This window comes from Roseburia yibonii (genome assembly GCF_014297335.1).
In the GTDB taxonomy this organism is placed as follows: Bacteria; Bacillota; Clostridia; order Lachnospirales; family Lachnospiraceae; genus Roseburia_D; species Roseburia_D yibonii.
The window spans coordinates 173,015-214,622 of sequence record NZ_JACOQH010000005.1; the positions used below are offsets into that span (position 1 = coordinate 173,015).

40 protein-coding genes, 16 tRNA genes and 1 rRNA gene (1 of these 57 only partly in view) are annotated in these 41,608 nt (G+C 47.1%); 6 read left to right on the forward strand and 51 right to left on the reverse strand.

Features of this window, described 5'->3' with window-relative positions:
* Positions 1-198 carry the beginning of an isoleucine--tRNA ligase gene (ileS, locus tag H8Z76_RS08685; protein WP_186982280.1) on the reverse strand. The gene continues 2,961 nt to the left of window position 1, outside the view, so only the first 198 of its 3,159 coding nucleotides appear in the window; the start codon lies at positions 196-198; its stop codon lies off the left edge, out of view.
* 476 nt (positions 199-674) lie between these two features.
* On the reverse strand, positions 675-1,355 hold the full coding sequence (locus H8Z76_RS08690) for a DUF4190 domain-containing protein (RefSeq protein ID WP_022516365.1): 681 nt from the start codon (positions 1,353-1,355) through the stop codon (positions 675-677).
* A gap of 216 nt (positions 1,356-1,571) precedes the next feature.
* Between H8Z76_RS08690 and H8Z76_RS08695 the strand changes: the two genes are divergently transcribed.
* Positions 1,572-3,023, forward strand: coding sequence for a nicotinate phosphoribosyltransferase (locus tag H8Z76_RS08695; RefSeq protein WP_147618720.1), 1,452 nt, complete (start codon positions 1,572-1,574; stop codon positions 3,021-3,023).
* A gap of 79 nt (positions 3,024-3,102) precedes the next feature.
* Here H8Z76_RS08695 and H8Z76_RS08700 read toward each other — a convergent pair whose 3' ends face one another.
* Complete coding sequence (locus tag H8Z76_RS08700) at positions 3,103-4,119, reverse strand: glycosyltransferase family 2 protein (RefSeq protein ID WP_022516363.1); 1,017 nt, start codon at positions 4,117-4,119, stop codon at positions 3,103-3,105.
* A 355-nt stretch (positions 4,120-4,474) separates the two neighbouring features.
* On the reverse strand, positions 4,475-5,572 hold the full coding sequence (mutY, locus tag H8Z76_RS08705) for an A/G-specific adenine glycosylase (RefSeq protein WP_147618722.1): 1,098 nt from the start codon (positions 5,570-5,572) through the stop codon (positions 4,475-4,477).
* 194 nt (positions 5,573-5,766) lie between these two features.
* Here mutY and H8Z76_RS08710 point away from each other — a divergent pair, with 194 nt between their 5' ends.
* The 3 genes from H8Z76_RS08710 (at position 5,767) to H8Z76_RS08720 (ending at position 8,805) form a co-directional block, all read left to right on the forward strand.
* A complete protein-coding gene (locus tag H8Z76_RS08710) occupies positions 5,767-6,546 on the forward strand; it encodes an enoyl-CoA hydratase-related protein (protein ID WP_022514866.1) in 780 nt (259 codons plus the stop codon).
* 94 nt (positions 6,547-6,640) lie between these two features.
* Entirely contained in the window at positions 6,641-7,450 is an 810-nt protein-coding gene (proC, locus tag H8Z76_RS08715; protein ID WP_186982255.1) for a pyrroline-5-carboxylate reductase, read from the forward strand.
* A 41-nt stretch (positions 7,451-7,491) separates the two neighbouring features.
* On the forward strand, positions 7,492-8,805 hold the full coding sequence (locus tag H8Z76_RS08720; protein ID WP_186982256.1) for an alpha-amylase family glycosyl hydrolase: 1,314 nt from the start codon (positions 7,492-7,494) through the stop codon (positions 8,803-8,805).
* 61 nt (positions 8,806-8,866) lie between these two features.
* On the opposite strand, the gene H8Z76_RS08725 is transcribed toward H8Z76_RS08720, so the two are convergent.
* A complete protein-coding gene (locus tag H8Z76_RS08725; protein ID WP_022514863.1) occupies positions 8,867-9,259 on the reverse strand; it encodes a hypothetical protein in 393 nt (130 codons plus the stop codon).
* 19 nt (positions 9,260-9,278) lie between these two features.
* Positions 9,279-9,974 carry an adaptor protein MecA gene (locus H8Z76_RS08730; RefSeq protein ID WP_186982257.1) on the reverse strand — a complete coding sequence of 232 codons (696 nt, stop codon included), beginning with the start codon at positions 9,972-9,974 and terminating at the stop codon, positions 9,279-9,281.
* A gap of 158 nt (positions 9,975-10,132) precedes the next feature.
* Here H8Z76_RS08730 and H8Z76_RS08735 point away from each other — a divergent pair, with 158 nt between their 5' ends.
* On the forward strand, positions 10,133-11,446 hold the full coding sequence (locus H8Z76_RS08735; RefSeq protein ID WP_186982258.1) for a DNA polymerase Y family protein: 1,314 nt from the start codon (positions 10,133-10,135) through the stop codon (positions 11,444-11,446).
* Positions 11,447-11,459: 13 nt separating this feature from the next.
* On the opposite strand, the gene sufU is transcribed toward H8Z76_RS08735, so the two are convergent.
* From sufU to H8Z76_RS08810, 15 genes are all read right to left on the reverse strand, one after another.
* On the reverse strand, positions 11,460-11,882 hold the full coding sequence (gene sufU, locus H8Z76_RS08740; RefSeq protein ID WP_186982259.1) for a Fe-S cluster assembly sulfur transfer protein SufU: 423 nt from the start codon (positions 11,880-11,882) through the stop codon (positions 11,460-11,462).
* Entirely contained in the window at positions 11,872-13,086 is a 1,215-nt protein-coding gene (locus H8Z76_RS08745; protein ID WP_186982260.1) for an aminotransferase class V-fold PLP-dependent enzyme, read from the reverse strand. Before H8Z76_RS08745 ends, sufU begins: the two co-directional genes overlap by 11 nt.
* Position 13,087: 1 nt before the next feature.
* Positions 13,088-14,038: a SufB/SufD family protein gene (locus H8Z76_RS08750; protein WP_186982261.1), complete on the reverse strand. Its 951-nt coding sequence runs from the start codon at positions 14,036-14,038 to the stop codon at positions 13,088-13,090.
* Positions 14,039-14,067: 29 nt separating this feature from the next.
* Complete coding sequence (sufB, locus tag H8Z76_RS08755) at positions 14,068-15,474, reverse strand: Fe-S cluster assembly protein SufB (protein ID WP_186982262.1); 1,407 nt, start codon at positions 15,472-15,474, stop codon at positions 14,068-14,070.
* Between the two features lie 26 nt (positions 15,475-15,500).
* Positions 15,501-16,247: a Fe-S cluster assembly ATPase SufC gene (sufC, locus tag H8Z76_RS08760; RefSeq protein ID WP_186982263.1), complete on the reverse strand. Its 747-nt coding sequence runs from the start codon at positions 16,245-16,247 to the stop codon at positions 15,501-15,503.
* Positions 16,248-16,397: 150 nt separating this feature from the next.
* The gene (locus tag H8Z76_RS08765) at positions 16,398-17,216 is read right to left on the reverse strand and encodes a metal ABC transporter permease (protein WP_186982264.1); all 819 of its coding nucleotides are present in this window, start codon (positions 17,214-17,216) and stop codon (positions 16,398-16,400) included.
* Complete coding sequence (locus H8Z76_RS08770; RefSeq protein ID WP_022515359.1) at positions 17,213-17,956, reverse strand: metal ABC transporter ATP-binding protein; 744 nt, start codon at positions 17,954-17,956, stop codon at positions 17,213-17,215. The genes H8Z76_RS08765 and H8Z76_RS08770 overlap by 4 nt, the downstream gene beginning before the upstream one ends.
* Positions 17,940-18,842, reverse strand: a complete 903-nt coding sequence (locus H8Z76_RS08775; RefSeq protein ID WP_186982265.1) for a metal ABC transporter substrate-binding protein — start codon at positions 18,840-18,842, stop codon at positions 17,940-17,942. The genes H8Z76_RS08770 and H8Z76_RS08775 overlap by 17 nt, the downstream gene beginning before the upstream one ends.
* A gap of 5 nt (positions 18,843-18,847) precedes the next feature.
* The gene (gene yihA, locus H8Z76_RS08780; RefSeq protein WP_186982266.1) at positions 18,848-19,450 is read right to left on the reverse strand and encodes a ribosome biogenesis GTP-binding protein YihA/YsxC; all 603 of its coding nucleotides are present in this window, start codon (positions 19,448-19,450) and stop codon (positions 18,848-18,850) included.
* 13 nt (positions 19,451-19,463) lie between these two features.
* Positions 19,464-21,776: an endopeptidase La gene (lon, locus tag H8Z76_RS08785; protein ID WP_186982267.1), complete on the reverse strand. Its 2,313-nt coding sequence runs from the start codon at positions 21,774-21,776 to the stop codon at positions 19,464-19,466.
* 101 nt (positions 21,777-21,877) lie between these two features.
* Entirely contained in the window at positions 21,878-23,137 is a 1,260-nt protein-coding gene (gene clpX, locus H8Z76_RS08790) for an ATP-dependent Clp protease ATP-binding subunit ClpX (RefSeq protein WP_147618734.1), read from the reverse strand.
* A gap of 104 nt (positions 23,138-23,241) precedes the next feature.
* Positions 23,242-23,823: an ATP-dependent Clp endopeptidase proteolytic subunit ClpP gene (gene clpP, locus H8Z76_RS08795; RefSeq protein ID WP_022515355.1), complete on the reverse strand. Its 582-nt coding sequence runs from the start codon at positions 23,821-23,823 to the stop codon at positions 23,242-23,244.
* A gap of 48 nt (positions 23,824-23,871) precedes the next feature.
* On the reverse strand, positions 23,872-25,212 hold the full coding sequence (gene tig / locus H8Z76_RS08800; RefSeq protein ID WP_186982268.1) for a trigger factor: 1,341 nt from the start codon (positions 25,210-25,212) through the stop codon (positions 23,872-23,874).
* Between the two features lie 169 nt (positions 25,213-25,381).
* A complete protein-coding gene (locus H8Z76_RS08805) occupies positions 25,382-25,597 on the reverse strand; it encodes an alpha/beta-type small acid-soluble spore protein (protein WP_022515353.1) in 216 nt (71 codons plus the stop codon).
* 168 nt (positions 25,598-25,765) lie between these two features.
* The gene (locus H8Z76_RS08810) at positions 25,766-26,317 is read right to left on the reverse strand and encodes a DJ-1 family glyoxalase III (protein ID WP_186982269.1); all 552 of its coding nucleotides are present in this window, start codon (positions 26,315-26,317) and stop codon (positions 25,766-25,768) included.
* A gap of 150 nt (positions 26,318-26,467) precedes the next feature.
* On the opposite strand from H8Z76_RS08810, the gene H8Z76_RS08815 reads away from it, so the two are divergent.
* Positions 26,468-26,929: a CYTH domain-containing protein gene (locus H8Z76_RS08815; RefSeq protein WP_022515351.1), complete on the forward strand. Its 462-nt coding sequence runs from the start codon at positions 26,468-26,470 to the stop codon at positions 26,927-26,929.
* Here H8Z76_RS08815 and H8Z76_RS08820 read toward each other — a convergent pair.
* From H8Z76_RS08820 to H8Z76_RS08965, 30 genes are all read right to left on the reverse strand, one after another.
* A complete protein-coding gene (locus H8Z76_RS08820; RefSeq protein WP_022515350.1) occupies positions 26,926-27,519 on the reverse strand; it encodes a DUF1653 domain-containing protein in 594 nt (197 codons plus the stop codon). The two genes, H8Z76_RS08815 and H8Z76_RS08820, sit on opposite strands and share 4 nt — an antisense overlap.
* A 16-nt stretch (positions 27,520-27,535) precedes the next feature.
* Entirely contained in the window at positions 27,536-28,117 is a 582-nt protein-coding gene (locus tag H8Z76_RS08825; protein ID WP_186982270.1) for a hypothetical protein, read from the reverse strand.
* Positions 28,118-28,269: 152 nt separating this feature from the next.
* Positions 28,270-28,343: transfer RNA gene (locus H8Z76_RS08830), tRNA-Ile, on the reverse strand.
* A gap of 79 nt (positions 28,344-28,422) precedes the next feature.
* Positions 28,423-29,214: an SDR family NAD(P)-dependent oxidoreductase gene (locus H8Z76_RS08835; RefSeq protein WP_186982271.1), complete on the reverse strand. Its 792-nt coding sequence runs from the start codon at positions 29,212-29,214 to the stop codon at positions 28,423-28,425.
* 15 nt (positions 29,215-29,229) lie between these two features.
* Positions 29,230-30,285, reverse strand: coding sequence for a CPBP family intramembrane glutamic endopeptidase (locus tag H8Z76_RS08840; protein WP_186982272.1), 1,056 nt, complete (start codon positions 30,283-30,285; stop codon positions 29,230-29,232).
* 268 nt (positions 30,286-30,553) lie between these two features.
* Complete coding sequence (locus tag H8Z76_RS08845) at positions 30,554-31,201, reverse strand: hypothetical protein (protein ID WP_186982273.1); 648 nt, start codon at positions 31,199-31,201, stop codon at positions 30,554-30,556.
* Between the two features lie 125 nt (positions 31,202-31,326).
* Positions 31,327-31,406: transfer RNA gene (locus H8Z76_RS08850), tRNA-Leu, on the reverse strand.
* Positions 31,407-31,473: 67 nt separating this feature from the next.
* A tRNA-Lys gene (locus H8Z76_RS08855) sits at positions 31,474-31,546 on the reverse strand.
* 20 nt (positions 31,547-31,566) lie between these two features.
* Positions 31,567-31,638: transfer RNA gene (locus H8Z76_RS08860), tRNA-Gln, on the reverse strand.
* A 41-nt stretch (positions 31,639-31,679) separates the two neighbouring features.
* Positions 31,680-31,753: transfer RNA gene (locus H8Z76_RS08865), tRNA-His, on the reverse strand.
* Between the two features lie 50 nt (positions 31,754-31,803).
* Positions 31,804-31,877 (reverse strand) — tRNA-Arg (locus H8Z76_RS08870).
* 35 nt (positions 31,878-31,912) lie between these two features.
* Positions 31,913-31,983 (reverse strand) — tRNA-Gly (locus H8Z76_RS08875).
* 6 nt (positions 31,984-31,989) lie between these two features.
* Positions 31,990-32,064 (reverse strand) — tRNA-Pro (locus H8Z76_RS08880).
* An 88-nt stretch (positions 32,065-32,152) separates the two neighbouring features.
* Positions 32,153-32,653 carry a metallophosphoesterase family protein gene (locus tag H8Z76_RS08885; RefSeq protein ID WP_022514241.1) on the reverse strand — a complete coding sequence of 167 codons (501 nt, stop codon included), beginning with the start codon at positions 32,651-32,653 and terminating at the stop codon, positions 32,153-32,155.
* A gap of 1 nt (position 32,654) precedes the next feature.
* Positions 32,655-33,251, reverse strand: coding sequence for an XTP/dITP diphosphatase (locus H8Z76_RS08890; RefSeq protein WP_022514242.1), 597 nt, complete (start codon positions 33,249-33,251; stop codon positions 32,655-32,657).
* 25 nt (positions 33,252-33,276) lie between these two features.
* Positions 33,277-34,344 (reverse strand): N-acetylmuramoyl-L-alanine amidase family protein, encoded by a 1,068-nt coding sequence (locus H8Z76_RS08895; RefSeq protein WP_147618741.1) that lies wholly within the window; start codon positions 34,342-34,344, stop codon positions 33,277-33,279.
* Between the two features lie 17 nt (positions 34,345-34,361).
* Positions 34,362-36,074 (reverse strand): lectin like domain-containing protein, encoded by a 1,713-nt coding sequence (locus tag H8Z76_RS08900; protein ID WP_186982274.1) that lies wholly within the window; start codon positions 36,072-36,074, stop codon positions 34,362-34,364.
* 3 nt (positions 36,075-36,077) lie between these two features.
* Positions 36,078-37,226, reverse strand: a complete 1,149-nt coding sequence (locus tag H8Z76_RS08905) for a THUMP domain-containing class I SAM-dependent RNA methyltransferase (RefSeq protein WP_022514245.1) — start codon at positions 37,224-37,226, stop codon at positions 36,078-36,080.
* Between the two features lie 49 nt (positions 37,227-37,275).
* Positions 37,276-37,605 (reverse strand): rhodanese-like domain-containing protein, encoded by a 330-nt coding sequence (locus H8Z76_RS08910; RefSeq protein WP_022514246.1) that lies wholly within the window; start codon positions 37,603-37,605, stop codon positions 37,276-37,278.
* Positions 37,606-37,720: 115 nt separating this feature from the next.
* Positions 37,721-37,891 (reverse strand): hypothetical protein, encoded by a 171-nt coding sequence (locus H8Z76_RS08915; RefSeq protein ID WP_022514247.1) that lies wholly within the window; start codon positions 37,889-37,891, stop codon positions 37,721-37,723.
* Positions 37,892-38,118: 227 nt separating this feature from the next.
* Positions 38,119-40,404, reverse strand: coding sequence for a cyclic nucleotide-binding domain-containing protein (locus H8Z76_RS08920; protein ID WP_186982275.1), 2,286 nt, complete (start codon positions 40,402-40,404; stop codon positions 38,119-38,121).
* A gap of 224 nt (positions 40,405-40,628) precedes the next feature.
* Positions 40,629-40,702 (reverse strand) — tRNA-Arg (locus H8Z76_RS08925).
* A gap of 29 nt (positions 40,703-40,731) precedes the next feature.
* Positions 40,732-40,815 (reverse strand) — tRNA-Leu (locus H8Z76_RS08930).
* A gap of 25 nt (positions 40,816-40,840) precedes the next feature.
* Positions 40,841-40,913: transfer RNA gene (locus H8Z76_RS08935), tRNA-Val, on the reverse strand.
* A gap of 4 nt (positions 40,914-40,917) precedes the next feature.
* Positions 40,918-40,991 (reverse strand) — tRNA-Asp (locus H8Z76_RS08940).
* Between the two features lie 27 nt (positions 40,992-41,018).
* Positions 41,019-41,092: transfer RNA gene (locus H8Z76_RS08945), tRNA-Ile, on the reverse strand.
* Between the two features lie 4 nt (positions 41,093-41,096).
* Positions 41,097-41,169: transfer RNA gene (locus H8Z76_RS08950), tRNA-Thr, on the reverse strand.
* A 62-nt stretch (positions 41,170-41,231) separates the two neighbouring features.
* Positions 41,232-41,303 (reverse strand) — tRNA-Glu (locus H8Z76_RS08955).
* A 43-nt stretch (positions 41,304-41,346) separates the two neighbouring features.
* Positions 41,347-41,418, reverse strand: a tRNA-Asn gene (locus H8Z76_RS08960).
* 77 nt (positions 41,419-41,495) lie between these two features.
* Positions 41,496-41,608 (reverse strand): 23S ribosomal RNA (locus H8Z76_RS08965); the annotation flags it as partial.

Consider the following 41,608-nt stretch of genomic DNA (forward strand, 5'->3'; position numbering starts at 1 on the left):
ATCCTTGATGACACGGGTCAGTACATGTCCGATATGCGGTTTTCCGTTTGCGGTAGGCGGTCCGTCATAAAAAGTATAAGTCGGTCCTTCCTTTCTGGAATCCATGCTCTTGTTAAAGATGTCATGCTCTTTCCAGAATTTTTCTGTTTCTTTCTCCTGCTCCACAAAATTCGTGTTCGCCTGAACTTTGTTATACAACATTTTGCTTTCCTCCTGGCTTTGTAAAAATAAAGTGTGCGCTTACCGCACACTTTCGCGCGCGAGCGGTATGTTCAACATAAACTTCATCTCCGCGAGCTGCGCATCCCCGCGGAGCTTTTTTTAATCATAGGAAGGAATTTCCTATGATTTAAAAAAGCCCCTTCATCCTGTAATAGGACGAAGGGACATAGATTCGTTTACCACCTGTTACATTGTACTTGGGAATCTCCCGCATACAAGGTTCCCGTAACGTGGGAACAGCCGTCGGTACCTACTTCTTTCTTCAGCCCGCAGCTTGGAAGTGATCTTCACATATTCTCTACTCGCACCGGCTCTCACCCGCCCGGCTCGCTTTGCCTTTCCAAAATATGCTACTGTCTTCGTCATTGCCTTTTCATATTAACGCTAAAAGTATAAAACCTTACTTTTTTCTTGTCAAGGCTTTTCTTCCTGTAACTGAAAATAATCAGAATTTAGAAAGAATCGTCAAAATCGCTCTGGAACTCTTCTTCCCAGTATTCCGGAAAACTGTATCCATTGGTAATGCTTTCATCGATCGCATTGACGGAAATCAGCACCCAGAAAACAATGCACAGTACGATGGATACGATTCCTGTGATCATTCCCGCGATCGCCATGCCGTTCTTGCCGTTTTTCACAAACTGCACGATTGCAAGTATGATCGCTGCGATTGCAAGCGGGACATTGATGCAGGTACAAAAAAGTACCAGAGATACGATTCCGAGTATCATGGACGCGATCGCGAATCCCTTGCCCGGCTCCTGTTTCTGCTGCTGTGCCTGTGGATTGGTATACTGCTGCTGCCATCCGTTTGAACCTGCGCCCGGCGCGGTGTTATAATTCTGTGCGCTTCCCTGACCGGTAAAATCCGGCTGTCCCTGATAATTTCCCTGGCTCTGGAAATTTCCCTGATTCTGGAAACTGCCCTGGTTCTGGAACTCCGGCTGCTGTGGCTGCTGCCATCCGCCCTGGTTCTGCCAGCTCTCTGTCTGCGGTCCGTTTTCCGTCACCGGTGTAACCGGTGTCTCCGCCTGACTGCCCGCATTGCTGTAGCTCATATCTGGTGCGCTGTAATCCTGTGGTGCCGCATAATCCTGCGATGTACTGTTTTCTTCAAACTTTTCTTCGCTCATAACAAAATCTCCTCGTTTCTTTTCCATATTGCATATTGCTGTTTTTGTTTTGTCCTTTATTATAACAAATCACGGTTTCCGAAACAATTATCAATTTCTTAATTTTTACAAAACAATTTGCAGGGCGCATAATTTGAAGTATAATACGTTTATACTGATTTTAAATCATTCGAACCATTCTATCAGAAAGGAGCGCACGTTCTCGTGCAGTAATTTATGAGTACATTAAATCTGACTTTACTGACCGATCTCTATGAAATGACCATGATGCAGGGCTATTTCAAATCCGCCAACCATGACGTTGCCGTTTTTGATGCCTTCTACCGCAAAAACCCGTGTGACGGGGGCTATGCGATATGCGCCGGCCTGGATCAGGTCATCGACTATATCAAAAACCTTCATTTCTCCGCGGAAGATATTTCCTATCTGCGGGGGCTTCATATTTTTGATGAGGATTTTCTTTCCTATCTGGAAAACTTCCGTTTTTCCGGTGATATCTACGCGATCCCGGAGGGCACGCTGATCTTTCCGCGCGAACCGCTCATAAAGGTCATCGCCCCGATCATGGAAGCGCAGTTAGTCGAGACCGCGATCTTAAATATCATAAACCACCAGAGCCTGATCGCCACAAAAGCCGCCCGTGTCTGCTACGCCGCCGGTTCTGACGGCGTCATGGAATTTGGCCTGAGACGCGCGCAGGGACCGGACTCCGGCACATACGGCGCAAGAGCTGCTGTGATCGGCGGCTGCAAGGGAACTTCAAACGTTCTCGCCGGACAGCTTTTTGACGTTCCGGTGCTCGGCACCCACGCACACAGCTGGATCATGAGTTTTCCGGATGAATACACCGCGTTTAAGACCTACGCGAACCTCTATCCTTCGGCATGTATCCTGCTCGTGGACACCTACGACACCTTAAAATCCGGCGTTCCGCACGCGATCCGGGTATTTCGGGAGATGCGTGAAGCCGGCATTCCACTCACCTATTACGGGGTAAGGATTGACAGCGGCGATCTCGCCTATCTCTCCAAGCAGATCCGCAAAATGTTAGACGACGCGGGCTTCCCGGATGCCGTGATCTCCGCCTCCAACGATCTCGACGAATATCTGATCGAGAGCTTAAAGTTACAGGGCGCAGAGATCACCTCCTGGGGTGTCGGCACCAACCTGATCACCGCAAAGGACAATCCGGCCTTCGGCGGCGTTTACAAGATGGCTGCCATCCAAAAGGAAGACGGCAATTTTGTTCCAAAGATCAAGATCTCCGAAAACTCCGAGAAGATCACGAATCCGGGCAACAAGACCATCTACCGTATTTACGATAAGGCAACCGGAAAGATCCGTGCCGACCTCATCTGCCTTGCCGATGAGACATTTGACGAGGCATGCGACATGAACCTCTTTGACCCGAATGAACCGTGGAAAAAGACAAGGATTGCCGGCGGCACCTACACCCTGCGCGAGCTTCTGGTTCCGGTATTTGAAAATGGCAAATGCGTCTATGACTCCCCGAAAGTCATGGATATTCAGGCTGCCTGCACAAAGGAAAAAGATACGATCTGGGATGAGACCAAGCGTTTTGTCAATCCGTCCCGTATCTATGTCGATCTTTCCGATAAGCTCTACCGCCTGAAACACGACCTGTTAAATGATATGAGTGAAAGCTGACCGCTATGCCGCCACTAAAAGACCGGGTACCCGGACGAACCTTTTTCCCGTTCGTCCGGATCCCCGGTCTTTTTCTTACTTAATTAAATCCCACGACCTTCTGCGTGATCTTATATGCCGCAATGGATATCTTGCGTCCGCCTCTGCCCGGCAGATTCGTGGACTGTCCTAAAATTCCGTTGCGCAGATGATGAAACAGTCTTAAATCCTTCCGCTTGATGTATCCCCACAGTTCGCGCTTTTTCTCCAGATTTTCATCTGTCCCGGAACGGATACACATGACGGTAGAAATGACCGTGATGATCTCAAGGTAATTAAACATATACCCCCGCAGTTTGCGGTTCGTGATCTTCCAGAGATCAAATTCGTCCACCATCAGCTTGTTCACCTTGATCTGCTGATCGATCCGCCCGATCATGACCTTTTCATTGACGGACTGGTCGTCCCTTCCGATAAAATAACGGTAAAAATCCACATCGAGATAGTACATCGTGTTTACCGACGGGAGCGGCTTGTATACAAAAATGTTATCCACATAAAACGTATGCTCCGGCAGCTGTAATCCACACTCCCTGAGCAGTTTGGTACGGTAAATGACCGAATGCATCAGCAGATACTTTCCTTTGGTAAAACGTCTGATATCGCTCCAGGTAAAGATCTCATTCTGCGGAAGCTGCTTGGTGTAACGCATGACCTTTTTGTGCTTCGCGCCCTGCTTTTCATACACAAAATTGCTGATAAACATATCAAGCGTCCTGCTGCCGCCAACGATCTCCTTTAATTTGTCCAAAATCTGATGATAGGCATCTTCATCCACCCAGTCATCACTGTCAACTACCTTAAAATAAAGTCCGGTCGCATTGGCGATCCCGGTATTGACCGCACCGCCATGTCCCGCGTTCTCCTGATGGATCGCTCTTACGATGGTCGGATACTTCTTCTCATATGCGTCCGCGATCTCCGCTGTCGCGTCCTTCGACCCGTCATCCACGATAAGGATCTCCACATCCTCTCCGCCCTTCAACAGGGAATTCACGCATTTTTCCATATAATCCTGTGAGTTATAACACGGAACCGCAATCGATAATATCTTCATTTATCTGCTCCTTAGTTTCTATTTTATTTTATCTTGTCTTACTTACTTATGTCTCTTACTCTTCCATTATACACAGACCTGTCGCAATCTCAAAACTATTTTTTCTTATAAATTTCTTAACAGCTTCCCATTTGTTCATATTTTATTTACACAAATATCATAAACTCAACATACCCTCTTCATATCTTCCAGATATAGTAAGAGCATAGAAAAAAAGCCGAATGATATGACATCATTTATACTTTTTCATAGACCTTGCATTGATATGCAAGGTTCCTCCCAAAAATAATGAGTTGCTTTTTCATACATAATTCTTTTCATAGGAAAGAGGTCGCCGCTTTGGCGATCTTTTTTATTACTGATCCGTATCCGCCGAAAAGCGGTCATTTCCGAGCCGCAGGTTCATGTACTTTGTATATGCCGCAAATGCCGCCGGGATCGGATAGCGCTTCTCGGAGTCCTCCACTTCCACGAAAAGCAGACCGGACTGTTCCGTCTCAAGTTCCGACACCCGAACCATATATCCGGTCATATGCCATTCGATATGCGAAAAAATATGCTTGGCATCCTCAAGCTTTTCGATGTGTACCGGCACAAGATCCTGCTCCCGCACATAGGAAAGCACTTCTTCCTCGCTCAGATGCCCCGCAAGATTTGGAAATTCATAAAGTCCCGCGAGCAGTCCCTTTGCCCCGCGCTTGTGGAGCACGATCCGCTCTCCGTCACGGATGATAAGAACCGTCTTCTCCTCGATCCGGCGCGGCTTTGCCCTGGATTTCACCGGAAGCGTCTGCCAGATGCCCTGCTTTCTTGCTTCACAGAAGCTCTCCCACGGACACTGCGCGCAGTGCGGCTCTCCGTTTGGCAGACAGACCGTCGCTCCAAGCTCCATTAACGCCTGGTTGAACGCGCCCGCCGCGTCTTTGGGGATCACAGCGAGCAGTTCCTTTTCCACTCTGCTTTTTACACTCTGTTTCATGATATCCGAATCGTCCGCCGTCACCCGCATGATAACCCGCAGCACATTCCCGTCCACCGCCGGGACCGGGATCCCGTAGGCGATCGACGCGACCGCGCCCGCCGTATAGGATCCGATCCCTTTTAATGTAAGAAGCTTTTCATAATCCGCTGGCAGTCTGCCGTCATACTCCTCCATCACCGTGCGCGCCGCCGTCTGCATATTGCGCACACGGTTGTAATAGCCAAGCCCTTCCCAGAGCTTTAACAGCCGCTCCTCACTGCACGCCGCGAGCGCCGCCACATCCGGCAGCTCCTTCGTAAATCGCTCAAAATATGGTTTTACCGCTTCCACCCTGGTCTGCTGCAGCATGATCTCCGACACCCAGACACGATACGGCGTCGGCTCCTCCCGCCACGGCAGGACTCTCGCATGCCCGGCGAACCAGGACAGCAGCGGTTTTTCGATCTGCTTTAAATCAAATTCCTGTCTCATTGTTTCCTTCTTAAATCTTTCTTCCTCGTTCTTTTTTGTCATTATACTACACTTTTCCTCTTCCTACTATACAAAAAACCCGGTAAAGTATGGCAAAAGAGATTGACAAAAGTTTATCAAAGTTATAAGATGAATTTATATAAACTTGGTCACAAAAACCGAACGAAATCAAAATTTTTTAGGAGGTTTCTACAATGAACAATTTAACATTAGACGTTGAAAACGAAGTTGCAGTCCTTACGATCAACAGACCGAAGGCACTTAACGCTCTGAACTCTGAAACATTAGACGAGCTCACCGAAGTACTTACCGAGATCGAAGGCAGAGACGACATCAAAGTCGTAATCTTAACAGGTGCAGGCGAAAAATCTTTCGTAGCCGGCGCTGATATCTCTGAAATGATCAACTTTACCGCTCCGGAAGCAAGAGCTTTCGGTATCCGCGCATCTGTTCCGTTCTTCAAACTGCAGAACATGCGTCAGGTAACGATCGCAGCTGTAAACGGATTCGCACTTGGTGGTGGATGTGAGATCTCCATGGCATGTGATATCCGTATCGCTTCTGACAACGCCGTTTTCGGTCAGCCGGAATGTGGACTTGGTATCATCCCAGGATTCGGTGGTACACAGAGACTTGCACGTTTAGTTGGTATGGGCAGAGCAAAAGAGATCATCTTTACCTGCAGCAACATTGATGCAGCAGAAGCTTACCGCATCGGTCTTGTAAACAAAGTAGTTCCGCAGGCAGAGCTTATGGATACTGCTAAGAAGATGGCTTCCAAGATCCTTCGTAACGGCAGCTATGCTGTTGCTGTTGCAAAAGCAGCGATCAACAACGGTTACGATATGGACATCAAGAACGCTGTTGAAATGGAAGCAAATCTGTTCGGTGTTGTAAACGATACACACGACAAAAAAGAAGGCATGAGCGCTTTCTTAGAGAAGAGAAAAGAAAAGAACTTCACAGATTTCTAAATCGAAGAAAACTTCACAATAAGGATACAAAGGACCGCTTGCTTTTTGCTGGCGGTTCTTTTACAATTATTTTTAAATAAGGAGGAAATTGTTCATGTTAGAAACAACCATTGGATTTATCGGATGTGGAAATATGGGAAGCGCCATGATCGGCGGTATCACAGGCTCCGGTCTGGTGCCGGCATCAAAAGTCATCGCGAGTGCCCATACCTCTGCTACCGTAGAAAAGATAAAGGATCAGTTTGGAATCCGCACCACGTTAGACAACCAAACAGTCGCCAAAGAGGCAGACATCTTATTCCTTGCTGTCAAACCTTATCTCTATGCGGAAGTGATAAAGGAAATCAAAGATGTGGTTTCCGAAGACGCCGTGATCGTAGCGATCGCCGCCGGACAGTCCATCGAAAAGATCGAGGGCTGTTTCGGACATCCGGTGAAACTTGTGCGCTCCATGCCAAACACCCCTGCCATGGTCTTAGAGGCAATGTCCGCACTCACACCGAATGACAATGTGACACCGGAAGAACTCGATACGGTCATCTCCATTTTCAACAGTTTCGGAAAATGCGAGGTCGTCCCGGAAACACTGATGGATGCCGTGACCGGAGTCAGCGGATCCTCCCCTGCCTATGTCTATATGTTCATTGAGGCGATGGCTGACGCTGCTGTATGGGACGGCATGCCACGCGCACAGGCTTACAAATTTGCCGCACAGTCTGTCCTCGGCGCAGCAAAGATGGTGCTTGAGACCGGCAAACATCCGGGTGAATTAAAGGATGCCGTATGCTCCCCGGGCGGAACCACGATCGCCGCAGTCGCAGCCCTGGAAAAACAGAATCTGCGCAGCACGGTCATGAACGCACAGCATGCATGCACGGAGAAATCAAAAGAAATGAGCAAATAATCTGATATAAAGTCAGATGTTACCAGAATGGAGGTTATACTATGTGGGCTGAAACAAGTGTATTTTACCAGATCTATCCGCTCGGCTTTTGCGGCGCGCCGTTTGAAAATGACGGTGTTCCAAAAAACCGTATCGCAAAGGTTGATGACTGGATCCCCCATATCCAAAAACTTGGCGCGAACGCGATCTATTTTTCCCCGGTCTTTGAATCCGATACGCACGGCTATAACACCAGGGATTACAAAAAGATCGATGTGCGCCTCGGCACCAACGAGGACTTTAAGGCAGTCTGCGACCATCTGCATGACGCCGGGATCAAAGTCGTCTTAGACGGTGTCTTTAACCATGTGGGACGCGGATTTTTCGGTTTTCAGGATGTATTAAAAAACCGTGAGAACTCTCCGTATAAAGACTGGTTTTTCATCCATTTTGACGGAAATTCCAACTACAACGACGGACTCTGGTATGAGGGCTGGGAAGGCAACTTTGATCTTGTCAAATTAAATCTTCGGAATGAAGAGGTGGTTTCCTATCTGTTTTCCTGTATCGAATACTGGATCTCCTATTTTGATATCGACGGGCTCCGGTTAGATGTGGCTTACTGTCTGGATCATGATTTCTTACGGCGGCTGCGTGCCTTCTGTGATTCCAAGAAGCAGGATTTTTTCCTGGTCGGAGAAACTCTGCACGGCGATTACAACCAGATCATGAACGACGCAATGCTGCACTCCGTGACAAACTACGAGTGCTACAAGGGGCTTTATTCCAGCTTTAACTGCATGAACATGTTCGAGATCAACCACTCCCTGCTCCGCCAGTTCGGACCGGAAGACTGGACACTCTACAAGGGAAAACATCTGCTCAGTTTTGTCGATAACCATGATGTCACCCGCGTGGCAAGTATCTTAAACAACGAAAAACATCTGCCGCTCATCTATGCGCTGATGTTTTGCATGCCGGGCATCCCATGTGTCTACTACGGCAGCGAATGGGGGGCAAAGGCAAGAAAAGAGGACGGTGATCCGGCACTTCGCGCCTGCTTTGACGCACCGGTGGAAAATGAGCTGACCACTTACATCTCCCGGCTCGCCGCGATCAAGAAAGCGTCTGACGCTCTAAATTACGGAAACTTCCGCTCCGTCCTGCTCACCAACAAGCAGTGCATCTTCGAGCGGAAAACCGGTTCAGAGCGCGTCCTGCTTGCGCTGAATGCGGATGAAGCTCCGTTTGATGCGCATTTCGATGCCGGCTGTGGGCGTGCCGAAGAACTGATCTCGCAGACCACACACGATTTTGGCGGCGGCACCACGCTTGCCCCTTACACGGCTTATATCTGGAAAATGGAAACTGTATAACAATGAAAAAAGCGGAGACGTTTTAAAAACGCCTCCGCTTTTTCCCGGCTGTCCGCTCCTGCTACCACTCGCAGAGCACCTCATCATAAAGACAGTCTAAAAACCGCTTTACCAGTTTTTCCATATTATCAAAATAGATCTCTGTCACACTGTTATCAAACGACAGTTCATTGCCGATCTCCGCGATCACATCCGCGATATCCTGGTTTAAAGCGTCCACCGCATTTTCCACGATCTCCTCAAACGCGCAGTACGCATCACTGGTCAGATACAGGATGTAATTTTCCTTCTTGATCCTGCCTTTCGCCTGATACTCTTCGGTAAACAGATCTCTGCCGTACTCTGCGGCCACTTCCTCGAAATCATTTTTTACTGTTTTATATTCCACCGGCACATAATTTTCCTCGAAAAATTTTTCAAAGGATGCCTTATCCTGTGGTGTATTCTCCTTCATGTTGTTCTCCAATCTTTTGTTATAGGCTGTGAAGCTGCTGGACGGCCTGCTTCTTTAAGAGCAGTGTCCCATGCTCCTCAAGATATGCCTTCATTCTTCCGTCCGAGTAGATCGCCTCCGCGAAATCGAGCGATGCACCGAGCAGCTTGCAGAACTCTGCATCCGTCAGCGGCTCTTTTTCCAGCAACAGATAAAACCGGTCATTGCCCGCAAGTTTATACAGGCTGCTTTTTACCACGTCCCCGCAGATCACAGCTGCGCAGAAACGCATGACATGATCCAGTGACAAAAACTCCAGCTCATAGATATCGCGATCCAGCCGTCCGCCCTCGCGGATCAGATCCTCAATACTCTTTTCCGCTTTCTCTGCCGGCTTCTCTGTCTCCGGCTGCCCTGCCGTCTGGTTCGTAACCTCTTTTAAGACCTCCACCGCAGAGCGCAGATTTTTTATCATCTCCATGATATTCTGCTCCTGCTTCTCGGAAAGCGTCAGCGCAAGCATCCGGTTATCTAAGACCGCTACCTGCACGGAAACCGGGCCACCCTGCACCCGGTAATCCACTTCCTGTTCCGCCATGGCGATGACCCTGCGGACAAATTCTTCTGTTTTTCCCTTATTATTAAAAAAATCATCCAGCACAAGTCCGTTCTCGCTGAGTTCCTCCTCCGAGATCAGACAGCGCACGGTTTCTGTATCAATCCTCTTAAATTTCATGTCATCACTTCCTGTAAAAACAAAAAACGTTTCCCCATATCCTATCCATTACTATACAATAAAATGAAAATTAATTCAATCAATTTTCGCAAACATATGTTCACATTTTATGAAAATTATGTTAAAATATCATTATCCCAAACGAAAGGAGCAAGCGTATGGAATCCGTTATTTTTCATATTGATGTCAATTCCGCTTTTTTAAGCTGGACATCCGTCCATAATCTGGAAACCGGAAGCGGCCCGGATCTTCGCACGATCCCTGCGATCATCGGCGGTGACAAAAAGAACCGTCACGGGATCGTCCTCGCGAAATCCGAATCCGCCAAGACATTTGGTATCCACACCGGAGAGCCTGTCGTCTCCGCCTTTCGGAAATGTCCGTTTCTTACCACCCAGGCACCGGATCACGCGCTTTACCATGCGTACAGCAAAAAAATGATGGATCTGCTGCATACGTATTCCCCGGATATCGAGCAGATCTCGATCGATGAATGTTTTCTTGATTTCACTCCGATCCTGCGGCTGTATGAATCCCCGATCGCCGCTGCCACACAGATCAAGGATGATATCAGAAACCGCTTCCATTTTACGGTAAACATCGGGATCGCGCCAAACAAGCTGCTCGCCAAGATGGCGAGTGACTTCAAAAAGCCGGACCGCATCCATACCCTGTTTTTTGATGAGATACCGACCAAAATGTGGCCGCTTTCCGTAGATGACCTTTACATGGTCGGGCATTCAAGTGCCAGCCGTTTAAAAAGTTTTGGCATTCGCACGATCGGCGATCTGGCGCATACGGATGTGGATTTCTTAAAACGTGAGTTTAAAAGCCACGGCATCCGGATGTGGGAATACGCCAATGGCATTGACCACTCCGTGGTGGATGCCACCGAGCACGAGCTGAAATGTGTCGGGAACTCCGTGACGCTGTGCGAGGATGTGACCGCAGAAACGGAGGCAAGGCGTGTGCTTTTAAGCCTCTCGGAAACCGTATCGGAGCGGCTGCGAAGCTGCAGTCAGATTGCGCAGTCCGTGACGGTTGAGATCAAATACTCCGACTTTTCTTCATTTTCCCACCAGATGCCCCTTTTTTCGCCAACCAACACGACAGACACGATCTACGATGCCGCCTGTCATCTGTTCCATGAGCTCTGGAACGGGAAACCGGTACGGCTTCTCGGCATCCGCACCGGGAAACTGCTGCCTGCGGACGCACCGGTGCAGATGAGCATTTTCGATTTCGCCGATACCAAAAAAGCGGCATCCGATCCTGCCGCTTTTTCTTCCAGTGTGCCAAATGCTGCCGAACGCGCCAAACGCTTAAAGCGTCTGGATGCCGCTGTGGACTCGATCCGCCACAAATACGGCAGTGATGCCATCGTGCGCGGCAGCTTTTTAAATAACGCCAATGAATTCAAACCAAAGGCAAAACAAAAAACCGATCCGCCGCCGGAATCACCCGACGGCTGATCCCGCCTTTTCTTTATTCATCCAGCGCTTCTTTTAGTGTTCTCCAGCCCAGGACTGCGCATTTTACACGCGCCGGCATATGCGCGATATCGCGCAGTGCCGAGGCTTCCTCAAGGCTGTCGATCTCCTCATCCGTTGCCTCTCCGCGGATCATTTTCATAAAGATCTCACCCATTTGTATGGCTTCCTCTTTCTTCTTTCCGATCACCATGCCAAGCATAATATCCGCGGATGCCTGTGAAATGGCACATCCATCGCCGACAAAGGCTCCGTCACAGATCGTATCTCCATCCAGTTTTAATTTGAGCCAGATATCGTCTCCACAGCTTGGATTGACGCCCTCTAACACGATATCCGCATCCGGCAGATCATGCTTGAATTCCGGCCTTATGTTGTGCTCGGTTAAGATCTCATTATAAAATGTTCTATCTGCCATATCCCATACGCTCCCTTATACTTGCTATACTTTTGACCAGACGGTCTGCCTCTTCTTTTGTATTATAAAACATAAAACTCGCTCTGGTTGCCGAATTCACGCCCAGATACTGTAACAGCGGCTGTGCGCAGTGATGTCCCGCGCGCACGGAGATCCCATCCGCGATCAGCACCTCACTGACATCGTGCGGATGCACCTGATCGACCACAAAGGTGAGAATGCCGGTATGTTCCTCTGCACGCTCCGAGCCAAGCACATGCACATGCGGGATCTCCTTTAAGCCGGAGAGTGCCCGCTCTGTCACCGCAAGTTCCCGTCTTTCCATCTCATCAAATCCGATGCCCTCGATATAATCGATCGCCGCAAGCAGACCTGCCGTACCCGCCGCATTGACGGTTCCCGCCTCGAATTTATGCGGCAGTTCCGCAAATTTTGCGCCTTCTCTCGTCACGGAATCGATCATCTCTCCACCACTTAAAAACGGCGGCATCTGATCCAGCAGCGCTTTCTTTCCATATAAAACGCCGATCCCCATCGGGCCAAACAGCTTGTGTCCCGAGAATGCAAAGAAATCCGCGTCCAATGCCTGCACATCGATCTTTTTGTGCGGGGTGCTCTGCGCACCATCCACAACGACAACGGCACCTTTTTTGTGCGCGATCGCCGCGATCTCACGCACCGGATTTTCTCTTCCGAGCACATTTGAGATCTGCGTGACCGCAACCAGCTTTGTGCGGTCCGTGATCAGTTTTTCCACAAGATCCAGATCCACACTGCCGTCTTTTCCACATTCAAGAAACTTTAAGGATGCTCCCGTCATCCGCGCGGCCATCTGCCACGGCAGAAGATTGCTGTGATGCTCCATGATCGACACCAAGATCTCGTCGCCCGCTTTCAGATTGGTGAGTCCATAGCTGTAAGCGACCAGATTGATGCCTTCTGTCGTGTTTCTGGTAAAGATCACTTCCTCCGTGGATGCCGCATGGATAAACTGCGCGACCCGCGCTCTCGCCTGCTCATAAATATCGGTTGCCTCCACGCTGAGCGGATAAGTGCCACGGAGCGGATTTGCATTGTGGTTTTTATAAAAATCCATCTCCGCATCAATGACGCACTGCGGTCTCTGCGCGGTTGCCGCGTTATCGAGATATACCGTGCGATCCTGCATCAAGAGCGGAAAGTCTTTTCTGTAATCCCTCTCCATCCTATGCTTCCTCCTTTACTCCTGCTGACATCTGATCCAGCTCTGCCAGTGCAAGTTCTTTGATCTTTGGATCTTCCACTTCACGAAGAAGTTTTTCGATCGATGCCCGTGCGCAGATGTCCTCTGCCACTTCCTTTTTGATGCCGCGGCTCTCAAAGTAAAATAACGTCTCCTCATCCAGTTCCCCGATCGTTGCCCCGTGGTTTCCGGCGACATCCTCCTCCGCGCAGAGGATCAACGGGATCGTTTTGTTTTCCACGTCATCTCCGAGCATGAGCACGGTTTCCAGTTCATCCCCTGTGGAACCGGAGGAGCCTTTCTTAAAATCGATCGTTCCGCGGAAGATCTTTTTTGCCGCGTCCTTTAACGCTCCTGCCACCTGTATCTCGCTCTTGGTATTTTTCCCGAAATGATTGGCGACTACATTCATGTCCAGGCACTTTTTGTTCTGTCCGAGATAACCGATATCGGTCTTTAAACTGCTGCCGTCCCCGTTCAAATCGATCTTTTCATCCGAATAGATATCGCCCTCGCCCAGATAGATCTGCACGAGTTCCACGCTCGCAGACGCATCACAGTTTCCGCAGACCTCGTTATACACCTTTGAATCCGCTTTGTTGCGCTGGATCTGCACAAGTTTGATCTCACCGTTTTCCTTCGCGTTTAAGTTAATATGGAGCGCGCTGTTTCCCTCTGTGCCTATATCCATAAGAACCGTAAGTCTGCTGTTTTTTTCTGCTGTAAATGTAAAGGTACGCTCAGAAAAAGCGTCCGTTCCTTCTATTTGATATTTATATGTTTTCGCCTCGCCGTCCGCGTCTGTATGTTCCTGTATCTCCGGGAACCGCACGCACTGCTTTTCATCCCACGGAAACCTGGTCTCATTGACACCCAGCCAGTACCATGTTTTGGATGGCAGCCGATTTATCACTTTGTTACTGTTTTCCGCCATTTTTGTTCCTCCTTCCGAAATACCAAAGATCATCCGATGCAGCCCTTCATCTCAAGCCGGATCAGATTGTTCATCTCCACTGCGTATTCCAGTGGAAGCTCTTTTGAAACATTATCCGCAAATCCGCTGACGATCAGTGCCCGCGCGTCCTCTTCGCTCATTCCTCTCGACATCAGATAAAATACCGCGTCATCACTGATGCTTCCGATCTTTGCCTCATGACCTACGGATGCCTTTCTGGTGCGGATGTCCATCGCCGGGATCGTATCCGATCTTGACTCTGAATCCAGCATGAGGGACTGACAGGAGACTGCCGATTTGGAACCGCAGGCATCCTTATTTACCACCACACTGCTGCGGAAGGTACTGATACCGCCGTCCTTGCTGATCGATCTTGTATTCATATAGGAGCTTGTATCCGGCGCAGCATGTACAACTTTCGCACCGGTATCCAGATTCTGTCCTTTTCCCGCAAATGTAATTCCGGTAAACTCCATCTTCGCGCCTCTGCCCTTTAAAATACTCATCGGGTACAGATAGCTTACATGGGAGCCAAACGAACCGGATACCCATTCGATCGTGCCGCCTTCTTCGACCAGCGCACGTTTGGTATTTAAGTTGTACATATTCTTCGACCAGTTTTCGATCGTCGAATAGCGGAGCTTCGCGTTTTTCTTCACATATAATTCGACACAGCCCGCATGCAGGTTCGCGACATTATATTTCGGTGCGGAGCACCCTTCGATAAAGTGGAGGCTTGCGCCCTCGTCCACGATGATCAGCGTATGCTCAAACTGTCCCGCGCCCTTTGCGTTTAAGCGGAAATAGGACTGTAACGGGATCGATACCTGTACGCCCTTCGGCACATAGACAAAGGAACCGCCCGACCAGACTGCGCCGTGCAGTGCCGCGAATTTATGGTCTCTCGGCGTGACAAGCTTCATAAAATATTTGTGGACTATGTCCGCGTACTCGCCCTTTAAGGCACTTTCCATATCCGTGTATACCACGCCCTGCGCCGCGACCTCATCTTTTACGTTATGGTATACAAGCTCAGAATCATACTGCGCGCCAACTCCCGCCAGTGATTTCCGCTCTGCCTGTGGGATGCCGAGACGCTCAAAGGTATCCTTGATGTCCTGCGGGACATCCTTCCAGCTTCCCTGCATCTTTGTGTTCGGTCTGACATAGGTAACGATATGATCCATGTCAAGTCCCTCGATCGAAGGCCCCCAGTCCGGGATCTTCATTTCATTATAGATCTGCAGAGACTGCAGACGGAACTGCTGCATCCAGACCGGATCGTGTTTTTCTTTCGACAGTTTATCGATGATCGCAGGCGTCAACCCTTCCTCGATCCGGTATTCATCCTTCTCCTCGTTCCGGATGTCATAAATACTTCTGTCTATATCTTCTACATAACTTTTTTCTTCCAAATCAGGTACACTCCTTTCCGGTCTGCTTATTCTGATATCTGTTCAAATCCATTTTCGTTTATGGTATCCACCAAAGACGCATCCCCGTTCTTTACGATCCTGCCGCCTTCCATGACATGGGTGACATCCACATTCAAAGACTCCAGGATCCTGGTGCTGTGCGTAATGATAAGGAGACTTCCCTTGCACTTTTCCTGATAGGCATGAATGCCCTTTGATACGGTTCTTACCGCATCCACATCAAGCCCGGAATCCGTCTCGTCCAGGATCGCGAGTTTCGGCTCTAACATCAGCATCTGCAGGATCTCCGCCTTTTTCTTCTCTCCACCGGAAAATCCCACGTTTAAGTCACGCTCCGCATAGGACTCGTCCATCGAGAGCAGTTCCATCGTCTCTTTTAATTTTTTCTTAAAATCCCAAAGGCGGATACGTTTTCCGCTTTTCTGTTCAAGTGCGCTGCGGATAAACGCGCTTAACGTGATGCCCGGCACCTCGAGCGGATTCTGAAATGAGAGAAAGATTCCCCTTTTTGCACGTTCATTGACCGGCATTTCGGTGATATTTTCTCCGTCAAAAATAATGTCACCTTCCGTCACGATATAATGCGGATTTCCGGTGATCGCATATCCGAGTGTAGACTTTCCGGTTCCGTTTGGCCCCATCAGTACATGAGTTTCATTTTTTCCTATCGTAAGATCCACGCCGCGCAGGATATCCTTATCATCCGCGCTTACATGCAAATTTTTTATTTCCAATATATTTTTTTCAGACATAGAGTTCCTTCCTTTCTGATATCGTCAATTTTCCTTCCATTACGTTATATCACAAATTCCTAGTATGTCAATAGGAAAAGAGATGTTTCCAGCAAAAAAACAGACATCTGCACACTTTATCCTGCGTAGATGTCTGCTTCTTTTCTGTTATTATCCATGTACCACTTTCTGATATGCGAAAGTGATAAAATATATCAATGACGCCACAATGATGATCATCGGTCCCGTCGCGACATTCGTAAAATATGAGATGATCAGCCCGAGTATCCCGGAGAACATCGAAAATAAAACTGCGAAAAAGTGATATTCCCTGAGATTGACCGCAAGGTTTCTGCTGCTTGCCGCCGGCAGAATGAGCAGGGCGTTGATGATAAGGATGCCCACCCATTTGATCGACAGCATGACAATGAGCGCGATCAGTACCGCAAACAGGTTTTCCAACAGCGTTGCCGGTATGTGGCGGCTCGTCGCCAGTGTCCGGTGCATGCTGACCGCGTTTAACTTATTGAACGCAAAAAACCAGAATACCAGTGTGACCGCAAAGATCAGTACCAGATACACAATCTCCCGGTGCGTGATACTTAAAATATCCCCGACTAACAGGCTCGAATATTTGCTGAAATTTCCGCCTTTCGAGAGGATCGCAAGTCCGATCGCGACCGAGCAGGAAGAAAAGACCGATATGATCGTGTCGGTGGATGCCGTACTCTTACTGCTGATCTTATTTAACAAAAGCGCGAAGATGATCGCAAAGATCACCATCGAAAGATTCGTGTCCGTCACGCCGAGCACCACGCCGACCGCGATCCCGGTCAGTGCGGAATGTCCGAGCGCATCCGAGAAAAACGCCATTTTACGGTTTACGATCATCGTTCCCAGTATCCCAAACAGAGGCGTAATGATCATAACCGCGAGAAATGCGCTGCGCATAAAACTGTACTGCCACCATCCGGTAAAAAATTCGATCATACCCTCACCTCCGTTCCAAATACCCGTTTAAACTCATCCGACTGGAATACTTCTTTTACCGTGCCCTGCTTTAAGATCTTCTGATCGAGTAAAATGACCTTGTCCGCATATCTTTCCACATAATCAAGATCATGGGATATTAAGATCGTCGCGAGATCAAAATGCTTTTTCAGGTAATCGATCTTTTTGTAAAACAGATCCATCCCGTTCTGATCTATCCCGGATACCGGCTCGTCCAAAAGCAGAAGGTTCGGCTCATCCATGATCGCCATTGAAAGCAGCACCCTTTGGAGCTCTCCGCCGGAGAGATTGCACACCTGCTTATCGATCAGATAATCCGCCTCAAACACTTTTAAGCTGTCTTTGATCTCTTCATAGAGTGCCCGCTTCTTTCGGAAAAATACCGGAAAATTGGACTGATAACTCGCGATCATGTCATAGACACTGATCGGCGTATTCTTCTCGATATTCATGCTCTGCGGCACATAACCGATCTTTAATTTCTGGATCTTTCCGTTTTCCCTGTCCTTAAACTCGATATTTCCCTCGTGCGGGATATCGCCAAGCATTGCCTTGATCAGCGTAGACTTTCCCGCTCCGTTCTTTCCTATAATTGCAGTCAGTGTCCCACAGTGGATGTGCAGATTGATATCGGATAAGATCTGCTGTCCTCCGATCGTAACGCCCAGGTGGTTCACCTTGATACAATGAAGTCCGCATGGCTCAATGATCTTTTTCATCCGAAAACGCCTCCTTCAACAATGTGATATTCTGCTGCATGGCATTTAAATAGCTGTCCGCGTCATAATCCCCGCGCACCAGCGTATCCAGATAGCAGATCTTTGCATCGGTCTCGCTCTCCACAGTGTCACCCATATCCTTTCCGTAAAGTTCCTCGGCAAGGATCACCCGGACACCGCCGTCTGTGACCGTGCGCACGACATCCGCGACTTCCCCTGCACTGACCTGACGCTCCTCGTCAAGATCCATCACATAGGAAACCTGCATGCCAAATTCTTCTGCCACATACTCATATGCCTCGTGGAAGATCACGATATTTTTTCCTTCGGTCAGCGGCTTTACCGCATCTGCCTGCTCTTTTAAGGAAGAAAGTTTTGCGAGGTATGCCTCCGTATTCTCCGAAAATTGCTCCGCATCCGCCGGATCTGCCGCGGAAAGCTCCGCCTCGATCGTTTTTACCTGCGTCATATAGTCTTCGATATTCATCCACGCATGGGCATTATCCTCGATCAGATCCACCTGCTCACTGGCATTTATGATCGTAAGATCCGGATACTGCTCCGCGACTTCACCGAGAAAGCTCTCGATCCCGCCGCCGTTTATAATAAAGGCATCCGCAGTCGATAACAGCTGCATATCCGCCGGCGTAAGCTGATAATCATGCAGACAGCCGGTCTGCGGTTCGCTTAAATTCTCAAGCCGGATATGATCGTTCTCCCCCACCACATTGAGTGCGGCGATATACATAGGGTAGAACGAAGTGACAACTGTGTACTGTCCGTCTTCTTTTTCTTCTGTATGGTTTACATAAATCTCAGTCAGCCCGACACCAAGAAACAACAGCACCGCAAGCATGACTGTGACAAACACATATTTATTCTTCATAGATCTTATTTTTTCTCCGTTTCATAACCGACCAGTTCATCCATCAGTTCCCAGATCTCATCCCGTCCCTGCTTGGTCAGCGCGGAATACGGGATGATCTTTGTTCCCGGCTTTACATTTAACCCTTCTTTTACCATCTTTACGGATTTCTGGATCTGGCTGCGCTTGATCTTGTCCAGTTTCGTTGCAACAATGATCGGATCATATCCCTGATACACGATCCACTCATACATCATCTTGTCATTCGCGGATGGCTCGTGGCGGATATCGATCAGCAGAAAGACCGCCTTTAACTGTTTTGAGGTGTGAAGATAATTTTCGATCATCTTTCCCCATTTTTTCTTTTCATTCTCTGACACTTTCGCGTAGCCGTAGCCCGGAAGATCGACTAAATACATAAACTTGTTGATATTATAAAAATTGATCGTCTGTGTCTTTCCCGGCTGGGAAGATGTTCGCGCAAGTGATTTCCGGTTCATCAGTCCGTTGATCAGGGAAGATTTTCCCACATTGGATTTTCCCGCAAATGCCACCTCCGGCAGTTCGGTATCCGGTATTTTACTTGTCACGCCGCACACGATTTCTAATTCTACATTTTTAATGACCATAATTTTCCTCTTTCTATTTTACAAGCGCCACGTCTAAGACCTCCTGCATGTGTTCCACATACACGATCTCGAGTCCTTTTTTGATCTCCGGTGAGATCTCCGCAATATCCTTTTCATTCTTCTTCGGCACGCAGACCGTCACGATCCCCGCATTTTTTGCCGCAAGGATCTTCTCTTTCAGCCCGCCGATCGGCAGTACCCTGCCGCGCAGGGTGATCTCTCCGGTCATTGCGACATCCGCGCGCACCGGCTTTCCCGTAATCGCGGAAAACATCGCCGTTGCCATCGTGATACCGGCTGACGGTCCGTCCTTTGGCACGGCACCTTCCGGAATATGGATATGGATGTCATGCTCCGAAAAATACTTCCGGTCGATCCCGTGATCCTCACTGATGGAACGGATATAGCTGATCCCCGCCTGTGCCGACTCCTTCATCACATCACCGAGCTGTCCGGTCAGCTTGAACGCGCCTTTGCCCGGCATCACGTTCACTTCGATCTCCAACGTATCTCCGCCGACACTCGTCCACGCCAGTCCGCGCACGATCCCGACCTCATCCGTCTCATTCTTCCTGTCATAGGTATACCGCTCCCTGCCGAGGTAACCGGAAAGATTCTGCTCCGTGATCTTCACGGATTTTTTCTCACCCTCATAGATCTTCCGTGCAACCTTTCTGCAGATCTCCCCGAGCTTGCGCTCTAAATTACGAACCCCGGCTTCCCTGGTATAGCCCCGGATGATCTTTCTCATTGCCGCGTCACTGATCGAGAGCTCGTCCTCTTTTAATCCGTTCCGCTCTTTTTGCTTCTTTAACAAATGCTCTTTCGCGATATGCTCTTTCTCATTTTCCGTATAGCTTGAGACCTCGATCAGCTCCATACGATCCAGAAGCGGTCTCGGAATCCCCTGCACAGAATTTGCCGTCGCGATAAACAGCACCTCTGAGAGGTCGATCGGGATCTCCACATAGTGATCGCGGAATTTCTTATTCTGCTCCGCATCTAACACTTCAAGCAGTGCCGATGCGGTATCTCCCTTGTAATCGCTGCTCATCTTGTCGATCTCGTCTAAGAGCATCAGCGGATTTTTCACACCCGCGCTGCGCAGTCCGTTTACGATACGTCCCGGCATTGCCCCGACATAGGTTTTCCGGTGTCCGCGTATCTCTGCCTCATCGCGCACGCCGCCAAGCGAGATCCTGACGTATTTTTTATCCAACGCCCGCGCAACCGAACGCGCGATGCTGGTCTTTCCGGTTCCCGGCGGTCCGACCAGACAGATGATCGGGCTCTCGCCTTTCTTTGTCAGGTTGCGCACCGCCAGAAATTCCAGCATACGCTCCTTTACTTTTTCCAGTCCATAATGATCCTCATCCAGGATCTTTTTCGCGTTTTTCAGGCTTCTGTTGTCTCTTGATACTTTGTTCCACGGAAGTTCCAAAAGCGTCTCGATATAGCCCCGCGTCACCGCGCTCTCGGATGAATTCGAGCTGATATTTTTAAACCGGGAGATCTCTTTTTTGATCTTTTCCTTGGTTTTTTCATCCGCTTTTAACCTGCCGACCTCTTCTAAAAACTGATCCGCATCCGACTCCGTATTTTCCTCTCCGAGTTCCTCGCGTATCACTTTCATCTGTTCCCGCAGCAGATACTCCTTCTGGTTTTGATCCACATGTGCCTTGACTTTTTTCTGAAACTCGTTTTTGAGATCCATGATCTGTATTTCGTTTAACAGAAGCGTCACTAACACTTCATACCGTTCTGTCAGCGTAACCGCCTCCAGGATATGCTGTTTTTCCTCAAAGCGCACCGGCAGATTGTTGGAGATCTGATCCATGGCTTTCTCAAGATCATCCGCTTCTTTGATCTGTTTTAAAAATTCCTTGCCCATCTTCGGGTTTGCCATGCAGTACTTGGTAAAGGTTTCCTGCACGCCACGCAGCATCGCCTCTTTCGCTCCGTCTGAGAGGTCTTCCGTATCCGAAAAGGTCATTACCTCTGCTGCAAGATATGTTCCTTCCGAAAAAAGTTCCTGCAGCTGCGCGCGCGTCGTCCCTTCCACCAGAACGCGCACGATGTTGTCCTGCATCTTGATGACCTGCTTGATCGACGCAAGAATTCCGATCTGATAGAGATCCTCGGCTTCCGGTTCGTTTTCCTCGGCATTTCTCTGAGTAACAAGGAAAATCTGTTCATCATCCATCATCGCCTGCTCCACGGCATGGATCGAACGCTCCCTGCTCACATCAAAATGTGCGATCATGCCCGGCAGAATCGTCATTCCACGCAGTGCCACCGCAGGAACTTTCTTTATCTGTTCACTCACGATCCGTTTCCTCCTGTTGTCTTTTATACTTAGAAAATAAACTGCCTGAAAAGGACAGGCAGTTTATGGCTTTTTGTTCTTATAACACTTGTATTTCGATCTTACGCGCTCTTTTCATTTCCTGTACAGGTAAGAAGTGCAGGCGCGTCTCCCATCACGGTATCCTTTGTGATCGTACACTTCGTAATACTCTCATCCGACGGGATCTTATACATCAGATCCATCATCGTCTCTTCCATGATCGCACGCAGTCCTCTCGCTCCGGTCTTACGTTCCATGGTCTTTTCCGCGATCGCCTCGATCGCGTCCTGATTAAACTCCAACTCCACGCCATCAAGTTCAAACAGCTTTCTGTACTGTTTTACCAAAGAGTTCTTCGGCTCGGTCAGGATGCGCACCATAGCGTCCTTGTCTAACAGATCCAAAGATACTGTGACCGGTACACGGCCTACAAATTCCGGAATCAGTCCGAATTTCATAAAATCCTGCGGCAGTGCTTTTTTGAACAGCTCGCCCACATTCTTTTCTTCTTTTTCGGAAAGGATTCCGTTAAATCCGATTGATTTTTCATCCATACGGCTCTCGATGATCTTGTCAAGTCCGTCAAACGCTCCACCGCAGATAAACAGGATATTTGTCGTATCGATCTGGATCAGCTCCTGCTGCGGATGTTTTCTTCCACCCTGTGGCGGAACGGAAGCAACCGTTCCCTCTAAGATCTTTAACAGTGCCTGCTGTACGCCTTCGCCGGAAACATCTCTTGTAATAGAAACATTCTCAGATTTCTTGGTGATCTTATCGATCTCATCGATATAGATGATCCCGCACTGTGCGCGCTCGATATCGTAATCTGCTGCCTGGATCAACTTTAACAGAATATTCTCCACGTCCTCACCGACATAGCCTGCCTCGGTCAGTGTTGTGGCGTCTGCGATCGCAAACGGTACATTTAACACACGCGCAAGTGTCTGTGCGAGCAGTGTCTTACCGGATCCGGTCGGTCCGAGCATCAGGATATTACTCTTCTGCAGCTCCACACTGTCATCCGTCTCCGCCGTGATCCTCTTATAATGATTGTATACCGCAACAGAAAGCACTTTCTTTGCCTGTTCCTGTCCAATGACATAGTCATCGAGAAACGCTTTCATTTCTTCCGGCTTGATCAGATTGATCTCCTGTGCCTCTGTCTCTTCCGGCACATCGTTCTCATCCAATTCTTCCTCTATAATCTCAGAACAGATGTCCACGCACTCATCACAGATATATGCCCCGTTCGGGCCTGCGATCAGTTTGCGGACCTGATCCTGGGATTTTCCGCAAAATGAGCATCTGATTTTTTCATCGTTATTTCTGCCTGCCATTCTTTCACCCCGTTATCTCTTAATTTTCTACTACATCTTATCTGATTTTCTCAAAGAAAGCAACAGGGACAGTGCATAAAAACGTACTGTCCCCTGATTTTTTCTTATCTGCTTGTAATTATATCATCAATCAGACCATATTCTTTTGCTTCTTCCGCAGAAAGATAATGGTCTCTTTCGGTGTCCGCGCATACGGTTTCATATGGCTTTCCGGTATTTGCTGCTAAAATCTCATTTAATTTCTTCTTGGTCTTTAAAATGTTCTCCGCAGCGATCTCAATCTCAGTAGCCTGACCTTTCGCTCCGCCGGATGGCTGATGAATCATAATTTCTGCATTCGGGAGTGCAAAACGTTTTCCCTTCGCACCGCCTGCTAACAGGAATGCGCCCATGCTTGCTGCAAGTCCGATACAGATCGTGGACACATCGCATTTGATATACTGCATCGTATCGTAGATCGCAAGTCCTGCTGTAACCATTCCACCCGGGGAATTGATGTATAACTGGATGTCTTTTCCCGGATCCTCAGACTCTAAAAACAATAACTGCGCAACCACAAGGCTTGCTGTTGTCTCGTTGACCTCTTCCCCAAGGAAGATGATACGGTCTTTTAATAATCTGGAGTAGATGTCGTAATTCCGTTCTCCTCTGCTTGTCTGTTCAATGACATAAGGTACTAAACTCATAATCCTGATCCTTCCTCCAATCTGATCTTGAAAGGGCGCTTATTCCTTTTATTCTTCGCTTTCAGCGGCTTCTGCTTCTTTTTCTTTCTTGCTCTTAGCTTTTGCGCGCTCTTTTACATTTTCCATGATAAGATCTACTGCTTTCTGGATCGCAAGATCTCTCTTCATGCTTTCTTTCTCAGAATCGCCCATATATTCTTTTAACTTGTCAGCTTCCATACCGTAAGCTTTTGCCATCTTTTCGATCTCTTCTGCTACTTCATCATCGGAGATCTCGATGTTTTCTTCTTTTGCGATCTGCTCTAATACAAGGCTGCTCTTAATGCGTGTTACCGCTTCCGGGCGAACCTGTTCTTTTAACTTATCCATAGTTACACCGGAGAACTGCATGTACTGATCTAAAGTCAGTCCCTGGCTTGCCATTCTCTGTGCGAACTCGTTGATCATGGAGTTCACCTGTGTATCGATCATTGCATCCGGCAGTTCCATGGTAGACTTGTCGATGATCTTCTGTACTGCTTCGTCTTCCTTGGTGCGTTTTGCTTCGTTTTCTTTTCTCTCGGTAAGTTTCTTCTTTACATCTTCCTTGTACTCAGCAAGTGTATTGAACTCAGAAACATCCTGTGCGAACTCGTCGTTTAATTCCGGAAGTTCTTTTGTCTTGATCTCATGGATCTTAACTTTGAATAATGCCGGCTTTCCTGCAAGATCTTTTGCCTGGTATTCTGCCGGGAAAGTAACGTTTACATCTACGTCATCTCCTGCATTCTTGCCAACTAACTGATCTTCGAATGTATCGATAAAGGTATGGGAACCGATCTCGAGCGGATGGTTCTCTCCTTTGCCGCCTTCAAATGCAACGCCGTCTACAAATCCCTCGAAGTCGATGATCGCGGTATCGCCTTCCTGTACCGGTCTGTCTTCTACGGTAACTGTTCTTGCGTTTTTATTTCTTTCGTTTTCTACTTCTTTGTCTACTTCTTCATCTGTTACGGATGTATCGATCTTTGTAACGGTTACACCCTTGTATTTTCCTAAGGTAACTTCCGGTCTTACAGCTACTTCTGCTGTGAAGATGAAAGATTTTCCTTTTTCGATCTGTGTTACGTCAACGGTAGGCTGGGAAACAATATCAAGTCCGCTTTCTTTTACAGCATCCGGATAGTTTTCCTGCATTAAGGTGTTTGCCGCATCTTCGTAGAAGATTGCCGGGCCATACATTTTTTCAACCATTGCTCTCGGCACTTTTCCTTTACGGAAGCCCGGAACGCTGATTCTGTTTTTCTGTTTCATGTATGCAGCCTGTAAAGCCTCTTCAACCTTTTCTGCCGGAACTTCAATCGTAAGTTTCGCCATATTCTTTTCTAAATTTTCTACCTGTACACTCATTGTTACTGTTTCCTCCTTATATATAAATATCCATGTACGCTCGAATTTCGCTATTAACAGTCATTTAAGCATTATAGCATAACATTTTCAAAATGAAAAGAGTTTTTTATGCAGAAAAAAAGACCGCCGTTTCGGACGATCTCTTTTTCCACTCCGCAAGTGCGGATTTTTATTTGCCGGACATCTGTTCTTCCTGCTTCATGATCATTTTTTTGACCATCTCGCCACCGATAGAACCTGCCTGTGCAGAAGTTAAATCTCCGTTGTAACCCTCTTTTAAAGGTACTCCGATCTCGCTTGCAACTTCCTGTTTGAAACGGTTCATGGCCTCTTTTGCCTGCGGCACAGCCATTTTGCTTGTGTTAGAATTTCCTGATCCTGTCATGATTCTTACCTCCATAGTATTTTCTTCGTTTTATCTATATTCAGATAAGCTTTTTTCGTATCGCTTATCCTGATTCTATTATCTGCGAATCTCAAAATATTATGTTTGGTAAGTTTTTCTTATGATGCAAAATTTTTGTATCACAAAAACAATGCCGCGTCCGGTGTCTTAACGATTGTATACCAGATGCTTTCTCACATCCTCTACGAGCTCTTCGCTGCCGAAATAGGAAACGATCGCAAGTCCGAAATCGATGACCGTACCCATGCCGCGGCTGGTGATCACATTTCCGTCCGTAACCACATTGTCATAGGAAACTGACGCGCCGGTCAGTTTCTCTTCAAAGCCCGGATGGCAGGTCGCCTTTTTTCCGTTCAGAATGCCGCACGCACCAAGAACGCTCGGTGCCGCACAGATCGCGCATACCAGTTTTCCTGCCTCCGCAAATGCCTTTACCTGTGCCGTCACGCCCGCATGTGCGCCAAGGTTTAAGGTTCCCGGCATACCGCCCGGCAGGATGATCCCGTCAAGTTCAGAAAAATCCACATCCTCAAACAGCGCATCGGTCAAAAAGGTGATCTGATGGGAACCGGTCACTTCTTTTTCCCCGGTAATGGATATCGTTGTAATATCCATCTTTGCCCTTCTTATGATATCGACAACCGCAAGTCCCTCGATTTCCTCACAGCCGTCTGCAAAAAAGATTCCAAGTCTGCTCATTTTTTTGTTCCTCCCTGCTCCTGTATTTTTCTGAAAATCATTATAGCATGTCTCCTTTTTTTCCGCCAGTCTCGGATTTTCTTTTAAAAAACGGGTATCCTGTGTTATACTGACTTTATTATTTATGAGGAAGAAAGGACGCGACCGGACGTGGAAATCGAACGTAAATTTTTATTAAAAGAGCTGCCGGAACATTTAGACCGGTATCCGTGCCACCGCATCGAACAGGGGTATCTGTGTACCGAACCTGTCGTGCGCATCCGCAGACAGGATGACGATTACATTTTAACCTACAAATCAAAAGGGCTTCTCGCGAGGGAAGAATATAATCTCCCGCTCACCAAAGAAGCCTATGACCATCTTGCCCCGAAAACGGACGGACTTTTGATCCAGAAGACCCGCTATAAGATCCCGTTTCTGGAAAAATATACGATCGAACTTGATATTTTCGACGGCGAACTCGCTCCGCTCACACTTGCCGAAGTGGAATTTGAGAGTGTGGATGAGGCAAATGCCTTTGTTCCGCCGGAATGGTTCGGCGAAGATGTCACCTATTCCACCGAATACCACAACAGCACTTTAAGCCAGAAAAAGCCGAACCGCCTTGCTTAACGCAGGCGGTTCACTTCATACTTGCAGAGCATTGCAAGCGCAGATTTCAATTTTTCATACCGTTGGTCAACCGGGCCATCATCCACCGCAATATCAAGCGCCACCGCCAGATCATTGATCAGACGGTCCGTCATATCTCCCTGCATGGATGAAAGCAGTTTATATTTTTCATTATAGGTATCCGCATCCAGGATCGCAAGCAGTCTCGGATCAACCCCGTTCGTTTCCTCCGGTTCCTGCGGCGTACTGTCTTTTGGTTCCCCGTTTTGCTGCGGCTTTGCGGTTTCCGCTTTTTTACTCTCAGGTTCCGCTTTTTCTTCGGGCTCCATGTTCTCCACAGTATCTTCCGCGGTTCTCCCGCGCTCTACTTTTTCAAAGCGGTACTGCTCCCGGCTGTCCGGACATTTCTCATGGTCCACTTCCCCAAGAAACATCGCAAGCGGACGGACATACACGGCAAAATCTCCATACAGTGCCTGATAGACCACCATATCTTCGCCGGTCTCTGTGTGCTTTGCGACCGCGATCACCTGATATAATTTATTTTTGAAATGCCGGTAAAGTTCTCCCGGCTTTGGTATCTGTCTCATGCTAACCTCTTCTTTCCTAACCTACATGCTGATCTAAGAGCGCAAGCCCCTCCATCACAAAATCTCTCTGCTCCGGCATTTTTACCTCATAACCGGTCACCATCATCTGATGTACTTCTTCCATGTACGGACTTTGCTCGATCTTTGGCATAGAAAGTCCCATAGAATCCAGTATCACCGTTTCTTCCACGTTGTATTCCCGCGTGTCCGTATCCTGATTTTCACGGAGTACACGGTCTAAGATCGCGCTTCCACTGCTCTTTTTTGCGGCCGGGACGTTTTTGGGTACACTGCTGCCCTGTGCGGTCTGCACCGGTCTTTGTCCATATCCCATCGCCATCTGTTTCTGATACGCACGCATCTGCCCCTGTGACGGCTGCTGATTTACCCGCTGCTGCACCGGCTGACCCTGCGGTATCGGTGGACGGTTCGCCCACGCCTGCTGCATTGGTGCGGTCTGCCCCGGCTGGCCGTTCCGCCACGCCGGATTCGGCGGTATGAACTTCCGCGTTTTTTTCATTTTCCCTTTTCCCGACGCCGCTGCACCGAGCGCCACTAAAACGATCGTTATAACAAATGATAACAAAGAACTTGCCATTTCATTCTCTCCTCCCACGTTATGTTCCTATTATACTAAATCCCCCTTTTTTTCACAACCGGAGATTTTGAAACGTCCCGGATACCTGACAACAAAGGGAGCCGTTCCAAACGGAACCGCTCCCTTATAAATGCGTTTTTATTTTCTTTTCATGGGCTTAAGTGGACTCGAACCACCGACCTCACGCTTATCAGGCGTGCGCTCTAACCAGCTGAGCTATAAGCCCTTCTCCTGTCGTGACAGGCTTTTTTGTCACGCAACAGTAGAAATTATAGTATAGAAAACACGCGTTGTCAATCACTTTTTTATTTTGTCATTTTCTGCTGGATCATCCACAGTTTCATCATCCATTTCTGCGGAAGTATCTTCGCTGCGACATAGCACATTTTCGCGTAACTTCCCGGAATGGAACAGTCTTTTTTCTTCTTCACATCACGAAACGCCTGCTCTGCCATTTTTCCCGGATCTGCCATTCCGCGAAAGATATGGATCGTATGATCCGCCCCGATATCCGCGCGCTCGAACAGCGCCGTATGCATCCAGCCCGGACAAACCGCCGTCACTGTGATGCCTCTTTGCTTTAATTCTACATTGAGTGCCCGCGAATAGTTGCGCACAAAAGCCTTTGACGCACTGTAAAGGTTCAGATACGGAAGCGGCAGAAAAGCTGCCAGCGAAGCGATATTTACAATGTGGCTTCCCTGTTCCATATACGGAATGCAGAAAAGTCCCATTGCTACGACCGCGTTGCAGTTTAATTCCAGCATATTGAGTGATTCTTCCACACCAAGTTCGTCATAAGCACAAAATTTTGCATAACCCGCATTGTTTACCAGAAATTGGATCTTTACCTTTTCCTGCTCCAACTTTTCCGCAAACGCCCTGCGTTCCACGGGATGGGTCAGATCCATCGGGATCACGCAAATCCGGCTGCCAAACTCATCGCTCAGTTTCTGCAGTTTTTCTTTATTTCTGGCAACCGCCCAGATCTCATCCACGGTATACTCTTCCAGTAACAGACGTACAAATTCCTTTCCAAATCCACCGCTCGCGCCTGTTACGACCGCAATACTGCGCTTATTTTCACTTGCATCCACGCAGGACTCACTCCTTTACTCTTTTATATTTTTTCTCCTATACTCCCCTGCCAGCAGAAAGAATCCAAAGCAGAGACTGTTTAAGAGCAGTGATACCGGAAGATCACTCCATCTTACGACCTGATCCTCCAGAACATCCGCCGTAAATGTAGCGGTAATGATCGGGATCAGATTATTGTTCAGATAGTGCAGGCATACCGGCACCCAGATATTTTTCGTCTTCATATAGGCATAGCCAAAGAAGATCGCCAGGAAAATGCAGGTGATCTGCTGTGCAAAGATCATCTGAAGTCCCGTAGTCTGTGTATAATAAAACAGATCGATCGGCAGATGCCAGATGCCCCATGCCATACCAAGTAAGATCACGCCGCCTCTTAATCCGAATTTTTTCTGCATGACAGACTGTAAATAGTATCTCCATCCGTATTCTTCACCGAAAAACGCGATAAACACCAGGAAGTAATTGATCGGCAGTGAAATAATACTGATCCAGACCATCGGATCTTTAAATATCGCAAACCACTCTCCTGTATACTGCAGTCCCACGCCTTCAAACACACCGGATGCCGTAACGGAAACCACGGTTCGCGCAAAGTAGAGCGCGACAAATACGAGCACGACCAAAACTGCGCTTTTCCAGTTTCTTCTCGTCAGCCCCGCCTCCGCTCTTTTTTCTTTTCCTGCAACCGCAAGCAAAATTAATGCGACCACACTTCCAATGATCAGAATATACTGTGAGATCAGATTATAAACTGCGATCGTCATTCCCTGCAGTTCAATATCATCGACCGGTGCAAACACCGACACCAGCGCCAGGATCACAAGGATCGCCGTTGTCACAAGAACCGTGACAAAAAATCCAACCGGCAGTTTCTTCTCACGTTTATTCGTCACAAGCAGTCCAAGGATCACGCCCGCCGCCGGATATAACATCTGCGCTGTCGGAAACACGGACAGATCGTATCCCTTCCTGCTGCCGTACCACATGAAAAGTCCCATCAGATAGGTCAGCCCATAGGCAATCCCTATAAAGATGAGCAGTTTCGTTTTTTCTCTTTTTTGTTGTTCCATTTTTTCCTCCATAACTCTTCCAGCATTTTTGCAATTCTTTTCTATTCTATCATTTCCATTTACTAACTGTCCATATCTATTATTGCATCATCTAATCGATTGCCCTTATCACATAGTTCAAAATCAACTGATTCTACTTTCAAATTATAATTATATGCATCTATCATCAATTTGAATACTCAAATCTCCCTACTTCGTGCATATTAACAATTATGATTATTTTTTAGTATATATATTCGGCTATGATTAATAATATCTAATAAATAGTTTATTCATTCTCTAAACTTTTTTCCGGTTTCATTTCTTCTTCCATTCTATCCGAAATTACATATGTAGCAACAGATTCCTCTTCATGTCTCATCATATGTCCATCCTCGGGAACTAAACATCTTAATACTCTCTTAGAATTACACGCTTTATATAAATGTGTAATAACAGTATCTCCACACACTTTATAATATCCTTTCATTTTTTGAAGATAATTATTTTGGTACATATCTGTAAAGTATATATCCAAATCAAATTCATAAACATTTTCTGTAATAGTAATATCCATCATATATGAAAGAGATTTCTGCGGTAAAATCATATCATAATATGCTATCATAGTATGGCTTCGGAATTTATCTTTATATTTTATCTTAATATTTTCTGCAATCCCAACTCCAACATTTTGTACAACTAAATTCCATGACGCAAATATACTTTCCTGCTTTTCATCTTCACTGAAATCCATTATAACATCTGGAACATTTCCCTCCTCTGTTTCTTCCTCCGCCCAAGCATTTAAAATTGGAATAACGTCTATCCTCTTCCCCTTTTTAAATTGTTTACACATAATGACAACTGTTAAACAACTACAAATTGCTGATACCGCTGACCAAAATTCAGTATTAAAAAATAATTCTTTAATCACGTTTATATCCCCCTTCAAATCAAAATATTCAGTTTCCTCTCAAAAAGCTCTTATGCAATATAAAATATACTAATATAAAAAGACTATATCCTCTTATAGTGCGAAAAGATACAGCCTTTTATGTCTGCGGGCAACAGGACTTGAACCTGCACGGTCTCCCACCAGAACCTAAATCTGGCGCGTCTGCCAATTCCGCCATGCCCGCTTATCTGAAAATATACTGTTATAAAGAAAAAATGACCAAAACCTTCTCAGATTCGGTCATGTAGGAATGAGACACGGGGGAGTCGAACCCCCGACAACTTGATTAAAAGTCAAGTGCTCTACCAACTGAGCTAGTATCCCATAATATAATTGTAGTGAAACTGGGCTAACCAGATTCGAACTGGTGAATGCAGGAGTCAAAGTCCTGTGCCTTACCGCTTGGCGATAGCCCAACATTTTAATCGATGCTTAAAATCTCAACTATCGCATCAAGGGTGGATACAGGGATTCGAACCCTGGGCCTCCAGAGCCACAATCTGGCGCGCTAACCAACTGCGCTATACCCACCATATGACGACCATTTGGCCACTTTCTTCTTATTAATAAGAAAAAAGAAATGTGCTCGAAGGGATTCGAACCCCCGACCCACGGCTTAGAAGGCCGTTGCTCTATCCAGCTGAGCTACGAACACATATAAAAATCTCCGCCATGAAAATCTCATAGCAAAGCGGGTGATGGGAATCGAACCCACGTATCCAGCTTGGAAGGCTGGTGTTCTACCATTGAACTACACCCGCATAACATCGGGGTGACAGGATTCGAACCTGCGACCTCCTGGTCCCAAACCAGGCGCTCTAGCCAAGCTGAGCCACACCCCGTCACACAAAAATGCTAATTGCAATTATTTACTTTTTATCGTCCCTTGCCGTGACGCAAGACATATTATATCTCACCACCAAAAGGTTGTCAACACCCTTTTTCATTTTTTTTCAAAAAATGTATCGAAAAATGCGCCTGCCCTGTTTTATCAATTTCCATCAGAATATAGGACGGCTGATGCCCCTCCTGCCTCGGATGGGAAAGGCTCCCCGGATTGAGTGCAATGATGTCATCATCATAATCAATGACCGGGATATGCGTATGTCCGAACATCACGATATCCGCACCCTTGGACTTCGCCACGCTTTTGATATCCGCAAGTCCGGACTGCACATAATAGTAGTTTCCATGCGTAAGAAATACCTTATAATTTCCGATCAGTATCATTTTTTCCCGCTCCAGTCTGGAAAAAAAATCGCTGTTTCCGGCAACGATCTCAAGCGGACAGCCAGCCAGTTCCGCAATATAATCCTCGCATCCTTCCGCGTCTCCGAGGTGGATCAAAAGATCGATCGGCTGCTGTCTCTCCAGCGCGATTTCAAGATTCTTATGTTTTCTGTGGGTATCACTTACGATCAGTACTTTCATGCTATGCTTCCTTTTTCAGAACTTCTCTCATGGCACGCAGTGCTTTTCCCCTGTGGCTCACTTCATTTTTCTTTTCCTCCGACAATTCTGCCGTAGAACATCCGTATTCATCTACATAAAAGATCGGATCATAACCAAAGCCATTGGTTCCCGCCGGCTTCTCTCCAATATAACCCTCGATCGTCTCCCGCACAACAAACTCCCGTTTATCCGGCAGCACTGCTGCGATCGCACAGACGAAACGCGCGGTGCGGTCTTCTTTTTTCACGCCCGAAAGACGGTCTAACAACACCTGGTTTTTGATCTCATAGGAAGTATCCTCCCCCAGATAGCGCGCAGAATAAATACCAGGCTCCTTGTTCAGATAATCGATCTCAAGCCCCGAATCATCCGCGAGAACCACTGCGTCGGTATCTTCCGCCACCGCGCGCGCCTTTATCAACGCATTCTCCTCGAATGTTTTGCCATCCTCGTTGATCTCCTTGTCGATCCCTGCTTCTTTCATGGAAAGGATCTCCATTCCAAGATCGCTTAAGATATCACGAATCTCCCTCATTTTATTTTTATTTCCAGTCGCAAAAATAATCTTATCTGCCATTTTCTTTCCTTTCCCTTAAAATCCCTTAAAAACCTTCCTGAAACGCGCGCATGATCGCATTGTAAATTCCCTGTGCCGTCTGCCTTTGATATTCCGGCGAAGACAGGTTCTGTAATTCTGTCGCGTTTGTCATAAATCCGACTTCGATCAGCGCCACCGGCACCTCACTGTTTCGGATGATATAGATCTCATTTCCGTTTATGATACCACGGTTTCTGCTTCCGAGCGCTCCGGACACTTCATCTACGCAGATCTGCGCCAGTTCCTTCGTTCCATGCCCGTTATCCTCTTTTAATTCGTCATACATGACGGCCGTACCATTTACACTCGATGTCTTTCCACTGACCGTAGAGTTGTTATGCACACTGATAAACAGATCCGCATCGGATTTATTTGCGAGTCCGACCCGGTCCTCAAAAGACGGATTGGTATCATCCACCCTTGTATAATATACGCCGATCCTGCTGTCCGGATTTTCCTCAAAGATCTGTTTTAACTGCAGAACGATCGCAAGATCAATATCTTTCTCACACTGTCCGCCGATCGTCGCGCCCGGCATGTTTCCGCCATGTCCGGCATCGATCACCACTACCTTATCATAAATATCGTGCAACGGAATAAAATCAAGATACAGATAGCCATCCAAAAACGTAGGCTGAACCTCAAACACTTTATCCAATGTGATCTCGATAACGCCCTGTCCACCTTCACTTTCAAATGTCAGATTATCGATGTGGTCACTGCGTCCTATGATCGGACTGTGATACAGATAATCCGTTCCCGCACCCGGAAACATGATATCCACAGTCTGTGTCACATACTGATCCTGTATTGATACCTGCTCCTGTGTCACTCCGTCCGGAAGTGTAATGCGAAGCTGCTGCGAAAAAGTGATCTCCTCCTCAGCCGCACCATCCGTGCTTCCGATCTCTACCATATCCATATGCATCCCGGCATCTTCCTGTGACATCGTCTGCTCCTGCGCCGCCACCATCTTTTCATGAAAGCCGGGCAGATAAAACAATACAACACAGGTAACTGCCATAAATAGTACCATAAAAATGGCCGCGATCTTAATGACCCGCTGTTCCATATGTAAACCGCCTCCGACTATTGCTGATTCCTGCCATATGCTTTGATACACAGATTACAGTTCTGTCCGCTCTCCACATTTTCCCACGAATTTCCCTGTGCGCTGATGTATCCTTCTCCATCACTCAGATCCACGTTTTCTGTCGTCTCATCTGCCGCGTATTCAATCGCAAGCGGATGTACCGAGTCCGGCGTGGTAAGTTCCACTACCACTGCGAACCGCTCCCCTTCTTTTACCGTCACCGGCGTATCAAACGCTACCGTGTAATAACCGGCGCTTCCGAATTTTCCTTCCGCAACCGGCTGCCTTTCTGCCAGCGACGCGGTATCTGCAAAATCAGACACCATATAAACACGATATTCCGTGTCCGTACCAAGCGCGTAAAAACCTGCCGCGCTGATATTCTCTGTCTTTTGCGCCGAAAATACATTTGCCCCGAAAATATGACCGGAGTTAAACCCAAGCTGTCCAACCCATCCGCAGAGGTCTGACTGGTAAATGTCATCGTAATTATCGACATCCTCGATCCCGGTATACACCACATTATGAATACCGATATTGGTATCATAATAGGAAACATAAAAAATCCCGTTATCCCCGAAATCATCTCCCCAGCTGTTCTGGCAGATAAACGCGCCGTCACCTTCCAGATCCACCGGGAAATTATCCTTTGAATAATTGTCATCCCATCCGATGATCACGACATCATGGTTCGGCTTCTCCTGTCCCATATAACAGTATGCCTTTGTCTTACTGTTGTAAAACTCCGAATGGCTTTGTGAACTTTTTAACGCACTGTAAATGGACGTCTGTACGCCGCCATATTTAAATACGGCCTCTTTGATCTTCTGGAAATCTTTACTTCCAATGATCTGTACCTCCTGCACATGCTTGACCGGCATCAGACTGTCATCGGATTTGTCATCTCCATACGGATCATCCTCCTCAAGCACCGGTCCCTGCCATGCGAGCAGATACGCCAGACTCATCGTGTAATCCCCGCCATAGTCCTGATTCAGCGCAAAACTGTTCTGAATACTCATATGATCCGGGGAAAAGTCATAGGATTCCTCCGGCAGAAGTGAAGATTCCAGTGCCGTGAGCGAAGCAAACGCCCAGCATGTCCCATGATTTCCCTGATCCTTGACCCCGGGTGCGCGCAGCTTGTCCCTCAGATCATAGCTTGCCGGCACGATCGTCACATCGCTCAACTTGCCGCTTGCGGTAACTGCGGAATTTTCCTCCATGTTCCAGGAATAGGTGTATCCCAGGCTGTCGGAAAGTGTCTCGAGCGGCACATAGTATTCCCCATCGATCTGACGCATTCCGGACGAAACTTCTTCTTTCTCACTGTTGACCGTGACCTCGTCCTTATTCAGCGGAAACGTCACTTCATTGGCGTATTTTTCAACCAGAAGCTCCGTTCCATGATAAATATGCGCACTGCAGTCAAAGCTGTCACGCAGTGCTTTCACAGGGATCATGAGATTTAAATTATCATCCATAAAAACATTCATATCCCTGCTGGTATAGGACTTCGCGTCCACCAGAAGCGAAATCTCTTTCTGGTTTACGCTGTCCGCGATCAGCGGATTCCAGATCTCGGTCTGGATACTCGCCCCGCGAAAAGGCTCCACTTCCTCGTAAGCCTGATCGATATTATTAAATTTAAGTATCAATGCTCCCGCTAAAAAAGCGGTCAAAATCGCATATCTTCCCGAATAACGCATTTATTATTTCTTCCTTTTTGGCGGTTTCGGCCCCATAAACTGGTAAAAATAGGTTTTTAACATTCCATTGTATATCTTGCGGTTTTTATCTGCCTTACGCCCGATATATTTCTCGGTATCCTCATAACTTGTGATCATATACATGGACCAGGAATCGAGATTCCGGTATGCCTCCCCGATCTGTGTATACAGTTCCGGCAGATCTTTTTTATCCTCCAGACGCTCTCCATACGGCGGATTTGTCACGATAAATCCATATTTCTTTGGATGACGCAGCTCACTCACCTGGCGTTCCTGAAAATGGATCATATCCGCCACACCCGCGCGCTTTGCGTTCTCGCGTGCCGCCTTCACCACTTCTCCGTCAATATCATAACCCTGGATGTCAACAGAAACACTGGTATCTACCATCTCTTCCGCTTCCTCTACGGTCTCATACCACAACTTCCGGTCGATCAGATTTGTCCACTGCTCGGCAATAAATTCGCGGTGCATTCCCGGCGCGATATTCGCCGCCATCATCGCCGCCTCGATCGGAAACGTTCCACTTCCGCAGAACGGATCAACAAAAATCCGGTCGGCTTTCCACGGGGTCAGCATAAGCAGAGCCGCCGCCAGCGTCTCTGTGAGCGGTGCCTTACTCGTCATCGTACGGTATCCTCGTTTGTGTAACGATTCCCCGGAGGTATCCAGCGTGACCATTACCTCATCTTTTAATAAAAATACCCGGATCGGATATGCCGCTCCATCTTCCGGGAACCATTCCACCTCATACTCACGCTTCAGCCGCTCCACAACAGCCTTTTTTACGATCGACTGTATATCGGAGGAACTGAATAATTTACTCTTGATGGAAGAGGCTTTTTTCACCCAGAATTTCGCATCCTTCGGCAAATACTCTTCCCAGGGCAGTGCCTTTACTCCTTCAAACAGCTCATCAAACGTAGTCGCGCGAAACCGGCCGACTAAAAGAAGTACACGTTCCGCCGTCCGCAGGAAAACATTTGCCCGGCAGATCGCCTCCGCGTCTCCCTCAAAAGTTACTCTTCCATCCTCCACCTGCGTGATTTCATAGCCGAGATCATAAATTTCTCTCTTTAAAACTGCTTCTAATCCAAAGTGGCAGGGTGCCACCAGTTGATACATTTTCATTCATTTTCTCCATTTTTCCGTAAAATTCGTACATTTATCTAGCTTTATATTATCTGTTCCGGCCCCGGCTGTCAATCGAATTTCTCTTTTCCAGATCATATACCGCTTTTATGCCTCCGATCAGCGTAAAAACCTCATTATTCCTACGGTTCAAACGTCTCGCCGCCATGAGGCTCTCGCTTCCCCTCTCGCAGTAAAGGAGCAGTCTGCGCTCCGCTAAAAGTTCCTTTTCCCACTGTTCCATATCATCATACGGATAATTTTTTGCCCCCTTGATATGATATTTCCGGTATGCGTCCGCCGTCCGCAGATCCGCGATCAGAATATCCGTTCGGGGAAGCAGTTCATCGAGATCCTCCACACCGATCATCTTTATCATCCCGTTACCCCCTTTTTGATCACAAAAGAATATAAAAACAGGCTGCAGATGTGAATCTGTAACCTGTTCTTATTTATCCTATTCTTTTCATTGTCCCGATGTGACTGACTGCTTCCTAGCGATTTACATCTTTACAGTCAGAGCCGGCTTCATCCTCTGTTTTGTCCTGGCTCTTGTTCTTGGTGCTGTTCTCTTCAAAACCATTCTTCGCACGGTTGCTGCCAGTCATGTTACTTCCTGTAGTGTTAGTACTCTTATTTCTTGCATTTTCGCTGTTCTTTGCCATGATAAATCCCTCCTGAAAAATACTTACTACAACGTTAGTATGTCTTTTCCGTTCACATATTATTCATGGTTTTCTAATTGCTTTTTCATTTAAAGTATATTATAATTTGCTCGTAAAAAGATAATATCTTTTTATAAGTTATACCCCTTATTAATTATTTATACTCCCCTCAAAAGAGGGCAGCCGGTTTCCCCCGTCTGCCCTCTTTTTATTATACTTCTGAAATTTTATAACTCGTAGAAATCCAGATTGTCCTGCATCTCCTGCGTGATCGTTCCACCACTCTTTTGATATTTATCGTAGAAGTTCGTAACATGACGAAGCTTTCTCTGCTTAAAGATCTCATATTTTTCAAAAAGATTCTGATACATTGGATTTCCTTCCAATACCTTTCGGATATCCTTGGAAAACGGACAATAGGTAAATACGATCTCTCTTGCCACCTTATTCAAACGGCAGCTTCCCTTTGCCTCATACTTGATCCAGCACTGATAATCCTTGACAAATACTTCACGATAATTGTTCTTCGCCTTAACCAGCGCGTTTTTGATTTTTTCCTTGGTCTCCGCGGACAGATCATGATTTTTGCGGTAAAACTGCATATAATCACAATACTCCGAAGTCAGCGAGCGCTCGGTCACATCATTCCAGCGCATACCCTGGATCTTACGGCACATCTCCCAACGATATCTGCCGCAAAGTTCTGTCATCATCTCACGCGGCTCCACTACGGTAAGGATCGGCATAATAAAACGTGCCGGTGTATCCCGTCTGCTTCCTGCCGTTTCCTGCCACATCATGGATCTGCTTCCTGCGTTCGGCATCAGTATGATGTATGGCAGAATTTCTTTTTGCAATGTTTCCTTGGTAATGCCGTGATCCGGATCCGAAAAAACAATTTCGTGATAAAACAGTGAATAATCCACAGACCGCAGATAATCCAAAGCATCGTTTAATCGGTCTACTGTAATGAGCATACTTGTCGGTGAATTGATAAGATCCTCTTCACAAAGTGCCGGCTGAAACGTTGCGAACTTTCCATAAGTCGCGCGGTTGGTCGATTTGAACATGTTGTCCATTTCATAAACCGTCTTATTCCAGTTATCATCTAAAAATGCTTTTTCCTGCGTCGCCGTGATCTCGCCCATACGTTTCTGCTCGCGCAGATATCCCACATAGTCCAGATCAAATTCATTTTTCGATGGTTCGTTCTCGCCTGCGTAAATACTCTTTAACCATTCATAAGCCGTGTATACATTGGAAGATTTGCATTTTTCTTCGATTGTCTCCGCAAGCTCGTATAATTCACTGACATTATCTTCTCCCGCAAGCGTCACATCCATAAATCCAAAATTCAAAAACATTTTTACTATGGTAGGGATCTTACTCTGTTTAACGCTCCGCTTAAACACACGCATATATACGTCATAGAACATCTTGGCAATATCTCTACGCAGTTTTCTCACTTCATCTGAGGTGGAATACATATCCGGCAGCTCCCGGTATTCCTCGATCATCATCACTGCACGTTTACATTTTTCCTCATCGTAGGAAGCATATTTCAAAATATAAGTCAACCATTCGTCTCCCATTGGCGGCTCTTCAATCTCTTCTTCTGCTTCCTCCTGCTCCGCCTTGGAAACTTCTTCTGCCGCTTTCGAGAAATCATAACTTTCAAATTCCGCAAACCGTGTTTCAATGGATTCCTTGTCGTATATCTTGCACATCTTTGCAAATTCCACGATCGTCATGATCTTTTTCTGAAAGAGTGCCAGTTCCATTCCCTGTGCTGCCGCCCGCTTCGTCAGGTCAAAATACAATGCAAACAGATCGTTTTTCTGTTCATTCAAAAGGATATCCTGATTATCCAACAGATACTGATACATCTCTTCGATCAGCGGAACACTCTGGTTCATGCATTCTCCTGCATGAATGATCTCTCCCACGATCAGCGCATTGTCCTTTCCATAAAACGCATCCATGATCGCCTTCGGCATTTTCGCCAGACTTGCAAAATAATCAATCTTGCTTTTTCTTACTTTTGTTTCCAGAGAAAGCGGCTCAAAATAATCCATCTTTGAAAATGGTTTTTCCTCTATTTTTAATTTTTCACAGATGATCTTATACTGGCGGTATAATTCACTCGTAAATGTATAAAATTTATGGCACAAAGTCCAATGCTCTGCATACCGGCGCAGCGTTGCATCCGCCCCACGAACCGCTGACATCAGAAACACAACTGCATTCTTTGGCTGCGCTTCAAAAATCTTCTTTAAATCCTCTTCTTTTTCGTACTGATAAGAGTAAATGACACAATCCTCGTTCGTCACATAATCACATGTGAAGACTCCTGTCGTTCCTTCCGCAAGACCGATCATATGACCCTTGTCGATCACAATCTTTTTATTGCTTAAAACCTGAAGTACACTTCCCTGGACAATCCAGTAAAGTTCGGTCACTTTATCCCCGCTTTTGATAAAATGTTTCCCCTTTTCAATATTTACGACTGCCATTCTCCGCCTCCAAAATAACTTGATCCATTACCTGTTCTTTGCACATTTCAATGTCTGTAAATGGTCAAAAAATTCTACCTTATTATATATTTTGTCTATTTTATATTTTAACACAGCTCAACTGTGCTTGCAATTTTTATCTTGGTTTTCCAATATTTTTTCACCATTTTCACAATAAAAAAACCGGGAACATTGATCAAATCAATGCTCCCAGCCTCTTATACCGTGCGTGAGAAGATTCGAACTCCCGACACCTTGGTCCGTAGCCAAGTGCTCTATCCAGCTGAGCTACACGCACCTATGAAATTGTGATACCTTAGTATCAAATGCCCGCGACCGGAATCGAACCGGTACTGTGTCACCACAACAGGATTTTAAGTCCTGCGCGTCTGCCAGTTCCGCCACGCGGGCATGACATGATATGAATCATATCGAATGGGACCTATAGGGCTCGAACCTATGACCCTCTGCTTGTAAGGCAGATGCTCTCCCAGCTGAGCTAAGATCCCATAACGACCCAAGCGGGACTCGAACCCGCGACCTCCGCCGTGACAGGGCGGCGCTCTAACCAACTGAGCCATTGGGCCAAACAATTTTTTACATTTTATAACTAGTGGACCTTCGGGGACTCGAACCCAGGACCGACCGGTTATGAGCCGGTTGCTCTAACCAACTGAGCTAAAGGTCCAAAAAGCCGATGATCGGACTCGAACCGATAACCTGCTGATTACAAATCAGCTGCTCTGCCAATTGAGCCACATCGGCATCTAAAGAAAACTCAGCTGATTTCCACCAGCCCGCTCTTTATACGGATAAAGATAATTAAATGACTCCGACGGGAATCGAACCCGTGTTACCGCCGTGAAAGGGCGATGTCTTAACCGCTTGACCACGGAGCCGTTCTCTCTTGTTTGCTTCTTTCCTCTTTTCGGAAAAAAAAAGCTCCCCGAGTAGGGCTCGAACCTACAACATCACGGTTAACAGCCGTGCGCTCTACCATTGAGCTATCGAGGATTATTCATATACTTTCAAAATTTCACACAGATCCGTGATACCGCTTACTCTTTCATCTGGCTTTCGCCTGATGTTTCTTGGTCAAGCCCTCGACCGATTAGTAACAGTCAGCTCCATGCGTTGCCACACTTCCACCTCTGCCCTATCTACCTGATACTCTCTCAGGGGTCTTACTTCCTCTAGGGAAGGG

Bases quoted from the DNA above. Each gene is read 5' to 3' on its own strand.
- H8Z76_RS08690 (WP_022516365.1), bottom strand. From the start codon at position 1,355: ATGAGCGAAGAAAAGTTTGAAGAAAACAGTACATCGCAGGATTATGCG.
- H8Z76_RS08695 (WP_147618720.1), top strand. From the start codon at position 1,572: ATGAGTACATTAAATCTGACTTTACTGACCGATCTCTATGAAATGACC.
- H8Z76_RS08700 (WP_022516363.1), bottom strand. From the start codon at position 4,119: ATGAAGATATTATCGATTGCGGTTCCGTGTTATAACTCACAGGATTAT.
- mutY (WP_147618722.1), bottom strand. From the start codon at position 5,572: ATGAGACAGGAATTTGATTTAAAGCAGATCGAAAAACCGCTGCTGTCC.
- H8Z76_RS08710 (WP_022514866.1), top strand. From the start codon at position 5,767: ATGAACAATTTAACATTAGACGTTGAAAACGAAGTTGCAGTCCTTACG.
- proC (WP_186982255.1), top strand. From the start codon at position 6,641: ATGTTAGAAACAACCATTGGATTTATCGGATGTGGAAATATGGGAAGC.
- H8Z76_RS08720 (WP_186982256.1), top strand. From the start codon at position 7,492: ATGTGGGCTGAAACAAGTGTATTTTACCAGATCTATCCGCTCGGCTTT.
- H8Z76_RS08725 (WP_022514863.1), bottom strand. From the start codon at position 9,259: ATGAAGGAGAATACACCACAGGATAAGGCATCCTTTGAAAAATTTTTC.
- H8Z76_RS08730 (WP_186982257.1), bottom strand. From the start codon at position 9,974: ATGAAATTTAAGAGGATTGATACAGAAACCGTGCGCTGTCTGATCTCG.
- H8Z76_RS08735 (WP_186982258.1), top strand. From the start codon at position 10,133: ATGGAATCCGTTATTTTTCATATTGATGTCAATTCCGCTTTTTTAAGC.
- sufU (WP_186982259.1), bottom strand. From the start codon at position 11,882: ATGGCAGATAGAACATTTTATAATGAGATCTTAACCGAGCACAACATA.
- H8Z76_RS08745 (WP_186982260.1), bottom strand. From the start codon at position 13,086: ATGGAGAGGGATTACAGAAAAGACTTTCCGCTCTTGATGCAGGATCGC.
- H8Z76_RS08750 (WP_186982261.1), bottom strand. From the start codon at position 14,038: ATGGCGGAAAACAGTAACAAAGTGATAAATCGGCTGCCATCCAAAACA.
- sufC (WP_186982263.1), bottom strand. From the start codon at position 16,247: ATGTCTGAAAAAAATATATTGGAAATAAAAAATTTGCATGTAAGCGCG.
- H8Z76_RS08765 (WP_186982264.1), bottom strand. From the start codon at position 17,216: ATGATCGAATTTTTTACCGGATGGTGGCAGTACAGTTTTATGCGCAGC.
- H8Z76_RS08770 (WP_022515359.1), bottom strand. From the start codon at position 17,956: ATGAAAAAGATCATTGAGCCATGCGGACTTCATTGTATCAAGGTGAAC.
- H8Z76_RS08775 (WP_186982265.1), bottom strand. From the start codon at position 18,842: ATGAAGAATAAATATGTGTTTGTCACAGTCATGCTTGCGGTGCTGTTG.
- yihA (WP_186982266.1), bottom strand. From the start codon at position 19,450: ATGGTCATTAAAAATGTAGAATTAGAAATCGTGTGCGGCGTGACAAGT.
- clpX (WP_147618734.1), bottom strand. From the start codon at position 23,137: ATGGCAGGCAGAAATAACGATGAAAAAATCAGATGCTCATTTTGCGGA.
- clpP (WP_022515355.1), bottom strand. From the start codon at position 23,823: ATGAGTTTAGTACCTTATGTCATTGAACAGACAAGCAGAGGAGAACGG.
- tig (WP_186982268.1), bottom strand. From the start codon at position 25,212: ATGAGTGTACAGGTAGAAAATTTAGAAAAGAATATGGCGAAACTTACG.
- H8Z76_RS08805 (WP_022515353.1), bottom strand. From the start codon at position 25,597: ATGACAGGATCAGGAAATTCTAACACAAGCAAAATGGCTGTGCCGCAG.
- H8Z76_RS08810 (WP_186982269.1), bottom strand. From the start codon at position 26,317: ATGAGCAGACTTGGAATCTTTTTTGCAGACGGCTGTGAGGAAATCGAG.
- H8Z76_RS08820 (WP_022515350.1), bottom strand. From the start codon at position 27,519: ATGAGACAGATACCAAAGCCGGGAGAACTTTACCGGCATTTCAAAAAT.
- H8Z76_RS08825 (WP_186982270.1), bottom strand. From the start codon at position 28,117: ATGGCAAGTTCTTTGTTATCATTTGTTATAACGATCGTTTTAGTGGCG.
- H8Z76_RS08840 (WP_186982272.1), bottom strand. From the start codon at position 30,285: ATGGAACAACAAAAAAGAGAAAAAACGAAACTGCTCATCTTTATAGGG.
- H8Z76_RS08885 (WP_022514241.1), bottom strand. From the start codon at position 32,653: ATGAAAGTACTGATCGTAAGTGATACCCACAGAAAACATAAGAATCTT.
- H8Z76_RS08890 (WP_022514242.1), bottom strand. From the start codon at position 33,251: ATGGCAGATAAGATTATTTTTGCGACTGGAAATAAAAATAAAATGAGG.
- H8Z76_RS08895 (WP_147618741.1), bottom strand. From the start codon at position 34,344: ATGGAACAGCGGGTCATTAAGATCGCGGCCATTTTTATGGTACTATTT.
- H8Z76_RS08900 (WP_186982274.1), bottom strand. From the start codon at position 36,074: ATGCGTTATTCGGGAAGATATGCGATTTTGACCGCTTTTTTAGCGGGA.
- H8Z76_RS08905 (WP_022514245.1), bottom strand. From the start codon at position 37,226: ATGAAAATGTATCAACTGGTGGCACCCTGCCACTTTGGATTAGAAGCA.
- H8Z76_RS08910 (WP_022514246.1), bottom strand. From the start codon at position 37,605: ATGATAAAGATGATCGGTGTGGAGGATCTCGATGAACTGCTTCCCCGA.
- H8Z76_RS08915 (WP_022514247.1), bottom strand. From the start codon at position 37,891: ATGGCAAAGAACAGCGAAAATGCAAGAAATAAGAGTACTAACACTACA.
- H8Z76_RS08920 (WP_186982275.1), bottom strand. From the start codon at position 40,404: ATGGCAGTCGTAAATATTGAAAAGGGGAAACATTTTATCAAAAGCGGG.